Annotated in this window: 48 protein-coding genes and 1 pseudogene (2 of these 49 cut by a window edge); 25 read left to right on the top strand and 24 right to left on the bottom strand. The window is 71.8% G+C overall.

The window, feature by feature from the left end:
* Window positions 1-950 carry the 5' portion of a putative metal-binding motif-containing protein gene (locus DB32_RS01415; RefSeq protein ID WP_083457067.1) on the bottom strand. It extends 385 nt beyond the left edge of the window, so the window shows 950 of its 1,335 coding nt (coding positions 1-950); it begins with the start codon at window positions 948-950; the stop codon falls past the left edge of the window.
* Between the two features lie 777 nt (window positions 951-1,727).
* Here DB32_RS01415 and DB32_RS01410 point away from each other — a divergent pair.
* On the top strand, window positions 1,728-3,758 hold the full coding sequence (locus tag DB32_RS01410) for a peroxidase family protein (RefSeq protein ID WP_169791292.1): 2,031 nt from the start codon (window positions 1,728-1,730) through the stop codon (window positions 3,756-3,758).
* Here the strand turns inward: DB32_RS01410 and DB32_RS01405 are convergent.
* Window positions 3,743-4,585, bottom strand: a complete 843-nt coding sequence (locus DB32_RS01405; protein WP_169791291.1) for a nucleotide excision repair endonuclease — start codon at window positions 4,583-4,585, stop codon at window positions 3,743-3,745. The two genes, DB32_RS01410 and DB32_RS01405, sit on opposite strands and share 16 nt — an antisense overlap.
* 53 nt (window positions 4,586-4,638) lie before the next feature.
* On the opposite strand from DB32_RS01405, the gene DB32_RS01400 reads away from it, so the two are divergent.
* On the top strand, window positions 4,639-5,808 hold the full coding sequence (locus tag DB32_RS01400) for a GNAT family N-acetyltransferase (RefSeq protein WP_157068585.1): 1,170 nt from the start codon (window positions 4,639-4,641) through the stop codon (window positions 5,806-5,808).
* Here DB32_RS01400 and DB32_RS01395 read toward each other — a convergent pair whose 3' ends face one another.
* The 10 genes and pseudogenes from DB32_RS01395 to DB32_RS01350 all read right to left on the bottom strand — a co-directional run bounded on the left by DB32_RS01395 (window position 5,809) and on the right by DB32_RS01350 (window position 16,790).
* A complete protein-coding gene (locus DB32_RS01395) occupies window positions 5,809-5,997 on the bottom strand; it encodes a hypothetical protein (RefSeq protein ID WP_053230608.1) in 189 nt (62 codons plus the stop codon). It abuts the gene before it with no gap.
* Between the two features lie 18 nt (window positions 5,998-6,015).
* On the bottom strand, window positions 6,016-6,798 hold the full coding sequence (locus tag DB32_RS01390) for a hypothetical protein (protein ID WP_157068584.1): 783 nt from the start codon (window positions 6,796-6,798) through the stop codon (window positions 6,016-6,018).
* Between the two features lie 47 nt (window positions 6,799-6,845).
* Window positions 6,846-8,678, bottom strand: coding sequence for a DUF4215 domain-containing protein (locus DB32_RS01380; RefSeq protein WP_053230605.1), 1,833 nt, complete (start codon window positions 8,676-8,678; stop codon window positions 6,846-6,848).
* A gap of 42 nt (window positions 8,679-8,720) precedes the next feature.
* Window positions 8,721-10,670 carry a hybrid sensor histidine kinase/response regulator gene (locus tag DB32_RS01375; protein WP_157068583.1) on the bottom strand — a complete coding sequence of 650 codons (1,950 nt, stop codon included), beginning with the start codon at window positions 10,668-10,670 and terminating at the stop codon, window positions 8,721-8,723.
* Window positions 10,671-10,729: 59 nt separating this feature from the next.
* Complete coding sequence (locus DB32_RS01370; protein ID WP_169791290.1) at window positions 10,730-11,830, bottom strand: EAL domain-containing response regulator; 1,101 nt, start codon at window positions 11,828-11,830, stop codon at window positions 10,730-10,732.
* Between the two features lie 229 nt (window positions 11,831-12,059).
* A complete protein-coding gene (locus DB32_RS01365) occupies window positions 12,060-13,052 on the bottom strand; it encodes a beta-ketoacyl-ACP synthase II (RefSeq protein ID WP_275935526.1) in 993 nt (330 codons plus the stop codon).
* Window positions 13,053-13,131: 79 nt separating this feature from the next.
* Window positions 13,132-13,419, bottom strand: a pseudogene (locus DB32_RS49840) (beta-ketoacyl synthase N-terminal-like domain-containing protein); the annotation flags it as partial.
* Window position 13,420: 1 nt separating this feature from the next.
* A complete protein-coding gene (locus tag DB32_RS01360; RefSeq protein WP_053230602.1) occupies window positions 13,421-14,650 on the bottom strand; it encodes an acetyl-CoA C-acetyltransferase in 1,230 nt (409 codons plus the stop codon).
* A 301-nt stretch (window positions 14,651-14,951) separates the two neighbouring features.
* A complete protein-coding gene (locus DB32_RS01355) occupies window positions 14,952-16,184 on the bottom strand; it encodes an oxygenase MpaB family protein (protein WP_053230601.1) in 1,233 nt (410 codons plus the stop codon).
* A 39-nt stretch (window positions 16,185-16,223) separates the two neighbouring features.
* Window positions 16,224-16,790, bottom strand: a complete 567-nt coding sequence (locus DB32_RS01350; protein WP_053230600.1) for a YbhB/YbcL family Raf kinase inhibitor-like protein — start codon at window positions 16,788-16,790, stop codon at window positions 16,224-16,226.
* A 173-nt stretch (window positions 16,791-16,963) separates the two neighbouring features.
* Between DB32_RS01350 and DB32_RS01345 the strand changes: the two genes are divergently transcribed.
* Window positions 16,964-17,743, top strand: a complete 780-nt coding sequence (locus DB32_RS01345) for a VanW family protein (RefSeq protein WP_053230599.1) — start codon at window positions 16,964-16,966, stop codon at window positions 17,741-17,743.
* On the opposite strand, the gene DB32_RS46230 is transcribed toward DB32_RS01345, so the two are convergent.
* A complete protein-coding gene (locus DB32_RS46230; RefSeq protein ID WP_157068582.1) occupies window positions 17,744-17,908 on the bottom strand; it encodes a hypothetical protein in 165 nt (54 codons plus the stop codon).
* A gap of 124 nt (window positions 17,909-18,032) precedes the next feature.
* On the opposite strand from DB32_RS46230, the gene DB32_RS46225 reads away from it, so the two are divergent.
* The 6 genes from DB32_RS46225 (at window position 18,033) to DB32_RS01315 (ending at window position 26,167) form a co-directional block, all read left to right on the top strand.
* Complete coding sequence (locus tag DB32_RS46225) at window positions 18,033-20,429, top strand: hypothetical protein (protein WP_157068581.1); 2,397 nt, start codon at window positions 18,033-18,035, stop codon at window positions 20,427-20,429.
* Window positions 20,430-20,431: 2 nt separating this feature from the next.
* The gene (locus DB32_RS01335) at window positions 20,432-22,258 is read left to right on the top strand and encodes an IgGFc-binding protein (protein ID WP_157068580.1); all 1,827 of its coding nucleotides are present in this window, start codon (window positions 20,432-20,434) and stop codon (window positions 22,256-22,258) included.
* 42 nt (window positions 22,259-22,300) lie between these two features.
* Window positions 22,301-23,641: an AAA family ATPase gene (locus DB32_RS01330; protein ID WP_053230596.1), complete on the top strand. Its 1,341-nt coding sequence runs from the start codon at window positions 22,301-22,303 to the stop codon at window positions 23,639-23,641.
* Window positions 23,638-24,852 carry a vWA domain-containing protein gene (locus tag DB32_RS01325; RefSeq protein ID WP_240481145.1) on the top strand — a complete coding sequence of 405 codons (1,215 nt, stop codon included), beginning with the start codon at window positions 23,638-23,640 and terminating at the stop codon, window positions 24,850-24,852. The genes DB32_RS01330 and DB32_RS01325 overlap by 4 nt, the downstream gene beginning before the upstream one ends.
* The gene (locus tag DB32_RS01320; RefSeq protein ID WP_157068579.1) at window positions 24,810-25,790 is read left to right on the top strand and encodes a DUF1963 domain-containing protein; all 981 of its coding nucleotides are present in this window, start codon (window positions 24,810-24,812) and stop codon (window positions 25,788-25,790) included. The genes DB32_RS01325 and DB32_RS01320 overlap by 43 nt, the downstream gene beginning before the upstream one ends.
* 110 nt (window positions 25,791-25,900) lie before the next feature.
* Window positions 25,901-26,167 (top strand): PepSY domain-containing protein, encoded by a 267-nt coding sequence (locus tag DB32_RS01315; protein ID WP_053230593.1) that lies wholly within the window; start codon window positions 25,901-25,903, stop codon window positions 26,165-26,167.
* Window positions 26,168-26,208: 41 nt separating this feature from the next.
* Here the strand turns inward: DB32_RS01315 and DB32_RS01310 are convergent, their stop codons facing one another.
* Window positions 26,209-27,717: a hypothetical protein gene (locus DB32_RS01310; RefSeq protein ID WP_157068578.1), complete on the bottom strand. Its 1,509-nt coding sequence runs from the start codon at window positions 27,715-27,717 to the stop codon at window positions 26,209-26,211.
* 442 nt (window positions 27,718-28,159) lie between these two features.
* On the opposite strand from DB32_RS01310, the gene DB32_RS01305 reads away from it, so the two are divergent.
* The 5 genes from DB32_RS01305 (at window position 28,160) to DB32_RS01285 (ending at window position 31,916) form a co-directional block, all read left to right on the top strand.
* Window positions 28,160-28,786, top strand: a complete 627-nt coding sequence (locus DB32_RS01305; protein WP_053230591.1) for a hypothetical protein — start codon at window positions 28,160-28,162, stop codon at window positions 28,784-28,786.
* 15 nt (window positions 28,787-28,801) lie between these two features.
* Window positions 28,802-29,314 (top strand): hypothetical protein, encoded by a 513-nt coding sequence (locus DB32_RS01300; protein WP_053230590.1) that lies wholly within the window; start codon window positions 28,802-28,804, stop codon window positions 29,312-29,314.
* A 109-nt stretch (window positions 29,315-29,423) separates the two neighbouring features.
* A complete protein-coding gene (locus tag DB32_RS46220; RefSeq protein WP_053230589.1) occupies window positions 29,424-30,740 on the top strand; it encodes a ferritin-like domain-containing protein in 1,317 nt (438 codons plus the stop codon).
* Window positions 30,741-30,790: 50 nt separating this feature from the next.
* On the top strand, window positions 30,791-31,621 hold the full coding sequence (locus DB32_RS01290) for an MBL fold metallo-hydrolase (RefSeq protein ID WP_053230588.1): 831 nt from the start codon (window positions 30,791-30,793) through the stop codon (window positions 31,619-31,621).
* Window positions 31,622-31,718: 97 nt separating this feature from the next.
* Window positions 31,719-31,916 carry a hypothetical protein gene (locus DB32_RS01285; RefSeq protein ID WP_053230587.1) on the top strand — a complete coding sequence of 66 codons (198 nt, stop codon included), beginning with the start codon at window positions 31,719-31,721 and terminating at the stop codon, window positions 31,914-31,916.
* Here DB32_RS01285 and DB32_RS01280 read toward each other — a convergent pair whose 3' ends face one another.
* Both DB32_RS01280 and DB32_RS01275 read right to left on the bottom strand, forming a co-directional pair.
* On the bottom strand, window positions 31,917-32,297 hold the full coding sequence (locus tag DB32_RS01280) for a DUF488 family protein, N3 subclade (RefSeq protein ID WP_053230586.1): 381 nt from the start codon (window positions 32,295-32,297) through the stop codon (window positions 31,917-31,919).
* A gap of 46 nt (window positions 32,298-32,343) precedes the next feature.
* Complete coding sequence (locus tag DB32_RS01275) at window positions 32,344-32,775, bottom strand: GlcG/HbpS family heme-binding protein (RefSeq protein WP_053230585.1); 432 nt, start codon at window positions 32,773-32,775, stop codon at window positions 32,344-32,346.
* A gap of 78 nt (window positions 32,776-32,853) precedes the next feature.
* On the opposite strand from DB32_RS01275, the gene DB32_RS01270 reads away from it, so the two are divergent.
* Complete coding sequence (locus DB32_RS01270) at window positions 32,854-33,504, top strand: acyltransferase (RefSeq protein ID WP_083457063.1); 651 nt, start codon at window positions 32,854-32,856, stop codon at window positions 33,502-33,504.
* Window positions 33,505-33,516: 12 nt separating this feature from the next.
* Here DB32_RS01270 and DB32_RS01265 read toward each other — a convergent pair whose 3' ends face one another.
* Together DB32_RS01265 and DB32_RS01260 are read right to left on the bottom strand one after the other, a co-directional pair.
* Window positions 33,517-35,058 (bottom strand): GMC family oxidoreductase, encoded by a 1,542-nt coding sequence (locus DB32_RS01265; protein WP_053230583.1) that lies wholly within the window; start codon window positions 35,056-35,058, stop codon window positions 33,517-33,519.
* A 69-nt stretch (window positions 35,059-35,127) separates the two neighbouring features.
* On the bottom strand, window positions 35,128-35,574 hold the full coding sequence (locus tag DB32_RS01260) for an OsmC family protein (protein ID WP_053230582.1): 447 nt from the start codon (window positions 35,572-35,574) through the stop codon (window positions 35,128-35,130).
* 201 nt (window positions 35,575-35,775) lie between these two features.
* On the opposite strand from DB32_RS01260, the gene DB32_RS01255 reads away from it, so the two are divergent.
* Genes DB32_RS01255 through DB32_RS01240 form a run of 4 tightly spaced genes read left to right on the top strand, consistent with a single transcriptional unit; the run spans window position 35,776 to window position 44,943 of the window.
* Window positions 35,776-40,407, top strand: coding sequence for a vWA domain-containing protein (locus DB32_RS01255; protein WP_083457062.1), 4,632 nt, complete (start codon window positions 35,776-35,778; stop codon window positions 40,405-40,407).
* 5 nt (window positions 40,408-40,412) lie between these two features.
* The gene (locus tag DB32_RS01250) at window positions 40,413-44,114 is read left to right on the top strand and encodes a MopE-related protein (RefSeq protein WP_157068577.1); all 3,702 of its coding nucleotides are present in this window, start codon (window positions 40,413-40,415) and stop codon (window positions 44,112-44,114) included.
* 52 nt (window positions 44,115-44,166) lie between these two features.
* Window positions 44,167-44,475, top strand: coding sequence for a hypothetical protein (locus tag DB32_RS46215; RefSeq protein ID WP_053230579.1), 309 nt, complete (start codon window positions 44,167-44,169; stop codon window positions 44,473-44,475).
* Window positions 44,476-44,532: 57 nt separating this feature from the next.
* Window positions 44,533-44,943 carry a cyclic-phosphate processing receiver domain-containing protein gene (locus DB32_RS01240; RefSeq protein ID WP_053230578.1) on the top strand — a complete coding sequence of 137 codons (411 nt, stop codon included), beginning with the start codon at window positions 44,533-44,535 and terminating at the stop codon, window positions 44,941-44,943.
* A gap of 69 nt (window positions 44,944-45,012) precedes the next feature.
* Here the strand turns inward: DB32_RS01240 and DB32_RS01235 are convergent, their stop codons facing one another.
* Window positions 45,013-45,543: a J domain-containing protein gene (locus DB32_RS01235; RefSeq protein WP_053230577.1), complete on the bottom strand. Its 531-nt coding sequence runs from the start codon at window positions 45,541-45,543 to the stop codon at window positions 45,013-45,015.
* Window positions 45,544-45,699: 156 nt separating this feature from the next.
* Here DB32_RS01235 and DB32_RS01230 point away from each other — a divergent pair, with 156 nt between their 5' ends.
* Window positions 45,700-46,680 (top strand): SDR family oxidoreductase, encoded by a 981-nt coding sequence (locus DB32_RS01230; RefSeq protein ID WP_075097788.1) that lies wholly within the window; start codon window positions 45,700-45,702, stop codon window positions 46,678-46,680.
* A 12-nt stretch (window positions 46,681-46,692) separates the two neighbouring features.
* Here DB32_RS01230 and DB32_RS47840 read toward each other — a convergent pair whose 3' ends face one another.
* The gene (locus DB32_RS47840; RefSeq protein WP_169791289.1) at window positions 46,693-47,106 is read right to left on the bottom strand and encodes a nuclear transport factor 2 family protein; all 414 of its coding nucleotides are present in this window, start codon (window positions 47,104-47,106) and stop codon (window positions 46,693-46,695) included.
* Between the two features lie 223 nt (window positions 47,107-47,329).
* Between DB32_RS47840 and DB32_RS01220 the strand changes: the two genes are divergently transcribed.
* From DB32_RS01220 to DB32_RS01210, 3 genes are all read left to right on the top strand, one after another.
* On the top strand, window positions 47,330-51,070 hold the full coding sequence (locus DB32_RS01220; protein WP_157068576.1) for a PKD domain-containing protein: 3,741 nt from the start codon (window positions 47,330-47,332) through the stop codon (window positions 51,068-51,070).
* A gap of 133 nt (window positions 51,071-51,203) precedes the next feature.
* Window positions 51,204-52,124, top strand: a complete 921-nt coding sequence (locus DB32_RS01215; protein WP_053230574.1) for a CE1 family esterase — start codon at window positions 51,204-51,206, stop codon at window positions 52,122-52,124.
* Window positions 52,125-52,177: 53 nt separating this feature from the next.
* On the top strand, window positions 52,178-53,845 hold the full coding sequence (locus DB32_RS01210) for a glycosyltransferase family 39 protein (RefSeq protein WP_053230573.1): 1,668 nt from the start codon (window positions 52,178-52,180) through the stop codon (window positions 53,843-53,845).
* A 52-nt stretch (window positions 53,846-53,897) separates the two neighbouring features.
* Here the strand turns inward: DB32_RS01210 and DB32_RS01205 are convergent, their stop codons facing one another.
* Window positions 53,898-54,323, bottom strand: coding sequence for a DUF6691 family protein (locus DB32_RS01205; protein ID WP_053230572.1), 426 nt, complete (start codon window positions 54,321-54,323; stop codon window positions 53,898-53,900).
* On the bottom strand, window positions 54,323-54,748 hold the full coding sequence (locus tag DB32_RS01200; RefSeq protein WP_053230571.1) for a YeeE/YedE family protein: 426 nt from the start codon (window positions 54,746-54,748) through the stop codon (window positions 54,323-54,325). Before DB32_RS01200 ends, DB32_RS01205 begins: the two co-directional genes overlap by 1 nt.
* Window positions 54,749-54,966: 218 nt before the next feature.
* On the opposite strand from DB32_RS01200, the gene DB32_RS01195 reads away from it, so the two are divergent.
* A complete protein-coding gene (locus DB32_RS01195; protein WP_053230570.1) occupies window positions 54,967-55,830 on the top strand; it encodes a sulfite exporter TauE/SafE family protein in 864 nt (287 codons plus the stop codon).
* A gap of 25 nt (window positions 55,831-55,855) precedes the next feature.
* Window positions 55,856-56,962, top strand: a complete 1,107-nt coding sequence (locus tag DB32_RS49835) for an MBL fold metallo-hydrolase (RefSeq protein ID WP_053230569.1) — start codon at window positions 55,856-55,858, stop codon at window positions 56,960-56,962.
* Here DB32_RS49835 and DB32_RS01185 read toward each other — a convergent pair.
* Window positions 56,959-57,354 (bottom strand): hypothetical protein, encoded by a 396-nt coding sequence (locus DB32_RS01185; protein ID WP_053230568.1) that lies wholly within the window; start codon window positions 57,352-57,354, stop codon window positions 56,959-56,961. The genes DB32_RS49835 and DB32_RS01185 overlap by 4 nt on opposite strands.
* Window positions 57,355-57,459: 105 nt before the next feature.
* A protein-coding gene (locus DB32_RS01180) for a serine/threonine-protein kinase (protein WP_053230567.1) crosses the window boundary here: on the bottom strand, window positions 57,460-57,671 show its 3' end. Its footprint extends 1,429 nt past the window's final position; only the last 212 of its 1,641 coding nucleotides appear in the window; the start codon falls outside the window, past its right edge; the stop codon is at window positions 57,460-57,462.

Here is a 57,671-nt window from a genome sequence, read left to right as displayed (position 1 = left end):
GACTCGACCATCGCCGCGCCGCTGCGCGCGTAGCTGTCGCGATCACAGTCGACGTACCACGTCGTGACGCCACCCTCGTCCGTCTCGCCGTCGCAGTCGTTGTCGACTCCGTCGCACACGTCGTCGGCATCGGGGTGCACGTCGGCGCGGGTGTCGTCGCAGTCGGTGCCGCACGCGCCCGCGCTCGTCGGCGCGGCGCCGTCGCGATCGCCGTCGATCAGCGCGTGGCGGCAGCCCACCGCCGCGTCGCACGAGTCCGCGGTGCACGCGTTCTCGTCGTCGCAGTCGAGCGCGGTGCCGATCGTGCAGCCGGTCTCGCCACCGCAGGTCTCCTCGCCGTTGCACGCGTTGCCGTCGCTGCAGTCCTCGTCGTCGGTGCACGTGCGCGCGAGGCACACGCCCGCGGCGCAGGTGCCGGTGCCGGCGGCGCACGCGGTCTCGTCGGCGAGCGGCTCACCGAGCTCGCAGACGTGCGCGTCCGAGCAGGTCTCGGCGCCGTTGCACTCGATGTCGTCGTCGCAGTCGGCGTCCTCGTCGCACGAGAAGCGACAGTCGTCGCAGCCGTCGCCGCTCACGTCGTTTCCGTCGTCGCACTCCTCGCCGGTCGAGTCGTCGGCGTGCCCATCGCCGCAGCGCGTCGCGCCGCACTCGCCCGCCACGCAGAGATCGGCCGTCGTCTCGTCGCCATCGGCGTCGCACGCGGTGCCGTCCTCTGCCGCCGCGCCCTCGGTGCACCCGCTCGCGCCGCAGGTCTCGGCGCCGTTGCAGGGATCACCGTCGTCGCACTCGGAGTCCTCGCTGCACGCGGGCGTCGATCCGTCCTGCCCCTGCGCCGCGTCTTCCACACCGGCGTCCGCGCCGCCCCCGCCGCCATCGTCGTCCCCACACCCGACCAAGCCGGCGCCCATCAGCGCCATCGCGAGCCAGAGCGAAAGAGAAGCCTTGTTCATCCCGTCCCTCCATCACGCACGCAGGACGCGCGCGTGGCGAGGTCCACAGCAACGGGTGCGCCGCGCGAATTCCTCGAAGAAACCGCGCGTTTCTCACGGCGGCGTCGTGGGATACCCCACAGCGCGTGTGGGGCCCGACCCAACGCTCGGCGGCGTGATCGCCTGGGGGGCGACGCCCGCGGGTCCGCCGCCTCGCGCCGTGAGCACTCACATCCTCACGGTGCCTGTCAGCCCCATCGGAGGGTGCCAGTCCCGGACAGGCACGCACCTGTGATCGTGTGTGTGCTCCGTCGCGTCTGACGCGTCGCGTCGCGCGTGGAGCGCGTCAGAACGTACGTCGATTCCTCGGATCAGAGTGCCTCTCTGGCAGAGTGGGAGTCGCCCCGATTCCCACTCACGCGGCTCGGAGCATCGAGCGCTCCGCGCTGGAGCACGGAGCGCTCCGTGCTCTGGAGCGCGCCGCGAGACTCCAGCGCTTTTTGCCTCACTCCGTCCGGGCACATCCGTTGCGGAGGTCGCTCGAGGGGCAAGGACGAGCGAGCGCGTGCTCTGCTCGGAGCCGACTCGCGCCGTGCCCGTGGGCTCGGTCGCGCGTTCCCGATCCGAGAGCTCGTGTCGCGACGAAAGCATCGTGCTCGATGCCGCATCGGCATCGAGCGCTTCGTCGCGCTCGTCGTGTGCGCTTCTCTGACGTCGTGGAGGGAGTCGATGGATCAACGATGGAGGGCAGTCGGAACTCTCGCGCTCGCCGGCGCGCTCTTCGGTGCTCCAGGCACCGTGGAGGCACAAGGCTACTGCGGCCTCGGCGGTACACCGGCCTGCGAGCCAGGCACCGTGTGCGAGCCAGTCTCGAGCACTGCGGGGCTCTGCTGTCCCGACGATCCGAACACCGGTGCACTGCCCTACTGCATCGGCCCCGACGGGCCCGAGACCGCGACGGTGCTCGCCTCCGACGTGCTCGGACTGCTCCGGATGGCGCAGGATCCCGCGCTCGCGGCCGACCTCTACACCGGTCCTTGGACCAACTGGTATCGCGACGGTCGTGAGCGCGGCCTCGCGAAGCTCGCGCTGATGCGCGGCATCCTCGAGCGCTTCAACCTGACGGATACCTACGTCGGCACGGGCGTGCCGATGGTCACCGATCCGGCGCGCCCGGATCCGCAGTGCCCGACCGGGCCGTACGTCACGCGCAACCTCGACGGCACCTGCAACGATCCGACGAACCCGCTGATGGGCGCGGCCGGGACGCGCTTCGGCCGCAACATCCTCCTGACGGCCGCGTTCCCCGACGAGTCGCAGATGCTCGTCCCGAACCCGCGCGAGATCAGCCTCGAGCTCCTGCGCCGACGTGGCCCCGGAGGTTCGGAGTTCCACGGGGTCCCGTTCCTCAACAACCTCGCGACCGCGTGGATCCAGTTCCAGGTCCACGACTGGTTCAATCACGGCGTCCAGCGCGGACACGGCGCGGGCACCATCGAAGTCCCGCTGTCGCGCACCGATCCGCTTCGCCGCTACGGCATGCGCACGATGTCGATCCCGCGCACCGCGCGGGACGCGACGCGCGTGGCGGGCCGCGACGACGCGCTGCCGCCGACCTACACGAACGAGGTCACGCACTGGTGGGACGGCTCGCAGATCTACGGCAGTGATCCCGAGACCGCGGATCGCCTGCGCTCGCACCAGGGCGGCCGACTGCGCGTCTCCCGCAGCGGCCTGCTGCCGCTCGGCGAGCGCGGGTATTCCGACACCGGCATGCGCGAGAACTTCTGGGTCGGCCTCGAGCTGATGCACACGCTCTTCGCGCTCGAGCACAACGCGATCGCCGACATGCTCGCGAGCAATCATCCCGACTGGGACGATCAGCGCCTGTTCGACACGGCGCGCCTGATCAACGCGGCGCTGATCGCGAAGATCCACACGATCGAGTGGACGCCCGCGATCCTGCCGAACTCGAGCCTCGAGATCGCGATGCGCACCAACTGGTCGGGCCTCAACAGCGCGACGTGCCCGCCGCTGCCGCAGATCCCCGGGCTCTATCCGAACCCGGTCGTCTACGGCGTCGTCGGCAATCCCGGCGCGCGCAATCTCTACGACGCGGCGTACGCGATGACCGAGGAGTTCGTCTCGGTGTACCGCATGCACCCGCTGCTCCCCGAGCACCTCACCGTGCGCTCCGCGCGCACCGGCGCGGTGCGCGCCGTCGTCCCGACCGCGCTCTCCCGCGAGGCCGGTGGTCGCGCGATGCTCGCGGCGTACGGCATGGAGAACCTGCTCTACTCGTTCGGGACCACGAACCCGGGCGCGCTCGTGCTCGACAATTATCCGCAGTTCCTCCAGGACCTCTTGGTCCCGGGGCGCGGCGTGATCGACATGGGCACGATCGACATCGTGCGTGACCGCGAGCGCGGCATTCCCCGCTACAACGATGCGCGCCAGTTGCTCCGACTGCCGCGCGTGCCGGACTTCATCACGCTCACCAACGGTGATCGCGAGCTCGCGAGCCGGCTCGAGTCGATCTACGGCGACATCGATCAGGTCGACCTGATGGTCGGCACGTTCGCCGAGGGTCAGCGCCCGAGCTGCTACGGGTTCGGCGAGACGCTCTTCCAGGTGTTCACGCTGATGGCGACCCGCCGCCTCCAGGCGGACCGCTTCTACACGACGCTCTACAACTCCGACGTCTACACGTCGGAGGGCCTCATGTGGATCGAGCTGAGCTCGATGCGCTCGGTGCTGCTCCGCCACTTCCCGGAGCTGCGCAACACGGGCCTGACGAACGTCGCGAACGCGTTCTATCCGTGGGAGTGACCTGATGCCGCCGATCGCAGCGCGCGCGCTCGGATGAAGAGCGCGTCGCGATCGATCTGAGGGATCGGCCAGCGCGCGTCGCCCACGAGGTGACGCGCGCTCGCCAATTTCTGGGCCTCGAAGCGATAGAATCGATCGAGCGCCGAGAGGTCCTCCTGCACCGTGCCCGCGTCTCTCCGGGCGCGCGGCTTGTCGAGGAGCGCGATCGCGAGCGACGAGAGCGCGGCGCGCGACTCCCCGCGCAGGAATGCGCTCCAGTCGTCGCGCCACGAGGAGGGCAGTCGCCGCACCTCGAACGTCCAGGTGCGTGTGCCCTTCGGACGTCGCGGCGTCTTCTCACGATGTCCGATCAGCGCGAGGAGACGCATGAGCGCGAAGAACGCACCCCCCGTGATGTCGCGAGAGCGATAGGCACCGTGCCAGTCGAGCTCCGGGCGCTCGCTCGGCGTCGTCGAGAACGCGAACAGCGCGTGCCTGGGCTCGGGCGCGCCGAGGCCGATGGACGGATACAGGAACGAGAACGCGCCGACGACGTTCCATTTCGGCGTGAGCGACTGGATGAGCGCGGTCTCGCGCAGCTCCGCGTCGAGCTCGGTCTCGCAGGGCTCGAACTCCACGCGCGCCGCGCTCTCGACGATCGCGCGCATCTTGCGGTGCCGCTTCCGGCGGGTCGCATTGCGATACTGCGACAGACGACGCCGCAGGTTGATCGCTTTGCCGACGTACACGACCGTGCCCGCGGCATCGAGCACGCGATAGACGCCGGGCGAGCGCGGCACCGTCGCGAGGAAGTCGTCGCCGAGCCGCCGATCGAACGCGCGCGTCACCGCGACTGCATACCGCATTGCGCGTCTCGCGCGCGACGGGCACGGTGCGCGACATGAGCGATCGCATCGTGAGGGCCCCACGCGACGAGCACGAGCGCGCGACGTTGGAGCGCGTGCTCCAGGAGAGCTTCGGGAACGAGGGGCTGCCCTGGACGACGTGGATGGAGCGCATCGGGCACGAGAACCTGCGCGTGGTGATCGCGGACGGCGCGATCCGCGGCGGCCTCGGGTTCTATCGGTTCGGCCAGCACTGGGGCGGCGAGCGCGTGCCGATGATCGGGCTCGCGGGCGTCGGCGTGGAGCCCTCGTGGCGCGGGCGCGGGATCGCACGGACGTTCCTCGTCGACACGCTCGCGCAGGCACGCAGCGAGGGCGTGCCGCTCGCGGGCCTCTATGCGTCGTCGGTCGCGGTGTATCGCGCGATCGGGTTCGAGCAGGCGGGCGTCACGCTGCGCTTCGAGGCGCCGGTCGCGAGCCTCGCGCGCGGCGATCACGCGCTCGCGTGCGAGCCCTTCGATCCGCTGGAGAACGCGCACGTGCGGCCGCTCTACGACGCGCGCGCGCGCCGCTGGGACGGGCACCTCGTGCGCACCGAGGCGATCTGGGCGCGCATCACCCAGCCGTATCAGGGCACCGCGCGCGCCTATCGCTTCGGGCCGGCGAGCGCGCCCGAGGGCTACATCGTCTACAGCCACCAGCCGGGCGCCGATCTGCACTTCGGGATCGCGCTGCGCGATCTCGTGCTCGCGACGCCCGCCGCCGCGCGACGGTGCGCCGCGCTGCTCTCCGATCTGCGCTCGCTCGGCCGCGACCTGCGCTGGCTGGGATGCGCGAGCGATCCGCTCGTGTCGCTGCTGCCCGAGGAGAGCGCGCGCATCGTCGAGCCCCATCGCTGGATGTTGCGCATCCTCGATCCCGCGCGCGCGCTCGCGATGCGCGGCTATTCGAGCGAGGGCGAGGCGTCGTTCGTGGTGCGTGACGCGCTGTTCGGCGATCACGCGCTGCACGTGCGGGTGCGCGACGGGCGCGCGGAGGTCGACACAATCGCGGCGCGCCGCGAGCTCCCGACGCTCGACACCCGCGCGCTCGCCGCGCTCTACAGCGGGTTCGCGAACGTCTCGACGCTGGTCGCGATGGGCCTCGTCGAGGGCTCGATCGACGGTGCCCACGCGCTCGCTCGGCTCTTCACGCGCGGCGAGCCGTGGCTCTGCGACTGGTTCTGATCAGTCGCGCACGTCGCGTGGTGCGCGCGCCTCGTTCGGCTCGCGCACCAGCACCGACTGCACGCGCACCCGGCCGCTCTCCCGGCGCGGCGGCGGGTCCTCGCGACGCAAGTACCACGACAGCGCGAGCACACCGCCCGCCGAGCAGCACGCGACCACGAGGAAGCCGATCAGGTACGGCAGGAACACCTCGAGAGCGTAGCGTGGTCACCGACAGGGCGGCACGTAGCCATCGACGCGCAGCCCTCGAAACGTGATCTGGTTCGGGGTCTCTCCGACGAACACGAAGCCGCGCACCGCGGCGAGCGCCGACTCGTACGAGTACGACGGCGTGCCCAGCGCGGGCAGCGTCGCCCACTGATCGCGCGCGAACGAGAAGAAGCGCGTCTGGTCCACGCCGCCCGTCGAAGGAATGCGCGTGAGGTACTTGTCGCCGCCGCTCCACGCGAACGAAGGACGGATCTGCACGTACAGGTCCTCGGTGGCGCGATACGTGAGCCAGAACCCCGACGCGCGAGAGAAGTCCGCCTCGCCCTCGAACTGGTTCGCGGTGAACACGGTGAGCACGTGCCACTCGCGGTTCACGAACTCGACGCGTGCGACCTGCTCGCCGCCTTCGCTCACGAGCAGCGAGCCGGTGCGCGGGCTCGTCGTGCCCTCGCCGCTCGCGAGCCACGACTGGAAGCGATCGATCGACGCGCCACCGGGGCACTCGTCGAGCGGCCCGGGGAACCCACCGCCGTCGCTCGGTAGAGGGCCCGCGTCGAGCTCGGGCGGAGGACCTGCATCGGGCTCGCTGGTGCGCGCGTCGACGATCGGCGCCGCGTCGATCGCGGGCGTGCTCGCGTCGATCGCGCTCGCGTCGATCACGACGCTCGCGTCGATCGGATCGCGCGGTGGCGCGCCCGCGTCGGGCTCGCCGCCGATCGATCCGACGCACCCCGAGACGACCCAGGCGATCGCGACCGCGAGCGAGCTGCGCGTGCTCATGCGAGCACGGTGTCGTCGCGCGTCGCGATCGGGTCACGCCGCGCGCGTCAGCCGAGGTTCGTGAGACACGCGTTGCTGCAGGTGTCGGTGTCGACGTCGTTGCCGTCGTCGCACTGCTCGCCGTGCTCGGCCTGTCGCACGCCGTCGCCGCAGCGCTCGGTCAGCTGGCACGCGGGCGAGCATCCGTCGTAGCCGCCGACGTTCGGCGGATCGTCGCACTGCTCGCCCTGCTCGCTCTGCGTCGCGCCATCGCCGCAGCGCGGGCCGAGCGCCATGCACCCGGGCGCGCACCCGCCGTACGAGCCGTCGTTCACTCCGTCGTCGCACGCCTCGAAGCGCGTGACGATCCCGTCGCCGCAGATCGGCGCGCACTCGGTCCGCGACGACGTGAAGTTCGAGAGCGTGAGTCGATACGACGACTGCGACGTGTGGCGCTCCGCCTGGAACACCACGACCTCGTAGATGCGACCCGCGACGAGCCCGAGCTCGCTCGCGCGCGCGCTGAGCGTGACCGTGCCGCTCAGCGGACCGTGCACACCGCCGAGATCGAGCGCGAGACGCCCGTTGATGAACACCCACACGTCGTCGTCGCCGCGGAACGTGAGCACTTCGTCTCCGCCGTACTCGAACCAATAACGAACGACGCTGGTGAACGAGAAATTGTGGCCGCCGTTGCGGACCGGCTCGAGCTCGGCGTCGACCCAGCCGCGCGTGTCGAGCGGGAAGAAGTCGGCGTCGTCGAACACGTATCGACCGTCGGCCTGGCGCGCGAGCACGATGCGGTCGACGACCGTCATGCTCATCGAGGAGTCGTGGTACCACTGGTCGAACGCCGGGCGCCCGTGCGTGGTGGCCGAGCTGACTCCCTCCTTCGCGTAGACCGGGAGTCGATCGGTGCCGAGCATCGCCGCGACGATCCCGGTCTCGGTTCCATTCGCGTTCTGGAAGTCGACGTGGCCGCGCGGGACGGAGCCCGTCGCGGGCAGGTCGTATCCGCGGAAGTCGCGATAGACGACCGCCAGCGCGAGCTCGTCGGGCGGCTCGATCTCGGTCAGCTCGCAGGTGAAGCCGTCTTCGATGGTGCACGTCGGCGAGCAGCCGTCGCCCGCGCGCGTGTTGCCGTCGTCGCAGGGCTCGCCCGGGAGCACGACTCCGTCGCCGCACGCAGTGGTGCAGACTCCGTCGCTGCACACCGGCTCGAGCTCGCAGAGCGGACTGCAGCCGTCGCCAGTGTCGTTGTCGCCGTCGTCACAGGGCTCCGTGCCCTCGACCATGCCATTGCCGCACTCGGTCTCGACGCACGGCGCGCCGACGGTCTCGCACGCATAGCCGTCCTCGAAGAGGCAATCGGCGCTGCAGCCGTCGTCTCCTTCGGGCGGCGCGTCGCCGTCCTCGCACTCCTCGAATCCCGCGATGATTCCGTCGCCGCACGCGGCCGCGCGACACGCGACTCCGTCGATCGGGCAGACCCAACCGGCCTCGATCACACAGTCCGCGCTGCAGCCGTCGCTCGAGTCGGAATTGCGATCGTCACACCCTTCGCCGCCAGTGCGCACGCCATCGCCGCAGGTCGCGATCGGCACGCAGTCTTCGCCGGGGGTCGGGCACGCATATCCGTCCTCGACGGTGCAAGTCGCCGAACAACCATCGCCGGAGTCGACGTCGCCGTCGTCACACGCCTCGCTCGACGCTTTGACGCCATCGCCGCAGACCGGACTGCCCGCGTCGGGCCTCGGGGGCAGAGGCGCATCGATTCCCGGCGACGCGTCGTGCGATCCGACGTCGCCCGCATCGGGGTCGTCACCGGGGCCGGGATCGGGATCGGGATCGCAAGCAGTGAGGGCGAGGAGCGCGAGGAGGACGGATACGAAGCGCGGCATCGCCTCTCTTGTCACCCATTGCGGACGTGGAATGCAACACCCTCAGCGGCGATCGATCGCGTCCCGCACCGCGCGCAGCAGCGCCTCGTTCGTCAGCGGTTTCTGGACGAAGCGCGCGCGCTCCTCGAGCACCCGCGGCCCGACCACGTCGACGTCGAGGTAGCCCGACATGTACACGACGGGCAGATCGGGCCGGCTCACGCGCAGTCGATCCGCGAGCTCGGGGCCGGTGAGCTCGGGCATCACCACGTCGGTCAGCAGCGCGTCGACGCGCGCGAGACCGCTCGCGAGCGAGAGCGCCTCCGCCGGCGCCGACGCCTCGACGACGAGGTACCCGCTGCGCGCGAGGATGCGCCGCGCGGCCGCGCGCACCAACGGATCGTCCTCGACGAGCAGGATCGTCTCGCTCCCACCGCGCGCGTGCGCGAGCCCCGAGCGCGCGTCGCCCGCGCCCGAGTCGTGCTCGACGACCGGCAGGTACACCTTGATCGTCGTGCCGAGACCGACCTCGCTGTAGGCCCACACGTGCCCGCCGCTCTGCGCGACGATGCCGTAGACCGTCGAGAGCCCGAGGCCCGTGCCCTTGCCCGGCTCCTTCGTGGTGAAGAACGGCTCGAACGCGCGATCGAGCGTCTCCTTGCTCATCCCGACGCCGGTGTCGCTCACCGCGATCACCACGTACCTGCCCGCGCGCACGCCGTGGTGCGACGCGGCGTAGTCGTCGTCGAGATCGACCACGCCCGTCTCGATGCGGAGCCGTCCTCCGCGCGGCATCGCGTCGCGCGCGTTGACCGCGAGGTTGACGATCACCTGCTCGATCTGACCGACGTCCGCGAGGATGCGCGTGCCGCGCGCGCCGAGCGTCGTCGAGAGCCCCACCTGCTCGCCGATCAGCCGCTGCAGCAGGCGCTCGAGCCCCGCGATCACGTCGTCGACGAGGATCGGTCGCGCATCGAGCACCTGCTGCCGGCTGAACGCGAGGAGCTGCCGCGTGAGCTCGGTCGCGCGTACTGCGGCGCCGCGCACCTGCTCGAGATCGCCGCGCCGCGCGTCGTCGACCGCCATCTCGCCGAGCGCGAGCTCGGTGAAGATCAGGATGACGCTCAGCATGTTGTTGAAGTCGTGGGCCACCCCGCCCGCGAGGCGGCCCACCGCTTCCATCTTGAGCGCCTGGCGAAGCTGCACCTCGGTCTGCGCGAGCGCGGCCTGCGCCTGCTCGCGCGCCGCGATCTCCGCGCGGAGCCCCTCGTTCGCGGCGCGGAGCTCCTCGGTGCCGAGCTCGAGGTGGTGCTCGATCTGCGTCCACACCTCGCGCTCGCGCTCCTCGGCGCGGCGTCGCTCGGTCACGTCGAGCACGGTCGAGCGGCTCGCGACGAACGCGCCCGACGCGTCGTACACGGCGGTCGCGTGGAGCAGCACCGGCAGCAGCGAGCCGTCCTTGCGGACCATGTCGAACTGCAGGTTCGAGGTCTCGCCGCGCTCGATGAAGCGATCGAACGTCCGCTCGAATTGCTCGCGGCTCTCGGGCGTGAGCAGATCCACGAAGCGCCGCACGCCCACGATCTCGTCGCGCGTGTAGCCGAGCCAGCGCAGCTCGGTGTCGTTGATGCGCCGGAACACGCCGTGGCGATCGATCGAGTGGTAGCCGATCGGCGCGCGATCGTAGAGGTCCTGCAGCTCGCGCGTGGTGAGCTCGAGCGCGTGGCGCGCGCGCTGCTCGCGCGTGGTCTCGTGCATCGAGAGGCCGATGCGCGTCGGCGAGAGCGGGATGAGCTCGACGTCGAAGACACGCCCGCCCTCGAGCACCACGCCGGGCACCGTGGTGCGCGCGCCCCTCGCGAGCGCGTCGCGGAGCGGCGCGATCGAGCGCGGCGAGACCTCGGCGATGGTGCGTCCCTCGAGCGCAGCGCCGCTGCCCGCGCCACCGAGCTCACCCGCCGCGTCGTTCGCCGCGATGATGCGGAGTGTTCCGTCGGGCTCTGCTTCGATCACGGACGATGGCGTCGACGAGCGCGCCGCGAGCTCGGCGAGCGGTTCGCGCGCGACGGCCATCAGGGCCACGTGATCGACGGGAACGCGGGACCGGGACGCGCGAGCGCGTACCCCTGCACGTACGTGCAACCGAGGCGCACGACGCAGTCGCGCTCCGCGGCGGTCTCGATCCCCTCGGCGACGACCTCCATGCCGAGCCCGGTCGCGAGCGACACCAGCGAGTGCACGACGCGCTGTCGCACGACGTCGGCGTCCACGCCGCGCACCAGCGACATGTCGACCTTCACGATCTCCGGCTGCACGCGCGCGAAGTAGCTGAGGCCCGCGTAGCCGGCGCCGAGATCGTCCACCGCGAGGCGATACCCGAGCGCGCGCAGCGACTCGAAGCGCAGCTCGAGATCGGGCACCGCCTCGAGCGACGCGCGCTCGGTGAGCTCGAGCACCACCTGCCGCGCGACGCGCGAGAGCGGCGACGCGGGATCGAAGAGGTCGGGATCGGCGAGATCCGAGGGATGGAGGTTCACGAAGATCGCGGTCGCGCGCGGCGCGTCCTCGATCTGCGCCGCGACGATGTTGCGCACGCGGCGTCCGAGCGTGTGCAGGAGGCCGAGCTTCTCCGCGGCGTCGATCACCGCCGCGGGCGTGGTGAGCGCGGGCTCCGTCGAGCGCATCAGCGCCTCGAACCCGATGGTCTCGCGCGTCGCGCACGACACGATCGGCTGATACGCGACACGCAGCGTCTTCAGCGCGCGACGCAACGACTGATCGAGGCGCAGGCGATCCTCGCCCCCGCGTGCGCGGGAGAGCGAGCGGAGGTGCGCCGCCTCGAGCACCGCCTTGCGCAGCACGTCCGGCGAGAGCGGCTTCGTCAGATAGCGGAACGCGCCGAGCTCGACCGCCGTCGCCGCGCTCTCGACCGAGGGCGCGCCGGTGATCTGGATGACCGGCAGATCGAGATCGCGCGCGCGCACCGCGCGCAGCAGCTCGGTGCCGCTCATGCCCGCCATCGCGAGGTCCGAGACGATCACGTCGAACTCGGTGGTCTCCAGCGCGCGCAGCGCGGCGGTCGCGTCGTGCAGCACCGAGACCTCGGCGCCGGTGCCCGACACCACGCGCGCGAGCGCGGCCGCGACGGCGGGCTCGTCGTCCACGATCAACACGCGCGGAGCGCTCGAGCGAGGTGATTCGTCGACGCCACGCACGATCGAGGGTGCGGTGTCTTTCATCGGCGAACGCATCGAGGGCCTTTCGGAACGACGGCGAACAACGGAGATGCGTGGGGCTCGGAAGGGCGGAGCCGAAGTGCGAGAGGAGCCAGCCTAACGCCAGGTCCGGTGCGGAAGCGAGCACGAGATCACGCCCGCGCGCGCTCCCCAGCACGCACGGTATCTAGGGTCCATGAGAGCGACGACGACGTGCGCCCACACGGACGCCGCGTCCGTGTGGGCTCGTGCTCGGAATTCGCGGTGATCGCGCGCCGAAGTACCCCTCGGCGGGGACATCACGGCGTCGGGCGTATCGCGAGACGATCAGCGTCGCGTTCGTGCCGCCGAACCCGAACGCGTTCGAGAGCGCGTGCTCGACGCGCGTCTCGCGCGCGACGTTCGCGACGACGTCGAGCGCGATCGCGGGATCGAGCTCGTCGACGTTGATCGAGGGAGGCACGACGCCGCGCGCGACGGCGAGCGCAGCGACGATCAGCTCCACCGCGCCCGCCGCGCCGAGCATGTGGCCCGTCATGCTCTTCGTGCTGCTCACCGCGACGCGTCGCTCCCCGAGCGCGCGCACGATCCCGCGCGACTCCGCGAGATCGCCCGCGGGCGTCGACGTCGCATGCGCGTTGACGTAGTCGATCGCGTCCGCGTCGAGCGCAGCGTCCTCCAGCGCCATGCGCATCGCGCGCGTGCAGCCGTCGCCGTCGGGGCTCGGCTGCGCCACGTGGAACGCGTCGCTCGACGCGCCGTAGCCCGAGAGCTCCGCGTAGATGCGCGCGCCGCGCGCGCGGGCGCGCGCTTCGGACTCCAGCACCACCACGCCCGCGCCTTCGCCGCACACGAACCCGTCGCGCGCACGATCGAACGGCCGGCTCGCGCGCAGAGGATCGCCGGGGTGGCGCGACAGCGCGCGCATCGCCTCGAACCCGCCGATCCCGACCGGCGTGATCACCGCCTCCGCACCGCCCGCGATCATCACGTCGGCGCGGCCGCGACGGATCCACTCCGCGGCCTCGCCGATCGCGTGCGCACCGGTCGCGCACGCGCTCGTCGTCGAGTAGCTCGGCCCGCGCAGACCGTGCGCGATCGAGATCTGTCCCGCCGCGAGGTTCGCGCACACCGCGGGGATCGTGTACGGGCTCACGCGCGACGGGCCCTTGTCGCGGATCTTGTGCGTCGTGCGCTCGATCGTCTCGAGCCCCGCCCATCCCGACGCCCACGATGCAGCCCGCGCGCGTCTGCTCGTGCTCGCTCAGCGCGAGCTCCGCGTCCGCGATCGCCTGGCCCGCGGCGACGATCGCGAATTCCGAGAAGCGATCGAGCTCTTTGACGAGCTTGCGCGAGAGGAAGCGCGTCGCGTCCCAGTCCTTCACCTCGCACGCGAAGCGCGTCTCGAACGCGCTCGCGTCGAAGCGCGTGATCGGCGCGGCGCCGCTCGCTCCCTCGAGCATCGCGCGCCAGGTGGCGTGCGCGTCGTGAGCGAGCGGCGTGACCGCACCGATCCCGGTGATGACGACCTTGGCCCTGCTGCTCATCTCACACGCGCTCTACGATCGTCGCGATGCCCTGACCGCCGCCGATGCACATCGTGACGAGCGCGGTCTGCAGATCGCGCCGCTCGAGCTCGTCGACCACGGTGCCGAGCAACATCGCGCCGGTCGCGCCGAGCGGGTGACCGAGCGCGATCGCACCGCCGTTCACGTTCACGCGATCGGGATCGATGCCGAGCGTGCGCGTGGTCTCGAGCACGACCGCGGAGAACGCCTCGTTGATCTCCCAGAGGTCGATGTCGCGCGTCGTCATGCCCGCGCGGCGCAGCGCCTTCTGGCTCGCGGGCGCGGGCGCGGTGAGCATCAGCACCGGGTCGCTGCCGATCGTCGCCATCGCGCGGATGCGGGCGCGCGGCGTGATGCCGTGCTCCTTCACGTAGCGATCGGACGCGAGCACCACCGCGGCCGCTCCGTCGGCGAGGCCGCTCGAGTTGCCCGCGGTGTGCACGTGACGGATCGCGTCGGCGCGCGGCTGCGTCGCGAGCGCGATCTGGTCGAGGGTCTCGCCCTTCGGTCCGACGGCCGCCGCGCCGAGCTGCGCGAACGAGGGCGGCAGCGCGCCGAGCCCCGCCAGCGTGGTGTCGGGACGCGGGCTCTCGTCGCGATCGAGCACGACGACGCCGCGCACGGGATCGACCACGGGAATGATCGAGCGCGCGAAGCGGTGCTCCTCGATCGCGCGCGCGGCGTTCAGCTGCGAGCGGAGCGCGAGCGCGTCGATCTCCTCGCGCGAGAAGCCCTCGAGCGTCGCGATGAGATCCGCGCTGATGCCCTGCGGCACCTGGAACACGCGCTCGCGCAGGACCTGGTTGCCGCCGTCCTGGCCACCGCCGTCGGCGCCCATCGGCACGCGCGACATGCTCTCGACGCCCCCCGCGACGACGAGATCCTGAGCGCCCGACGCGACCGCCATCGCGCCGAAGTGCACCGTCTGCAGACCCGACGCGCAGAAGCGGTTCACCGACGCGGCCGTGACCTCGATCGGCCAGCCCGCGGCGAGGACCGCGTTGCGCCCGACGTTCGCGCCCTGCTCGCCGACCTGCGACACCGCGCCGACGAGCACGTCGTCGACCTCCTTCGCGGAGAGGCCACGCGCCTCGAGCGCGCGCAGCACCTGCGCGAAGAGCTCCTGCGGGTGGATGCCCGAGAGCGCGCCCTTGCCCGCCTTGCCCCGACCGCGCGGCGTGCGGACGGCGTCGATGATCCAGCTGTTCATGGCTCCTCCTCGATGCGAACGTTCGTTCTATTATTCGCGCACACGCCGACCTGCCTCGGAACGCGACACATCACCACTCGCGATGAACCGTGGCTACCACGATCAGCGTACGACGCGACCGAGTGACCTCGTCGCGAGGTCGCTCTCGACATTCACGTCGACAAAACAGTACGATCGTTCGCTTTCGCGCGCAAGCGTGCGAGGAACCGAGATTCACCGCAGAGGGCCGCAGAGAGGTTCGCTCTCCTCTGCGGCCCTCCGTGCTCTCAGCGGTGAATTCTCGGATCGCCGACCTAGTTGACTAGCGCGTGAACGACTCGACCGGGCGGTACTCCGTCGCGCGCCCCGCGAGGTGCCGCGCGAGCCAGCGCTCGCGCCGTGCGCGTGCGATCCGATCGCTGATCGCGTCGGCGCCCGGCACGTTCCGCCGTGCCGTCTCGAGCGCGAGCACGAACGGCGCGAGCGCGAGCGGCGCGAGCGCGAACACGCCCGCGGGCGGCAGACCGTTCGCGCGATAGATCGGCGGAGGCAGGAAGAAGCGCGTGTAGCCGAGGTGCACGCGGTGCTCGAGCTCGCCGTGCATCCGCGCGAAGAACGAGCCCTCGCGCTCGGGCGCGAACGCGCTGGCGTACGAGCGACAGAGCATCTTGCCGTCCTCGCCCGCGCGCCCCGCCGACTTCACGAACGTCACGAACGAGAGCTGCGCGGCCTCGCGCATCGACGACGGATACCAGCGCGGCCGCACGCCCATGAGGTGCCCGACGTAGCGCCAGAAGTGCATCGTCGCTTCGATCTCGCGCGCGCTCGTGCGGTAGCCCATCGCGTGCATCGCGAGCCCGGGCCCGAAGCTGCCGCCCATCAGCGTGAGCATCGCGTCGGCCTGGCTGATCGGCACGCCCCACGCGTCGAGATCCCACTCGGGGTGTGCGAGCAGTCGCTGCCGCACGAACACGTGCATCATGCGCACGCGCATCGCGGAGAGGCGCCCTCCCGCGCCGGGGCGCAGCCCGCCGGGCTCGGACACCGCGATCCAGAAGGCGGCGGTCTCGAGGAAGCGATGTTTCGTCGACGCGCCCGCGTACGCGCCGGTCAGCGCGAGCGGCTTCGCGACGGAGCTCTCGGAGTACGCAGCGAGCGTGATCGCGCCTGCGAAGCGGAACACGTCGGTGCTCCAGCGCCGGAACACGCGCGCGCCCTGCTCGACGAGATCCCAGTCGAGCCACTCGGGGTCGCGCTCGACGTCGTCGAGCAAGCGCACCAGCGACGCGGGCGCGCCCTCGACGCTCGCGACCCCGTGCGCGAGCGCGCGCTCCAGCATCTCGCGGCCGATCGCGGTGCCGCGTCGGAGATAGACCTCGTCGACGTACGCCTCCGCGAGCGGATCGGCGTCGTAGTACATCGACGCGAACGTGCGCACGACGTCGTCGCTCGGCGCGGGATCGAAGCCGAGCACGCGCTGGCCGAGCGTGCGCACGAAGCGTGGGATGCGTCGATCGAGGTTCTCCCAGTACCGGAACTCGGTGGGTCGCCGCATGACGCGCGAGAGCGTACCGCGGGTGTCGAGCGCGCTGGCTCAGCGGGTGTACGTGCCGACGAGATCCCCGCACGCGAGCACCTTGCCGCGCATCGCGCCGACGACCTGATCGCGCGTCGCGCCGGGGCCGAGCCCGGTGGGCGCGTCGAGCGCGAAGATCTGGAAGTGATAGTGGTGCGTGCCGTGGCCCTGCGGCGGGTGCGGGCCGAGCCAGCCCTCCTTGCGCACCGAGCTCCGGCCCTGGATCGCGCCGTGCGGCGAGTCGCCGATCACGATCCCCGCGTCGAACGACGTGACGTCCGGCGAGATGCGATAGACGACCCAGTGCGCGAACGGCGTGCGCTTCGGGATGTCGGGATCCTCGCAGAGCAGCACGAGCTCCTTCGTGCCGGCGGGCGGCGGCGTCCACGCGAGCGCGGGAGAGACGTTGCGGCCCTCCGAGTCGGTGTGCACCGCGGGGATCGGCGCCTCGTGACGGAAGGACTCGCTGTGCACGCGCATCGTCTCGGGCGCGCCCAACACGTTCTTCGCGAGCTGGCGCTCGCCCGCGCGCACGCCGCGCAAGGCCCGTCCTGCGAGGCGCGCGATGCCGTCGATCAGCTGCATGGCTTCCTCCTGCGAGGCAGCGGAGCAAAGCGAGGACCGAGCGCTCCGTGTCACGCAAGAGCTGCTCGGTACGCGAGCCTTGCGTGGAGCGCGCAACGAATTCGTGAATGATTCCGCGGTGCCACTGGCCCGCTCGGATTGCAGAGAGCGCTCCGCGAAAGGCGGAGAGAGAGATGCGCTCGGGTGCGTTCGTGATGGTGGTGGCGTGGATCGGGCTCGTGTCGACGGCGCGCGCGAGCGACCCACAGGTGATCGAGCTCGGCGGCGACGCGTTCGCGGCGAACGTCGGGGAGCACACCACCGAGTACGCGACCGATCGCGCGCATGCCGGGCGCGCGCACAACGTGGAGCTCGCCGCGGCGCGGCTCGACGGAGCGATCCTCGCGCCGGGCGAGGAGCTCTCGTTCAACGATCGCGTCGGCGAGCGCACGCGTCGCGCGGGGTTCCGCGAGGCCCCGGAGATCGCCGATGGTCACGTGACGTCGGGCTACGGCGGGGGCGTGTGTCAGGTCGCGTCGACGCTGCACGTCGCGGCGCTGCGCGCCGACCTCGACGTGCTCGAGCACCGCACCCACAGCTTCGTGTCGACGTACGCGTCGCCCGGGCTCGACGCGACGGTGTCGTTCGGTCGCATCGACTATCGCGTGCGCAACCCGCACGCGTTCCCCGTCCGGGTGCGCGCGAGCGCGGCGGAGGGCGTGCTGCGGGTGTGGATCGAAGGCGCGCACGAGGTGCGGTCGCCCGACGTGCAGGTGATGATCGCGCGTCGCATCCGGCGCGGCGAGCAGGTGAGCGAGGACGCGCGGCTCGCGCCCGGTGCGCGCGTCGTCGACGAGCGCGGGCGCGACGGCGCGGTCGCGATCGTGACGGTCACGCGCCCCGACGGAACGACGCGCGAGGAGCGCATGCGCTACGACGCGATGCCGCGCGTGGTGCGCGTCGGCCCGCGCTGATCACACGAGCTCGAAGGGCGAGCCCATCGGGGGGCGCTCGTTCGAGCGCGAGGCCGACGAGACGCGCGTCGCGCCGCACGCCAGCGCGATCCACGCGACGAGCGCGAGCAACATCCAGCGCAGCGCCGGGCGGAAGGTGCGAGGGCGGACGTGCGAGCGGAGCATGGGGCCTCGCGCCTGCGTGCCCGCACCCCGGCGCGCCGTTCACGAGAGCGTCGCGAAAATAGTTGAGCCGGTCCGGGCGGGTCGTGGGCACGTTAAAAAACCACAGCCTGGAGCAACGTCTTCGATGATGATGCCTCTCTCTCCGCGCCGGCTCGCTCGGGTGCTCGTGACTGCGTCCTGTCTCGTCTCGCTCGCTGCGTGCAGCGACGGAGAGCCACTCCTCACCGACACCGACGCCGGTCCCGGCGCCGACGCCGGCGCGACCGACGCCGGACGCGAAGGCGACGCGGGCGGGCGCGACGCGGGCGCGCCCGACGGGGGCAGCGACGCGGGCCCCCCGTGCTCCGACGTCGAGCCCACGGCGCCGAGCGATCCGGCGACCGGCGAGTGGGCGGTCGGCTACGCGAACCCCGGCGTCGGCGGCGCGAACTCGTACGTGAGCGCGTTCGCGTTCGGCGCGGACGGCGTGGTCTACGTCGGCGGCAACTTCACGAGCGCGGGCCTGCAGGCCGCGTCGAACGTGGCGGCGTGGGACGCGACGAACGGCTGGCGCGCGCTCGGTGCGGGCCTTCCGATGCCGGTCGGCGCGCTCGCGGTGAGCGCGAGCGGTGCGCTGTACGCGGCGCACCGCGCGGACACGAGCGGCTCGGCGTCGCGCATCTCGCGCTGGGACGGGACGTCGTGGACGACGTTCGCCGAGATCGACGGCGGGGTCTTCGAGCTGCAGGCGCTCGGCGAGACGCTCTACGTCGTCGGCGACTTCGCGACGATCGGCGGCGCGTCGATCTCGCGCGTCGCGTACCACGACGGCACGGCGTGGCGCGGCTACGCGGGGCTCGTGCCCGACGCGTACGTCGCGACGATCTCGATCGCGACTGCGAGCGACGTGTGCATCGGCGGCGGGTTCACCACGCTCGGTGTGATCGAGGCGAACAAGATCGCGTGCTGGAACGGCACCGAATGGTCGGCGCGCAGCCTCCCCGCGGTCGGGCTCCCGAGCGTGAACGATCTCGAGCGCGATCCCGCGGACGGAGCGCTCGTCGCGGGCGGCACGTTCCGGCTCGACGAGAGCGAGACGACGGGCGGCGGCGTCGCGCGATGGACCGGCACCGAGTGGGCGCTGATCGGCGACGGTGTGATGCGCTTCGGGCCCGGCAGCAGCGGCGTCGTGCTCGATCTCGCGTTCGTGGGGAGCACGCTCTACGTGGGCGGACAGATCGGCGCGGTGAACGCGTCGCTCACGACGCCGACCGAGGTGTTCAACGCGGCGCGCTGGGACGGGACCGTGTGGCACGACATGGGCGGCGGCCTGCATCGTGATCGCGGGCTGGGCTTCGGTGGGCCGGTGGGCACGGTCGCGGCGGGGCCCGACGGCAGCGTGTACTTCGGGGGCATGCTCACGCGCGCGGGCACGCTCGGCGTGGAGCGCGTGGTGCGCTGGGACGGAACGTACTGGCAGGGCCTGCGCACGCCGGGCGAGCGCTACCACGGCGTGGGCGGTCAGGTGCTCGCGCTCGCAAGCCTCGGCACGTGCGAGGTCTACGTCGGCGGCGACTTCCGCTACGCGGGCGGCATCCGCGCGAACGCCGTCGCGCGCTACACGGTCGAGGGCGGCTACGAGGCGGTCGGCGACGGACTGCTCGGCGGCGTGCACGACCTCGCGGTGACGCGCGCCGGGCGCCTCTACGCGGTGGGCGACTTCACGGACGAGAGCGGCATCGCGATCCGCAACGTCGCGGTGTGGGACGGAGTCGACTGGAGCGGTCTCGGCGAGGGCGTGCCGGGCGCGCCGCGCGTGATCGCGGTCGACGAAGGCACGCCCGACGTGGTGTACGTCGGCGGCGAGTTCACCGAGGCGGGCGGCGCGCGCGCGCTCAACCTCGCGCGGTGGGACGGCACGTCGTGGTCGGATCTCGGGCGCGGGATGCGGGGATATCCGTACGAGTTCGATCCTTCGCAGTTCACTCCGTCGCGCGTGAGCGCGATCGTGATCGATCCGTCGAGCGGCGACGTGATCGTCGGCGGGAGCTTCAGCGCGATCGGCGCCGACGACACGCTCGTCGAGACGAACAACGTCGCGCGCTGGGACGGCACGCGGTGGACGGCGTTCGGCGACGGGCTCGGTGACCTGAACGGGCCGGTGCACGCGCTGGCGTGGTGGGACGGACGGCTCGTCGCGGCGGGTGAGTTCACGAGCTCGGGGCGCGACGAGGTGCTGCGCTTCGCGGTGTGGACCGGGACCGACTGGGAGCCGATCGGCACCGGCGCGCCGACGGGGACGCCCGTCGCGCTCGAGACGGTCGGCGACGTGCTCTTCACCGCGGGCAACATCGACTTCGATGGCGTGAAGAGCTTCGTCTCGGTGTTCGACGGCACCACGTGGAGCGGGCTCGGCGTGGGCCCGAGCGACTCGGCGGAGGCGCTCGCGGCGATCGAGGGCGGGGTGCTCGCCGGCGGCGTGTTCGATCGCGCAGGAGGCGCGGGCGCGGTCGGCATCGCGCGCTGGGCGTACGGCGAGTGATCGTGCGTGGTGTCGTCGCCGCGATCGTCGCGCTCGTCACGCTCTCCGCGTGCACGCTGCGCGACGATCCCGCGCTCACCGATCGCGACGCAGGAGCGAGCGATGCGGCGCGCGACGCGCAATTCGCCGACGCGCCGTTCGACGCGGGGTTCTCGTGTCGACCGGGCGTCGTCGCGTGCGCGGGCAGCGTGCACTATCGCTGCGGTGACGACGGCGTCTCGCGCGTCGACGAGACCACGTGCCCCGAGGCGTGCGACGCCGAGCTCGGGTGCGTGACCTGCGCGCCGGGCACGCGCCGCTGCGAGGGCAGCGCGTCGATGGCGTGCAACGACGAGGGCACCGGCTGGACGTTCGGGCGCGACTGCGCCGACTGGGGCGTCGCGTGCGGCGAGGGCGGCTGGTGCGAGGACGCGTGCGCGACCGCGGAAGCACGCCGCTCGTACGTGGGCTGCGAGTACTTCGCGACGCCGCTGCCCAACTGGCCCGATCTCGAGCAGCACGGCTTCGACTTCCGCATCGTGGTGACCAACCCCGAGCCGATGCCGGTGCAGGTCACGATCTATCGCGGCACGCGGCTCGTCGAGCGGAAGTTGATCGTGCCGGGCGGCTTCGCGGACATCGCGCTGCCGTGGATCGATGATCTCTCGTTCCCGTACGACGGGACGCCGTGGCAGAGCGCGGTGATCGAGGGCGGCGCGTATCGGATCATCTCGACGCGCCCGGTGATCGTCGCCCAGTTCAACCCGTTCCACTACGTCGCGGGCGTCGAGCACTCGTACAGCAACGACGCGTCGCTGCTCCTGCCCGTGCACGCGCTGGGCACCGAGTACGTCGGGCTCTCGTACCCGCCGATCTCGAGCACGAGCGACTCGTGGCCCGGCTATCTCGCGCTCGTCGGCACCACGCCCGAGCCCGCGAACGTCGAGATCACGCCGCGCGTCGACGTCGCGGCGGACGAAGGTGGGCGCTGGCCCGCGACGAGCGCGGGCACGACGATCCGCTTCGCGCTCGCGCGCGGCGAGGTCGCGACGATCACGTCCTCGGTGCCGCCGCTCTGCGACGCGACCCACCCGCGCCACGTCGAGGGGCTCTGCTACGAGGCCGCGCACGATCTCACGGGCACGCGCATCGTGAGCGATCGACCGATCGAGGCGTTCGGCGCGCACGTCTGCGCGTACGTGCCGTTCGACACGCGCGCGTGCGATCACCTCGAGACCACGCTCGCGCCGCTCGGCACGTGGGGCTCGCGGTTCGAGACGATGCCGCTGCGCGACCCCGAGACCGACGTCGAGAACCTGGTGCGCGTGGTCGCAGGGCACGACGGGACGACGCTGGCGATCGATCCGCCGCAGCGCGGGATCGACGCGTCGCTCGTGCTCGACGCGGGCGAGCACGTCGACTTCCTGCTCTCCGAGGCGGTGTCGATCGTCTCGAGCCGGCCGGTGCAGATCGGGCAGCTGCTGCTCGGGCAACACGTGCGCACGCCGCCGCTCGAGCGCGGCGATCCGGGCCTCACCATCCTCGTGCCGCAGCAGCAGTTCCGCGACTCGTACGTGTTCGTGACGCCGACGTCGTACGCGCCGACGGTGCGCGGCCAGTCGTGGGTGCTCGTCTCGCGCGAGCCGGGCGCGGAGATCACGCTCGACGGCGAGGTGATCGACGCGACGTGGATGCGCGTCGGGGATCGCGAGCTCGCGATCGTGCCCGTCGCGGGTGGCGCGCACCGGGCGAGCGCGAGCTCGACGTTCGGCCTCGTCGCGTACGGGCTCGGCGAGTACACGTCGTACGCCTATCCCGCGGGGCTCGATCTGCGTGTGATCCCGTTCTGAAGATCGACGCGATGGGGCGCGGGCCTTATACGGTCCAGTTCGATGCAGCAGCGCTCGCGTGCCCGCGATCCCAAGCTCGCTCCCGTCGCCGACGCGTCGGGCCCTTCGGCGCTGCCGCTCGGCCCGCGCGTCGCGTCGATCCTCGAGGTCGCGTACCGCGCGCGCCGTCCGGTGCTGCTCGAAGGACCGACGGGGATCGGCAAGTCGGAGCTGGTCGCGCAGGTCGCGCGATCGCTCGGCATCGCACATCGGGTGCTCGATCTCTCGCTGCTCGAGCCGCCCGATCTCGTCGGTCTTCCGGTGATCGAGGAGGGCATCACGCGCTACGCGCTGCCGCGCTTCCTGCCGCGCGAGGGCGCGGGGATCCTGATGCTCGAGGAGCTCAACCGCGCGGAGCGCTACATCCAGCAGCCCGCGCTCCAGCTGCTCACCGCGCGCGCGCTGCACGAGTACGTGCTGCCCGAGGGATGGGCGTGCTTCGCCGCGATCAACCCGGAGACCGGCGACTATCACGTCACGCCGCTCGACCAGGCGCTGCGCGCGCGCTTCCTCCACGTGCCGGTGCGCGCCGATCGCGCGTCGTGGCTCGCGTGGGCCGACGCGAACGGCGTGCATCCCGCGGTGATGGCGGTGGCGCGCGCGCACGAGCGCGTGTTCGTCGACGTGCCGCCGCGCTCGTGGACCTATGCGTCCGACGTGCTGAAGACGATGCGCCCGCACGAGCTCGCCGACGTCGCGCTGGTGCGCGACGTGCTCGCGGGATACCTGCCGCCGGTGTGGGTCGACGCGCTGCTCTCCAGCGGCTCGCTCTCGGCGCGCGCGATCGAGCTCGACGTGCACACGATGCTGCGCGAGTACGCGCCGAAGAGCGTGCACGCGGAGACGCTGCGCGGATGGAAGGAGCGCGGCGAGACGGATCGCCTCGACGAGCTCGCAGCGCGATTGAAGGCGGTGCTCGGTGGGCCCGAAGCGGGCGTGCTCGCGGCGAACAAGACGCTGACGCTCGGCGCGCTCGAGGCGCTGCTCGCGGATCTTCCCGGCGATCAGCGCGAGTCGGTGCAGGACGCGCTGGGCGGCAATCCGACCGCGTGCGTGCTGCTCGACGTGCGTCCCGAGGACGTGCTCACGAATTACCAAGCGAGCCCGGCGCGCGCGCGGGTCGAGGAGTGGAAGGCCTCGCCCGCGAAGCACCATCGCATCGCGCTGCTCGTGACCGCGGTGCGCGCGAAGGTGCTCGCGCCCGAGATCGGCGCGGAGCTGCGCCGCTCGAACGCGCAGCGCCTCTCGCTCGGACATTTCCTCCTGCAGGTCGGTGAGCGGTGGGGGCTGCCGCTCGCCGAGGCGCTGCAGAAGATCGGCGTGACGCCGATCCGACCGACGTGACGAGCGACCTGCGCGGCTGGCTCGAAGGCTTCGTGCGCGAGTCGGGGTTCCTCGCGCGCTATCCGTACTACGCGCACGTCGTCGCGAGCCTCGAGCCGGTGCTCGATCCGAGCGTGCCCGCGATGGGCGTGTCGCTCCACGGGGTCCCGGGGCGCGGTGGTCGTTATTACCTGCACGTGAACGTCGACGCGCTCCTGCGCGCGCCGCAGTTCCTGCGCGGGATCCTGCTGCACGAGGTGCATCACGTCGTGCTCGGGCACCTCGCGCACCCGAAGTACTTCGTGCGCGAGCAGCGCGACCTGATGCAGATCGCGCAGGAGACGAGCGCGAACGAGCACATCGACGAGCCGCTGCCCGATCCCGTCGTGTGGCAGCAGTTCGAGCGCTTCGGTCTGCGCGCGGGGCAGAGCACGCTCGAGCGCTACGAGCGGCTGTGCAATGCGCGCGCGGAGGGCGCGGTCATCGCGCCGAAGCCGGGCACGAAGATGGTCGACGATCACGACTGGCGTGATCGCGACGCGCCGCCCGCGGGCGGTGTGGGCGAGACGCGCTCGGTGATCTCGAAGGCGCGCGATGCAGGCGCCGAGGACGCGGAGCGCGCGCCCGAGAAGGCGCGACGCATCGCGGGGCGCACGCCCGACGAGCTCTTGCTCGAGCTCGCAGGCACGAGCGATGCGCCCGAGATCTACGTCGACTGGCGCGATGCGCTGCGCAACTTCGTCGCCCACGCGCGCGCGCCGCTGCCGACGTGGTCGCGTCCCAGCCGTCGTTTCCCGACGCGCATCGGCGTGGTGCCGGGACGCACCCACCGCCTGCGCCCTGCCCTGCGTCCGACGATCCTCGTCGCGATCGACACCTCGATGAGCATGAGCGAGGGCGAGCTCGCGGAGATCGCGCGACAGCTGCGGCCGATGGGCGAGCTCGCGCGCATCGTGGTCGCGGAGTGCGACGTCGACGTGGCGCGCGTCTATCCGTTCCGCGGCGCGATCGATCGCGTGAAGGGACGCGGCGGCACCGACCTGCGCCCCGCGCTCCAACCGCGGTTCCTGCGCGCACACGGCGCGGACGGAGTGGTCTACTTCACCGATGGACAAGGCCCGCACCCCGAGCACGAGCCGCCGGTCCCGGTGCTCTGGATGCTCACGAAGCCGGGCGACTTCGCGTGCCCGTGGGGAATGCGCGCGCGGCTGACGCGCTCCGCGAAGCGCTAGTATCCCGGCGCATGAAGACAGCGACCGCTGCGCATCGTGAGCTCTGGAAGAAGCTGGCGACCGAAAAGAAGCTGGCGAAGCACGCCGGGCCGCTCTTCGGCTACGCAGCGCCCTGTTTCCTCGTCGAGCGCCTGACGCGCGGCGCCGGTGGCGTCGGCGCGTCGCGGCTGGGCGGCGCGCCGGATCTGCCAGCGACGCTGGCGTGGCCCACGCGCGGCGCGACGCACCTGACGTTCGTCGCGCAGATCGATCTCTCTGCGCTCACGCCGGATTGGGTGCCCGATCTGCCACGCTCGGGATGGCTCTATTTCTTCGTCGGACGCGACGAGCCAGCGTGGGACGTGGCGCACGAAGTCCTGTATTTCGACGGTCCGAGAGAGGCACTGTCGCCGGCGAGCGCGCCGAGCGGCACTCACGCGCTCGAGGAGGGCAGTCCGAACGATTTCGTCGCTCACCAGATCCGATTCGCGCCTTCGTTCGTGGTCGACCCCGCGGCCGAAGAAGCGCTCGATCTGGAGGAATTCGCGCTCGAGCTCCTCACGGCCACGGCGACGCAGATCGGCGGTCTCCCGGTGGCGTGGGACGAGGACGCGCGACAGGACGCATATCTGCTCCGGAGCGGGCTCGCGCCGCTCCTCCATCGCCTGCACTGCGAGCCCGACGAGCTCGCGCAGGAGGCCAAGGAAGCGTGGGCGGCCGCGAACGACGTGCTCGCCGAGGAGCTCGAGCGCGCGACCGAGCTGCTGCGCGCCTATCGCGCCGACGAGCGCGCGCACGAAGCGCGCATGAAGCAGTGGCGCGTGCTCTTCCTGCTCGCTTCGCACCACGAGGTCGGGATGTGCTGGTGGGACGCGGGGCTCCTCCAGTTCCTCGTTCACCACGACGATCTCGACGGTCGACGATTCGACCGCACCTATTGCTGCGTGTCGTCGAGCTGAAGGGAGGATCAGCGGCCGCTGCCCGCGACGTGAGGAGCATCGCCTCACGCGGATCTGCCGTCGTCTCCTGGACCTGGCCTTGCTCGTCGAGCCGCCGGTAGGAGGTCCCGATGAAGCTCTGGATCCACTCGGCTGCCGTGGGCGCGGCGCTCGTGCTCGCGCCGCTCGCGCTCGCGCAGGACGTGCCTCGGGAGCAGCTCCCCGAGGCGGTGCGCCGCACGCTCGATCGCGAGATCGGCCAGGCGCAGGTCGGAGAGATCGAGCGCGATCGCGAAGGCGGCACGACGATCTACGAAGTCGAGCTCGTCGAGAACGGGCGGCGCTACGAGCTCGACATCAGCGAGGACGGCCGCGTGCTCCGACGCCATCCCGACTGACGCAGCGGCGCGCCCCACCGGGCGCGCCGTGGTCGAGGTGATCAGCGACACCGCGGCGAGCTCGCGGACGCGGTCGCCGTCGCGACCGTTCCGTCGGGGCTCGTCAGCGTCCACGACGCGCTCTCGCTCGCGCCGAAGCGCACGCTGAACGCGTTGCGCACGCGGCCCGGAAAGAAGTCCGCGACCTGACCGCGATCGACGACTGCGCCGAACGTGTTGTCCGCGCCCGGCACGATGTGCACGGCGCGGCGGGCCTCGCTCTCGTAGCCGAACGACGCGACGTACGAGCCGTCGCGCTGACGGCGCACGCACTCGATGATCGGGCGCACCGGCGCGGTCGTCAGCGCGCGGTGGATCGTCGTCATCGGCTCGTCGGGACTCTCGCAGGGCGTGCCGAGCTCCGCGCACGCCGCGCGCACGTCGTCGGACACGCCCGCGCCGGTGAAGAGCCCGTTCACGCACGCGCCGAGCCGCACGTCGAACGTCGCGCCGATCGCGCAGAAGCCGTCGCCGCGCAGCGCGAGATACTCGGCCTCGTCCCACAGCGGCTCGTAGCAGCGCTGTCCGCCCTCACCCGCCGCCGCGGCGCGCTCCCAGCACCCGGCGAGCATGTCGAGCGTGATCATCCGCGCGTCGACGAGACCGGTCCGGGGATCGACGCAATAGAGGCCACCGAGGCCGACATAGCGCGCCTCGAACCCATCGGCGCACTGCGCGACGTCGAGGTGCAGATCGAGCAGCGGCGAGAACGTGACTCGTGCCCCGCGCTCGATCAGCCAATTCGACACTCGATATCGCGACAGCGCGTCGAGCCGCGTGTGCCAGTTGGTCAGCGGAACCGGGACGATGTCCTGTCCCGTCTCGTCGATGATGAATCCGTAGCTCGCATTGACACCGACCACGACGTCGTTGCGACCCTGACGGCGATAGAGCGGACCACCGGAGTCACCGGGACAGAGACCGCCCTGGTCCTCCGCGACGACCGGCCCGGGCGTCATCACGATGCTCGGCGCGATCTGCTCGCGGTATTGCGCGGGCGTGAGGCTGCGAAACACGTCCCGATACGCCGCACCGTCGGCGGGCATCGCGAAGGTGCGCGCGTGCTTGAGCTCGATCTGCGCGTAGGTCTCCTGCGTGTGGATCGAGTCGCGGCAGCCGTAGCCCTGGATCGCCAGCGGCTCACCGACGAGCACGGGGCGCAGATCGACGCGTGCGGTCGGAATCCCGGCGAGCTCCTCCTCGACGACGATCACGCCCACGTCGGGCATGCCGTCCGACACGCCGCCCACGCGATTGCACGTCATCGGATCCTGCTCGCAAGCGGCGAGGAACTCCGGGAACACGTGCGCCTCTGCGACCGTGACCGGCGTGAGCTCGGTGGTCGCGAAGTCCACCTCCGGCCGGTTCGTGATCAAGATCCGCGCGCCGGGCTGGACGACCCAGCTGAGGCCGATCGTGTTCGAGAATTCGTCGGCCGCGAGCATGCAGTGCGCGGCGATCAGCAGGTGTCGCGGGCCCACCTTCGCGGCAGTGCAGAGCGGAAATCGCATCGTCGTGCCATCCGGGAACGGATATTCGTAGGCGACTACGACGGTGCTGGGGAATTCGCCGACGTCCGCCCGCTCACCGCCGATGAGCGCGCCGTCGACTGCGGCGGTCTCCGCGTCGCGGTCTGGCGCGCACCCGAGCATCGCAGTCGCGATCAGGAGCCCACCGAGACACCGAATCCTGCACTGACGAGAGTCCATGTCGCCGTCCCCTCCGCCGCGGACCGCGGCCGTCGTCGGTCGGACCTCTCCCTCCGCGGCGCGCGCCCGCGCCACGGTCGATCCGACCGCCCGCTGAGACGCTCCGAGCGATGCGCGGTTCCAACCCGAATTTCGCGGCGATGTCGTTGGAATCCGGGCGGAACTCTGTATGCGAGATCCCAGCGCGTCCGGATTCTGGACCCCGTCTCGGAGCGGGTGTTATCGACGCTCGACGGAGGTCCTCTTGGGCGCGTTCCGAGGTTCGATCAGCTTCACCAAGTTCCACGTCCGCGGCGAGCTCCCGGCCGATTTCCGCGACCGGTTCGTCGAGTCCATTCGCCTTCGCGCGTTCCGCGATCTCGATCCTTCCGAAGAGGTCGACTCGCGGACCGGCTGGTGCTCGGTCGAGCATCCGTTCGACCTCGATCTCAGCTACGAGAAGGTGTTCTTCAACGACTATCTCAACCTCGGACTGCGCACCGACACGTGGCGCATCCCGGGATCGCTCTTCAAGGCGTCGTTCCGGGAGGCGGAGCGTGCCTATTGCGCGGAGCACGGGTGCGAGAAGCTCTCTCGCACGCAGAAGAAGAACCTCGAGGCGCTGGTGATGGCGAAGCTGCGCCACAAGGTCGTGCCCGCGATGAACGTCGTCGATCTCTCGTGGGGCCTCGGCGAGGGCGTGGTGCGCTTCTTCGCGAATTCACCGAAGCAGCACGAGTCGATGATCGAGCTCTTCGAGAAGACGTTCGAGCTCGAGCTCGTGCCCGACGGCGCGTACGTCGCCGCGGAGAAGCGCGGTCTGGCCGAGCGCCTGATGGAGAAGCTGCCTCTGCTCGAGCCGTTCACGCTCGCGAGCACTGCCAACGTCTGAAGAAGGAGCGGAGTCGTGGACTACGTCGATCGCATCGAGCGCGCTCGTTTTCTCGGGCGCGAATTCCTGGTGTGGCTCTGGCACGAGAGCGAGGCGAAGGAGGGCGTGCTCACGCTCTCGAACGGCGAGGCGTGCGAGGTGTGGCTCGAAGCCCAGCTGACGCTCGTCGGCGCCGAGGACGAGAAGAGCGAGAGCAAGCTCAAGTCGGCGATGCCGAGCGCGAGCCCCGAGGCGAAGGAAGCGCTCCGCCAGGGCAAGCTGCCGATCAAGGCGAAGCTGCGCATCGCGCGCGGGACGCAGACGTGGGGATTCCTGCTCAACGCGGACACGCTGAGCATCGCGAGCGTGCAGATCCCCGCGCTCCTGAGGGAGGAGAACGACGAGAAGTTCTACGAGCGCATGGAGCTCGTGGAGACGCTCGAGACGATCCTCGACGACCTGCTCGGGCAGTTCCTCGAGCTGCGCACTTCGGAGACCTGGGACGGCCGCGTGATGCCGCAGCTGCGCGACTGGGTGCGCGCGGCCTGATCGAGCGCAGGTGCGCGGTCGCGTGCCGAGTAGTGCCAGCACGCGACCGCGTGATCTCCCCGGAAAACAGCGAAATGCGCGTGGCGCGCAGCATGCACTCAGCGCGCGCATGCGCCCTTCGCCTTCGCTGATCGAGCTCGTCACCGCGCACCGCGCGCCCGTCACGCGCATGCTCCGTGCGATCGCGGGCGCGTCGATCGCCGCGACGCTGGGAGGATGCGCGGAGTCGCACTTCTCGCATCCCGACTTCGCGTCGTCGCCCTCGTGCGGATCGATGAGCTGGCGCCCGCTCGGGGCGATCGAGACGCCCGCGCCGCACGCGCACCTCGCGCTCGTGTCCAACACGCTGCTCGAGCGGATCGCGAGCGTGGTGGACGAGACCGGCACGCGGTGCGGTGACGCGACCGACGCCACGACGTGCACAGAGGCGTTCGATGCGGCGACGATCCCGACGAGCGAGGGCTCGCGGCACGTGATCTCGACCGACGGAGATCAGGTCGAGGCGTGGACCGGCCGCGCGCGCTTCGTGGAGCTGCTCGGCACGATCGACACGTCCGACGAGGCCCTGATGGTCGTGTGGAGCGAAGGGTTCGAGGTGCGCTGCGGCACTGTCTCGAGATCGGCGGTGCGCGAGGTCGAGGGCGGCTTCGAGGTGATCGCGACCAAGGAAGTGCGCAGCTGCAATCCGATCGTGACGCGTCGCTTCGTGCTCTTCGTGAACGACGCGGGCGAGATCGAGGAGATCACGAGCGAGGAGATCGAGCGCATCGAGGGTGCGTGCGCCGGGCGCCGTCCCGAAGGGCTCGAGCCTGCGCGCGGCGATCGCGGGCGCGGCGCGCTCGGGCGCTACCTCGCGGAGATCGCGCGCCTCGAGGCGAGCGCGGTCATCGCGTTCGACGTCATGGAGCGCGAGCTGCGCGCGCTCGCCGCGCCCGAGGCGCTCCTTCGCGCCGTGCGCGAGGCGCGCGCCGACGAGGTTCGGCACGCCGAGGTGACGAGCGCGCTCGCGCGCGCGAGAGGCGGGAACGTCGAGGCGCCCGTCGTCGCGCCGCGCGCGCTGCGCGACGCGCGCGCGATCGCGCTCGAGAACGCGGTCGAGGGCTGCGTGCGCGAGACGTTCGGCGCGATCGTCGGACTGCATCAAGCCGCGTGCGCGGAGGATCTCGAGCTGCGCAACGCGATGCGCGTCATCGCCGAGGACGAGCTGCGCCACGCCGATGTGTCGTGGCGGCTCGCGGCGTGGCTCGAGCCCCGGCTCGACGACGCGGCGCGCGCCGAGGTGGATCGTGCGCGCGCGGCCGCGCTCGACGAGCTCCGCACCGAGGTCGCGATCGATCCCGCCCCCGGGCTCGCGCGGGCAGCGGGCCTGCCGAGCGCGCGCGTCGCGGCCGGCATCGTCGATCGCATCGCACGCGCGATCGGCTAGGCCCGGTTGTTGCGCGCCGTCTCCGTCGATCACGGCAACGGAGGTGGTGCGTGCTCGAGCCGATTCAGAAGATCACGCCGCGCACGATCGGCGCGGACGTCGACATCCTCTCGTCGTTCTATCCGGTGCCGGGCCTCGGGCTCGTGCCGATCAACGCGTTCGTCCTGCGCGCGAAGGAGCCGGTGCTCGTCGACACCGGGTACGTCGCGGGCTCGGCCGCGTACCTCGATGCGGTGCGCGCCGCGATCGATCCTCGCGATCTGCGGTGGATCTGGCTGACTCACGCCGATCCCGATCACATCGGCGCGCTGCGCGACGTGCTCGCCGAGGCGCCCGACGCGCGGCTCGTCACCACGTTCCTCGGGCTCGGCAAGCTCGGGCTCTACGGACCGATCCCGCCGGAGCGCGTGTTCCTGCTCAACCCCGGACAGAGCCTCGACGTCGGTGATCGCGAGCTGCTCGCGCTGCGGCCGCCGACCTACGACGCGCCGGAGACGACCGCGTTCTTCGACCCGAGCACGCGCACGCTGTTCTCGTCGGACAGCTTCGGCGCCGTGCTCTCGAAGCCCGTGGAGAGCGCGAACGAGCTCGGCGGGAACGCGCTGCGCGAGGGTGAGGTGACGTGGGCGACGATCGACTCGCCGTGGCTCGGCGCGCTCGAGACGCCCGTGTTCGAGCGCTCGCTCTCGTCGGTGCGCGCGCTCGCGCCCGAGCGCGTGCTGAGCACGCACCTGCCGCCTGCGTTCGGCATCCTCGACGCGCTGCTCGACAACGTGCGCGCAGCCCACTCCGCGCCGCCGTTCGTCGGGCCCGACCAGCCCGCCTTCGCGCGGATGCTCGCGCCCGCTCCGCCGCCGATGCCCGAGCCGCTCCACGCGTGAGCGCGAGCGACGCGCCCCGCCGCGGCACGTCGCTCGCGCGAGGCGCGCCGCGACACGACCGCTTGCTCGCGCGCGCGCACGTGGGAGCTTCGCGCCCGTGGACGACGTCGACGGTGCGATCACCGAGGCCCTGCGCGCGACCGGGATGCGCGAGACCCAGCGCGAGATGGTGCGGACCCACCTCGACGCGCCGCCCGACCCCACGACGTGCTGCGGCAGCTCGTGCGATCCCTGCGTGGTCACGCTCGCGCGCGCGGTTCGGGTCGCCCGGCGCAAGCTCGGCCGCGAGACGTGATCAGGTCGCGGGCAGTCGCACGTCGAGATCGGGGTAGCGCTCCTTCATGAAGCGCAGCGCGACGACGGTGTGGCAGCGCATGACGTCGGGGTTCTTCGTCGAAGGGCAGCTGCACCCGAGATAGACGTCGTGCCACCGCGCGAACGACGCGAGCCGATCGAAGGGCTTGCGGTTCGCGGCGAAGCGCTCTTCCAGCAGCGCGCGGTACTGCACCGCGTAGCGCTCCCACGCGGCCTCGTCGCGAGCGCTGCCGAACACCTCGTCGACGATCTCCTTCGTGGGCCGCAGCACGTGCGACGTGTGCTTGCGCGTGTCCTGTCGGATCCCGCGCGGCAGCGACGACGAGCGCGCGCCTCGCACGATCGAGTAGCGCGTGAGCACGAGCGATCCGTGAGGCTCGCGCCGGTCGGTGTCGAGGCTCGCGGAGCTACGGACGCAGCCGCGACTCGATCGCGTCCTTGCCGATCATCGCGAAGCGCTCGTCCTCGAGCTCCGGCAGGCCGCTCACCGCGACCGCGCCGATCACGGCGCCTGCGCGATCGACCACCGCCACGCCGCCGCCCCACCCACACGCGCGCCGATCGCCGTAGTACGCGATGTCGAACGCCTCGTCGGCGTTGCGCAGCCGAGCGCCGATCGCGCGCGTGGTGCCGCCCTGGGTCGCGGCCGTCCACGCCTTGTTCGTCGCGATCGTGACCGACGTCGCCGGCGCGCCGTCCAGCCGCGCGAGGAGGACGAGATCACCGTGCGCGTCGGCCACCGCGATCACGGCGGCCTTCCCGGCGAGAGCGAGAGACTCGCGCACGGCGTCGATCGCCACCGTCGCGTCCTGCAGATCCAGCGTCGCAATCGAGCGCATCGCGCGCGAGGGTAGCGCGTCCGGAGACCCGCGCCCGGGGCGCTTGAGCAATGCACGTGCGCGGCGAAATCGGACGGCATGAACGCCATCGCCGTCCCGAGGCCTCGTCCCGCAGTGGTGCTCGAGACGGGGACTCCGCCGAGGTCTCGTTTCGATCCCCGCGAGGTCGTCGGACGTGTCGCGCGTCGCGCGCGCTGGCACGTCCAGCGGCGGCACTTCCACACGTTCGGTCGCGACTCGCACCTCGAGCGCCACGTCGCGCTGCATCGGCCCGAGGCGATCTCGATCGGACGCGAGGTCTCGATCCGACGCTTCGCGCGGCTCGAGGTGGTCGGCAACGATCCACACCGGCCGATCCTGCAGATCGGCGATCACTGCATGATCTCGGAGTTCGTGCACATCGGCGCGGCGACCAGCGTGATCCTCCGCGCGGGATCCGGGCTCGCGGCGCACGTGCTGATCATCGATCACGAGCACGATCTCCGCGACCCCGCGGACTTCCGGAACGACCGGGTCATCGCCGCGCCGATCGACATCGGCGAGCAGGTGTTCGTCGGAGAGCGCGCGTGCATCCTGCGCGGCGTGACCATCGGCGCGCACTCGATCATCGGCGCGGGCAGCGTGGTCAACTGCGACATCCCGCCGCTCAGCGTGGCAGTCGGCGCGCCGGCGCGGGTGGTGAAGCGCTGGGACGCGCGACGCGGAGAGTGGGTATCCGTCGGTCGCTGAGGAGCGTGCCAGTCAGGAGTCGGAGTCGAATCCGTCTCTCAGCCACGCACCGAAACGCTCTCCGATCATCAGCACCGCGAGATGGATGTTGGCAGTCGGGATCGTCGGCATGATCGACGCGTCGGCGACGTGGAGGCCTTCGATGCCGTCGATGCGGCCGTGGCCGTCGAGCGCGTCGCCCATCGGCACCGTGCCGCACGGGTGGTAGCCGGAGTCGCAGTGCGCCGGGAGCATCGCGTCGATCCGCGCGCGATCACGGAGCACGTGCTCGCGCGGCCACACGAACCGATGCGCGCCGCGCAGCGGGGCCGTCTCGCAGATCTCTCGCGCCAGCATGAGGCCCTCGATCGCGACGTCGCGATCACGCGCGTCGGCGAAGAAGCGTGACCTGACGATCGGAGCGTCGCGCGGATCGGCGCTCGGATGAAGCAGCTCACCCGTCCCGACCGGCTTGCCGACGTGCATCATCACGCCGACGCCCGGCAGCGCGACGCCGCGCCCGATCGGGAAGAACCAGAACGAGCCCGCCTGCAGCTGCAGGTCGCCGTCGAAGCGCGAGCGCGCGGAGCGGAGCCGCAGCGCGACCTGGATCAGCGGTCCGTGCACGTCGGAGCGCATCGGCGCGCGCGGCCAGCAGAACACCGCGGTGCCCGGGTGATCGAGCAGCTGCGCGCCGACGGCGGGCACGTCGCGCACCCGGCGCACGCCGAGCCTCGCGAGCTCCTCGCGCGGACCGATGCCCGAGCGCAGCAGGATGCCCGGCGTCGCGAGCGCGCCCGCGGACAGCACCACGCGGCGCGCGGAGATGGTGTGCACCACGCCGTTTCGTTCCACGTCGACGCCGCGCACGCGCGAGCCCTCGATCCGCACGCGATGCACGAGCGTGTGATCGTGGATGCGCAGGTTGCGGCGCGCGCGCACCTCGGGGCTCAGCCAGCACGACGCCGCGTCCTGGCGCACGCCGTCGATCACGTTCATCGCGTGCGCGCCGACACCGAGCGCGCCCGGACGATTGTGATCGTCGACCGGCGCGAAGCCCATCGCGAGGCACGCGTCGCGATACGCACGCTGCCACGGCACGAGCTCGTCCTCGCGCGCGCGTCGGATCGGCAGCGGCCCCCGATCACCGTGGATCTCGGGGTCGCGCGCGCCGAAGTCGAGATCGCGCTCGAGCCGCCGGAACGCGGGAAGACAGCGCGACCACGACCACTCGCGCAGCCCGCGCTCCGCCCACTCGTCGTAGTCCGCCGGCACACCGCGGAGCGCGATGCAGGTGTTCACCGCCGACGACCCACCGACCACACGCCCGCGCGGCATCGGCACCGCCGCGAGGCTGCGCTCGCTCGGGCGGTGCCGGAACCCCCAGTCGTGCCGCTGGTAGCTGTTGCGCGTCCCGTCGCGGAGGTCGTCGGGACGCGCGCTCGGATAGTCGGGCCCCGCGTCGAGGACCAGCACGTCGTGATCGCTGCGCTCGCTGACGCGCGACGCGATCACGCAGCCGGCCGAGCCGGCACCGACGACGATCGTGTCCGCGTGGAGCGTCGCGCGCCGCATCGTGGACGCGGGTTGTAGCGCGACCCGCTGCCGCGCGAGCGAGCCGACGTCGGCGGCCGGCTCACCGGGTCACGCCGACGCGAGCTTCGCGACCAGCTCGATGCGCACGTTGTTCTTGAGCGCCTGCGACACCGGACAGCCGCTCTTCGCCGCGTCCGCGAGCTCCTGGAACTTCGCGTCGTCGATGCCCGCGACCGTTCCGTTCACCTCGAGCTCGCTCGAGGTGATCGCGAAGCCGTCGCCGACCTTGTCGAACGTGACCGTCGCGCGGACGTCGAGGCTCGTCCCCGGCGTCCCGTTCTTCGCGAGCTGCGCGGAGAACGCCATCGCGAAGCAGCTCGCGTGCGCCGCGGCGATCAGCTCCTCGGGGCTCGTCTTGCCGTTCGCGTCCCCGCTGCGAGACGCCCAGCTCACCGGCTGGTCACGGAACGCGCCGCTCGTGGCGCCGGTGACGAGACCGCTCCCTTTCACGAGATCCCCGGTCCAGCGCACGTTCGCGACTCGTTTCACGGCCATGTTCGAGAGCTCCTTTCGTGTCGTTCATGCGCGCAGTGTCTGCGACCGATCCACTGACACTGCATCGTCGAATGGCGTTTACGGCACTCCGCGATCCGCTGCGACTTAAACGCGACAAAAGCGATCGCCAGCGGTCGATCCCCTCTGGTGCACCGCGTTCGCCGAGGTGTAACTTCGGCCGCACTGAGGGAGAGGACCGCGATGCGCCACGCTTCGCTCTGGGTGCCCTTGTGCCTGGCTGGCGTGCTCGTCGCGAGCGTCGCGTCGCCCGCTTCCGCACAATCGTCGATTACCCCGTATTTCATGGTGATCGTCGACACGTCGGGCTCGATGGACGAGAGCACCGACACGAACGGCAGCAGCGCGCCGAACGCCAACTCGTGTGGTCAGCAGCTGACGCGCATGAGCGATGCGCGCTGCGTCCTGCAGCGCGTCGTCAACGGCTACGGCGAGGTCACGTTCGGCCTCGAGCGTTTCGCGCAGACCGACTCGGGCACGTGCAACAGCATGATGTGCGGCGCGACGTGCGGCTGCTCGGCGAGCTATCTCAATTGCACCGACAGCTGCGGTGACAACGGCAGTGGCTGTCCCAGCACCGGAGCGACCGCGGATCGCGGGCAGATCCTCGTGCCGATCGCCGAGGACAACCAGAGTGCGATCCTGCGCTGGGTCGATTTCGAGTGCTCCAGCTGCTCGCGTCCCGGATATCCGTTCTCGCCCTCGACTGCCAACCCCGAGCTGATGGCCCGCAACTGGACGCCGCTCGCGGGCTCGCTGCGCGCCGCGCGCCGGTATTTCCTGGGGATGGACCCCGATTTCCCGACTTCGCCGCTCACGAGCAACGCGGCGGGCACGTGCCGGCCGGTCAACGTGATCCTGCTGACCGACGGCGAAGAGACGTGTGCGTCCGACACCCAGACGCGCAACGCGGCGACCGAGCTGCGCACCACCGTCGTCAACGGCGTGACGTACGACATCCGCACGTACGTGATCGGGTTCGGCGTGACGCCGGGCACCGGAGACATCGAGGACATCGCGATCGCCGGCGGCACCGACGCGCCGGGCACCCACCGCGTCTACTACGCGAGCGACGAGACCAGCCTCGCGCTCGCGTTCTCGCAGATCATCGAGAGCTCGATCCGATTCGAGACGTGCAATGGCACCGACGACGACTGCGACACTCGAGTCGACGAGGGATTCCCGCTCTATTGCAATCGGCCGACTCAGCCCGTCGCGAATCTGTGCGTCGACCCCGGTGAGAGCCTCTGCAACGGCGTCGACGACAACTGCAACGGCGTGATCGACGAGGGTCGGCTCAACGCGTGCGGCGTGTGCGGCGCCGTCCCGACCGAGGTGTGCAATCTCGTCGACGACGACTGCGACATGGTCATCGACGAGGGCGTCTGCGGCGGGTGCATCCCGAGCGCCGAGCTCTGCGACAACGTCGACAACGACTGCGACACTCGCATCGACGAGGGCATCTCGCGCGCGTGCGGCACCGACGTCGGCGAGTGCACCGCGGGCACGCAGACCTGCGCGGCGGGCGTGTGGGGCGCGTGCAACGACGTGCGCGGGACGCCCGAGACCTGCGACAACCAGGACGACGACTGCAACGGCGTGATCGACGGGATCTCGCGCGCGTGTGGCAGCGACGTGGGCGCCTGTCAGGCGGGCACCGAGCTCTGCACGACCGGCGCGTGGGGCTCGTGCGTGGGCGCGATCGGGCCTTCGCTCGAGGCCTGCAACGCGATCGACGACGACTGCGACACCCGCACCGACGAGGGCAATCCCGGCGGCGGCGGCGCGTGCGGCTCGAGCATCGGCGAGTGCCGCCCCGGCACGCTCAGCTGCGTCGGTGGATCGCTCACGTGCACCGGCGGCGTGCAGCCCGTCGCCGAGACGTGCGACGGACAGGACGACGACTGCGACGGATCGATCGACGAAGGCGTGCCGACGATGGGCGCGTGCGGAACGTCGACCGGCGAGTGCAACCCCGGCGTGATGCGCTGTGTCTCCGGCGCGTACGCATGTGTCGGCGCGACCGGATCGACCGCCGAGGTTTGTAATGGTCTCGACGACGACTGCGACACGCGCACCGACGAGGGCAATCCCGGCGGCGGCGCGAGCTGCGGATCGAGCGTCGGCGAGTGCGGTCCCGGAACGCTCGTGTGCAGCAGTGGATCGCTGACCTGCACCGGCGGCACCGGGCCCACCGCCGAGACCTGCGACGGCGAGGACGACGACTGCGACGGCGCGACCGACGAGGGCGTGCCCACCGCGGGCACCTGCGGCTCGAGCGTCGGTGAGTGCGGCCCGGGCGTGCTGAGCTGCGTGTCGGGCACGTACAGCTGCGTGGGCTCGCGCGGCCCGACGAGCGAGCTCTGCAATGGTCGCGACGACGACTGCGACACTCGCACCGACGAGGGCAATCCGGGCGGCGGCGCGAGCTGCGGCATCGACACCGGCGAGTGCAGCCCCGGCACGCTCGCGTGCACCGGCGGTGTGCTCGCGTGCACCGGGAACGTCGGGCCCGCGGCGGAGACCTGCGACGGTCAGGACGACGACTGCGACGGTGCGATCGACGAGGCGATTCCGACGATGGGCGCCTGTGGTCCGTCGACCGGCGAGTGCGATCCCGGCGTGCTCACGTGCAGCGGCGGATCGTTCCAGTGCATCGGCGCGCGCGGCGCGACGACCGAGGTGTGCAATGCGCTCGACGACGACTGCGATGGTCGCACCGACGAGGGCAATCCGGGCGGCGGCGCGAGCTGCGGATCGACGCTCGGCGAGTGTCGTCCCGGCACGCTCACCTGCAGCGCGGGCACGCTGACCTGCACCGGCGGCGTCACGCCGGCGAGCGAGACCTGCGACGGCCAGGACGACGACTGCGACGGTGCGACCGACGAGTCGATCCCGAGCTCGGGCTCGTGCGGATCGGCGATCGGCGAGTGCGACACCGGCGCGCTGCAGTGCATGGGCGGGACGTTCACCTGCGTCGGTGATCGCGGCCCGGCCGACGAGCTCTGCAACGGGCTCGACGACGACTGCGACAGCAGCACCGACGAGGGCAATCCGGGCGGTGGCGCGAGCTGCGGCACCGACGTCGGCGAGTGCGCGCCCGGGACCAGCGCGTGTGTCGGTGGCCTCCTGACGTGCTCGGGCGGAACCACCGGAGTCGCCGAGACGTGCAATTCGCGCGACGACGACTGCGATGGTCTCGTCGACGAGGGCAATCCCGGCGGCGGCGGGCGCTGCGGCACGAGCGACGTCGGAGAGTGCGATTTCGGCGCGCTCGCGTGCACCGGCGGAACGCTGGTGTGCGTCGGAGAGACGACCGGCACCGACGAGATCTGCGACGGTCGCGACAACGACTGCGACACGCGCGTCGACGAAGGCGATCCCGAGGGCGGCGTGCCCTGCGGCGTCGACACCGGCGAGTGCAATCCGGGCACGACGCACTGCGTGTCGGGCGCGCTGGTGTGCGACGGCGGGCGCGGGCCGAGCGAGGAAGTCTGCAACGGCCTCGACGACGACTGCGACGGTGTCGAGGACGAAGGCATCCCGGTGGGCGCGCCGTGCGGCTCCGACATCGGTGAGTGCTCTCCCGGCGTCAACATCTGCCGCGAGGGAGCGCTGCAGTGCGAGGGCGAGATCGGGCCGGTCGACGAGCAGTGCAATCTCCTCGACGACGACTGCGATGGAAGTGTGGACGAGGGCCTCGGGCTCGGCGGCGAGTGCGGCACCGACGTGGGCGTGTGCACGGCGGGTCGTATCCAGTGCGTCGATGGCGAGGAGATCTGCGCGGGCGAGATGCCGGGCATGCCCGAGGTGTGCGACTGCCTGGACAACGACTGCGACGGAACCTCGGACAATCCTCCGGACGAGGGCAGTCTCTGTCCGCCGGGCAGCACGTGCACCGACTGTCAGTGCGCGCTGCCGTGCATCGAGAGCGAGTTCGGGTTCCGCTGTCCGAGCGGTCGAGTCCCGCAGGTGAGCGGAGAGCTCTGCTTCTGCGTGGAGGAGCGCTGCAACGACACGACGTGCGGGATGGAGACGATCCGCGACGGTGCGGGCGAGGTGGTGTGCGCGCCCGACGATCCGACGGTCGCGCCGTGTGTCTGCCGCGCGAACGCCTGCACGAACCTGTGCGCGGGAGTGAGCTGCGAGCTGCCGCTGGTCTGCGACGACCTGACCGGCACGTGCGTCGAGAACTCGTGCCGTAGCCTGCCCTGCGACGACGGGGAGGTCTGCGATCACGAGACCGGCGAGTGCGTGGCCGATCCCTGCGACACCGCGGAGTGCGCGGCAGATCAGGCCTGCCGCGACGGTGCGTGCGAGACGAGCTGTGCGCGCGTCGAGTGCGAGACCGGCGATCACTGCGTGCACGGCGTCTGCGTCCCCGACCAGTGCGAAGGCATCGAGTGCGGAGACGACGTCTGCGACCCCGCGAGCGGCGGCTGCGTGCCCGACGCGTGCGACGGAGTGACGTGTCCGCCGCGCGAGGTGTGCGACGCGACGAGCGGGGATTGCGGCGGCGATCCCTGCGAGCGGCTCCACTGCCCCGACGGCGAGATCTGCGTCGACGGCGAGTGCGCGCGCGAGCCCGAGCCGGGCACCGACGCGGGTGTGATCGGAATGATGGACGGTGGGAACGACGCGCCCGACGCCGGTGATGGCGGTCGCGGCGACGGGCGCACGCGCGTGCTCGCGGCGGGCGGCGGCGGGTGCATCTGCGCGGTGCACGAGCGGCGCGCGCCGGGCGGGCTCGCGTGGGGCGTGCTCGCGGCGGTGGGCATCGCGATCGTGGCGCGTCGCCGTCGAGGTGCGCGATGAACGGAATGCGGAGGATCGCGCTCGCGATGGTGCTGCTCGGCGCGATGGCGTCGAGCTGCACGGTGGACCCCTACTGCTTCGACTGCGTCGAGGACGCAGGCGGCATGGACGCGCAGGTCGGTGAGGACGCGGGCACCGATGCCGCGCAGATCGACGCGTTCCGCGAGGACGCCGGCACCGACGCCGGGCCCGACCTGCCCGACGGCTGCACGCCGGGCGCGGTCGAGCGCTGCAATCTCGCGGACGACGACTGCGACTCGATGATCGACGAGGGAATCGACACCTCGACCGATCTCGATCACTGCGGCGGGTGCAACCAGCGCTGCGCGCCCGACCACGCATTCGGGGAGTGCGTCGACGGAGAGTGCACGTTCACGACGTGCGACGTCGGCTTCTACGATCTCGATCCGGCGCAGGACGGCTGCGAGTACCGGTGTCCGTACACCGACACCGAGGACAGTCGCTGTGATCGCGCGGACAACGACTGCGACGGTCGCGTCGACGAGAATTTCGATCTCACGAGCGATCCGCTCAATTGCGGCGACTGCACGTTCGAATGCCGGTTCGCGCACGCATCCGGCACCTGCAGCGGCGGAAGCTGTGTCCTCGGCGCGTGCGCACCGGGCTTCGTGGACGACGACGAAGATCCGGCGAACGGCTGCGAGTACGCCTGCACGCCGAGCGACACCGGCGTCGAGACCTGCAACCTGCGCGACGACGACTGCGACGGAACGATCGACGAAGGCGATCCCGGCGGCGGCGCGACCTGCGGCAGCTCGACCGGCCTCTGCAGGACCGGCATCGAGCACTGCGTCGGCGGCGCGATCACCTGCACCGGCGGAGTGTCGCCCTCGGTCGAGCTCTGCAACGGTCAGGACGACGACTGCGACGGAACGAGCGACGACGGCAATCCGCAGGGCGGCCGACTCTGTGGCACCGGCATCGGCACGTGCGAGCCGGGCCGCGAGGTCTGCACCGGCGGCCTGCTCGTGTGCACCGGCGCGATCACCGCGACCGTCGAGGCGTGCAACGGCCTCGACGACGACTGTGACGAGCGCATCGACGAAGGCGACCCCGGCGGCGGCGCGAGCTGCGCGAGCGACACCGGCGAGTGCGCCGCGGGCGTGCAGCACTGTCGCGGTGGCGTGATCGCGTGCGAGGGCGCGACCGGTCCGACGATCGAGGTCTGCGACGGACAGGACGACGACTGCGACAGCAACGTCGACGAAGGCAATCCCGGCGGCGGCGCACGCTGCGGCACCGACGTCGGCACCTGCACCGCGGGCACGCGCGTGTGCACCGGCGGAGCGCTGGTGTGCACCGGCGGCGTCGGCCCCGGCACCGAGAGCTGCGACGCGCTCGACAACGACTGCGACTCTCGCGTCGACGAGGGCAATCCCGGCGGCGGCGCGGCGTGCGGCAGCGACACCGGCGAGTGCAGCGCGGGCGTGCAGGTCTGTCAGGCCGGCGGATTCGTGTGCACCGGCGCGGTCGGACCGAGCGCCGAGGCGTGCGACGGACAGGACGACGACTGCGACGGAACGATCGACGAGGGCAATCCCGGCGGCGGCGGGAGCTGCGGCGTCGAGACCGGCGCGTGCGTCGCGGGCACCCGCGTGTGCACCGGCGGCACGCTCGTGTGCACCGGCGCAGTGGGACCCGGCGTCGAGACGTGCAATTCGATCGACGACGACTGCGACGGAACGATCGACGAGGGCAATCCCGGCGGCGGCGCGGCGTGCGGCAACGGCACCGGCGAGTGCACGCAGGGCGCGATCCAGTGCGTCGGTGGAGCGCTGGTGTGCTCCGGCGGCACCGGCCCGACGACCGAGGCGTGCGACGGAGAGGACGACGACTGCGACGGCAACGTCGACGAGGGCAATCCCGGCGGCGGCGCGCAGTGCGGCACCGACGTCGGCACCTGCGCGCCCGGCACCCGCGTGTGCACCGGCGGATCGCTGGTGTGCACCGGCGCGATCGGCGCCACGGCGGAGACCTGCGACGGGCTCGACAACGACTGCGATGCTCGCACCGACGAGGGCAATCCCGGCGGCGGCGCGAGCTGCGGAGTCGACACCGGCGAGTGCAGCTTCGGATCGCGCGTCTGCACCGGCGGAGCGCTGGTGTGCAGCGGCGGAGTCGGGCCGAGCACCGAGACCTGCGACGGTGAGGACGACGACTGCGACGGCAACGTCGACGAGGGCAATCCCGGCGGCGGCGGTCTGTGCGGCAGTGACGTCGGCACCTGTCGCCCCGGCACGCGCGTCTGCACCGGCGGATCGCTCGTCTGCACCGGGGCGACCGGCGCGACCACCGAGACCTGCGACGCGCTCGACAACGACTGCGACACTCGCGTCGACGAGGGCAATCCCGGCGGCGGCGCGAGCTGCGGTGTCGACACCGGCGAGTGCAGCTTCGGATCGCGCGTGTGCACCGGCGGCGCGCTGGTGTGCTCGGGCGGCACCGGGCCGAGCCTCGAGATCTGCGACACCCAGGACGACGACTGCGATGGGATCATCGACGAGGGATTCAATCTCTCGAGCGACGTGAACAACTGCGGTGCGTGCGGGAACGTCTGCACGATCCCGGGCGCGATCGCCCGCTGCACGATGTCGAATTGCGCGATCCAGGCGTGCCAGACGGGTCGCTACGACATCGACGGTCTGCCCGGCAACGGCTGCGAGTACGCATGTGACGTCGCGGGCGCCGAGGCGTGCAACGGCCGCGACGACGACTGCGACGGTCGAACCGACGAGTCGCTCACGCCGCCCGCGACGTTCTGCAATCCGAACGGCGTGTGCGCGGGCACGACCGCCGTCTGCACCGCGGGCGGGTGGGTCTGCAACTACCCCGCTGCGACGTACCAGACGACGGAGACGCGCTGCGACGGTGTCGACAACGACTGCGACGGAAGCATCGACGAGCCGTTCGCGCTGCGCGGCACCGCGTGCAACAACGGCGAGCTCGGCGCGTGCCGCCGCGCGGGCACCTACGTGTGCAACGCGGCCGGCACCGGCGTGTCCTGCAACGCGCCGGCGAGCGGCGGCGGCACGACGGAGATCTGCGACGGTCTCGACAACGACTGCGACGGCACGCTGGACGACGGAGCGCCGGTGTCGTGGGTGCCGTTCACGTCGGGCTCGAGCTCGCGGTGGATCATGCAGTACGAGGCGTCGCGTCCCGACTCGACGTCGTCGACGACCGGCGTGATGAGCCACCGCGTGTGCTCGCAGGCGTCGCGCATGCCGTGGACGCAGGTGACGTACGCGCAGGCGCAGGCCGCGTGCTCGACCGTGGGCGCCCGGCTGTGCACGGAGACGGAGTGGCGCGACGCGTGTCGCTCGTCGGGCGGGAGCTGTCGCTGGTCGTACGGCGCGTCGTGCTCGACGTACTCGTCGACGACGTGCAACGGCAACGACTACGACCCGGTCGCCGGCGCGCCCGACACCGACGTGGTGCTCGCGACGGGCTCGCTCCCGATGTGTTACGCGAGCTGGGGCGCGACGTCGGCGCTGCGCGTCTTCGACATGTCGGGCAACGTCGAGGAGTGGGCGGAGCGGCGCAGCGCGGGCGTGAACCCGATCCGCGGCGGCGCGGCGAACGACACCGCGGGCGGCATGGAGTGCGGCTTCGACTTCGTCGTCGCGGGCGACACGTTCAACACGGCGACCGTCGGCTTCCGCTGCTGCCGAGCGACCGCGCCGTGAGCCCGTGCATCGGGCGCTCGCCGGAGCGCCCGATGCGCGCTAGCTCGCGCGGATGGCCGCCAAGAAGCGAGCGCGCACCGTGCGCCGGAAGCTCGAGCGCGAGCTCGAGTCCCTCCACGACGCGCGCGAGAAGCTCGCGCGGCTCTCCGAGGGCGGCGCGCCCGAGCGACCGATCGTCGTGCCGAGCGCGTCCGTGATCGAGACGCGCGCGCTCTCGCTCGGGTGCGCGCGCTGCGAGAGCGAGCTGCGCATCGAGTCGCACGACGCGATCGGCGGGTTGCGGCGCGTGCGCGCGCGCTGTCGAGCGTGCGGCGCGATCCGCGAGATCTGGTTCGACCTCGCGAGCCGCCTGCTCTCGTGAGCCCGTGACGCGGTGCGGCACGAGCGTTGCTCGAAGGTCCGGGCACGGAGGTCTTTGATGGCAGCTCACGTTCGACTCTGGCTGGACGACCAGGTCCCCGCCCCCGAGGGCTGGACCACGGTCACCAACGTCGACGCAGCGCGCTCGCTGCTCGAGTCCGGCGTCGACACGATCTCGCTCGGTGACCGGCTCGATACGAGCCACGGGCATCGGCTCGCGCTCCTGCTCTGGATGATGCGCAGCGGCCACTGGCCGCGCGAGCGCCCGGAGGTCCACGGCGCGCGCCGCCTCGAGATCACGGCGCTGAAGCTCGCGCTCGATGCCGCGTGGCCGGTGCGCGAGCGTGTGGCGCGCGCGGCGCGCGCCGCGGAGCGCGCGATCGAGAGCTCGGGCGTGAGCCGCGTCGCGGAGAACGCGGTGCAGACGACGCGCTCGCTCATCGCACGCCGCACCGCGCGCGCGAGCTGAGCGAGCATTCGCGACACGGCGGGAGCGTGGCCACGCGCCGCGCTCTCGCCGCACACGTCTCGCGATGTCTCACTCGGGCGCGCGCTTCTTCGGTCGCTTCGCCTGCTTGTCACGGCGCGCGATCGCGCGCTCGTAGGCGGCGTGCAGCGCGCGGAACGCGTCGGGATCGCCGCCCTGATCGGGGTGCGTCTCGAGCGCGCGCGCGCGATAGGCGCGCTTGATCTCCGCGACCGTCGCCTTCGGATCGACGCCGAGCACTGACCACAGGCTCTGCGGCGCGCCCACGGGCGCACGCCGCGCGCGCACGTGCTCGCTCGCTCCCTCGCGCGCAGCGCGCAGCTCCGACGGCGTGAACGGCGGCATCCCGCGCATCACCCGCACGCACGCGCGCGCCCATCGCGCGTCGACCTCGACCAACGCGCGCGCCGCGACGCGCTCCGCGTCCTGCTTCGCCTCTTCGTACGTGCTCGCGCCGCCGTTCGACGCGTCGGGCTTGCGGAACGGGTGCAGCGCGGGCGGCTCGGTCCACCACGCCGCCCAGAAGAAGCGGCCGCGCTGCGTCTTCGCGATCGAGACCACGGGTGCGAAGAGCTCGGTCACCGCGCGCCTTCATACCGCGCCGCGGCCCGTCGATGCACGCGCCCGCGCTGCGCGGCGCGCGCGAGGCGGCGCGCCACGGGCGCGATCGTGCCCGCGCGCTCGGATCGTGGTCCTGGTGTGCGCTCGTGTTGGCCCGCGTTCTGCGACGTCGCGCGCATGACGAGGAAGGTGCAGGACGCGGTCGTCGTGATCACCGGCGCATCGAGCGGCATCGGTCGCGCGACCGCGCGCGCGTTCGCGGCCCGGCGTGCGCGCGTGGTGCTCGCAGCGCGTCGCGAGGCGGCGCTCGACGACGTCGCGCGAGAGTGCGAGCGCGCGGGCGGGCGCGCGCTCGTCGTGCCCACCGACGTGACCGAGCTCGAAGCGGTCGAGCACCTCGCGTCGCGTGCGGTCGACGCGTTCGGCCGCATCGACGTGTGGGTCAACAACGCGGCGGTCGCGGTGTTCGGGCGCTTCGAGGACACGCCGTACGACGCGTTCCGGCGCGTGATCGACGTGAACCTGCTCGGCTACGTGCACGGCGCGCGCGCCGCGCTGCCGCGGCTGCGGCGCGCGGGCGGCGGCGTTCTGATCAACAACGCGTCGATCCTCGCGCGCCTCACGCAGCCGTACATGAGCGCATACGTGATGTCGAAGCACGCGATCCAGGCGCTCTCGGACTGCCTGCGACAGGAGCTCGTCGGCTCCGGCATCGAGGTGTGCACCGCGCTGCCGGCGGCGATCGACACGCCGCTCTGGCAGCACTCCGCGAACTACACCGGGCACGTCGTCGAGCCGCCGCCGCCGGTGTATCCGCCCGAGCGCGTCGCGCGCACGATCGTGTCGCTCGCGGAGCGACCGAGGCGCGTCGCCTACGCAGGCAACGCGGGGCGCGTGCTCTCGTGGCAGCACCTGCTCGCGCCCGGCCTCAGCGAGCGCGTGATCGGCGCGGTGATGGACCGCGTCACGATCCGCGACGACCAAGCGCCGGTGAGCGACGGCAACATCTTCATGCCGCTCGCCGACGGGCACGGCGCGGGCGGCGGCTGGAGCGAAGGCGCGAGCCTGCTGCGCGCGATGCGCCGCCTCGCGAACCGCGTGCTGCGCGGCGATCAGCCGCGCGAAGGAGAGCCGACGCGGCTCGCGACCGGGCGCTGAGCGCACTCTCGATCAGGGCTCGCCTTCGTCGATCGCGCCCTCGTAGAAGAAGCGCTCTTCGACGATCGCTCCGCCGGACCAGCGCTGCACCGCGACCTCCTCGAGGCGCATCGGACGTCCGTCGCGTCCGACGAAGCGGATCACCCACTCGACGAACGACACGCCGCTCGCCTCGTCCGCGGCCATCGCGCGCGCGACGAGCTTCGGCGGTCGCGGCTGCTCGGCGAGCGCGGCGCGCTCGTACTCGACGCACGCGGCGCGGCCCGAGCGCGCGCGCTCGTAGTTCTCGAAGACGACGACGTCCTCGGCGTAGAAGCGCTCGATCGCGTCGAGCGTGTGGCCCGCTTCGCAGGCGCGGACGAGCTCGACGAGACGATCACGGATGTGCGCGACGCTCATACCCGCGACCATGAGCCCGGCCAGCACGTGAGTCGAACGTCGCGGCGACGCGACGTGTAGAGTCGCAATCGACTTCGCCTCACGTCGACATACACACTCGCGAATCCGTCGAGGGGCAATCTCCACAGTGCGCGTGTAGACTCGCGACGTGCATCGCGCGTCAGATTCCGCACGTCGTCGGCCGGTCTCCTCTTTCTCCAGCGCGCTGCCGCCGTGGCTCCTCTTCGCGCTCGCGCTCGGCGCCTGCGAGATGGATCGCGTCGGCATCGATCCGGACGCCGCAGGGCCACGATGCGACGCCGGGAGCTGCGTCGACGCGCCTCAAGCCGCGACGTGCACCGACGGTGTGCGCAACGGCGGAGAGATCGCCGTCGACTGCGGCGGTGAGTGCACCGGATGCCCGAACGGCACGGCGTGCACGGCGGATCGCGACTGCGCGAGCGCGCTCTGCGTCTCCGGTGTCTGTGCGACCCCGAGCTGCGACGACGGCCGCACCGACGGCGACGAGACCGACGTCGACTGCGGCGGCCCCGAGTGCGATCCGTGCGACGACGGCCGCGCGTGCGAGGCCGCGACCGACTGCGCGAGCGGCGTGTGCGGCGACGACACGTGCGTCGCGGCGAGCTGCGCCGACACCGTGCTGAACGGCACCGAGACCGACGTCGACTGCGGCGGCAGCTGCGCCGCGTGCGCGCTCGGCGCGACCTGCGCGATCGCGACCGACTGCGCGAGCGGCGTGTGCGAGGAGAACGTGTGCGTCGCGCCGACGTGCGACGACGAGGTCGCGAACGGCGACGAGACCGACGTCGACTGCGGCGGCAGCTGCCCGGGCTGCGCGGTCGGCGCGGCGTGCGACGACGGCGACGACTGCGTGAGCCTGTCGTGCAGCGATGCGGGACAGTGCCTCGCGCCCGCGTGCGACGACGAGATCACGAACGGCACCGAGTCCGACGTCGACTGCGGCGGTGCGTGCCCGCACTGCGACACCGGCGGCGCATGCACGACCGGCGGCGACTGCGTGAGCGGCGTGTGCGAGTCGAACGTGTGCGCCGCGCCCGCATGCGACGACGGGGTCGAGAACGGCACCGAGACCGACGTCGACTGCGGCGGCGACTGCGATCCGTGCGAGGACGGCGAGGGCTGCGGCGACGGCGACGACTGCGAGAGCGGCGTGTGCGACGGCACCGGCACCTGCGTCAGCGCGAGCTGCGTCGACGGAGTGCAGAACGCAGGCGAGACGGACGTCGACTGCGGCGGTCCGTGCGGCGACTGCGACGACGGTGAGGGCTGCGCGGTCGGCGGCGACTGCGCGAGCGGCGTGTGCAGCGCGGCGAACGTGTGCGCGGTGCCGTCGTGCACCGACGGAGTCGACAACGGCACCGAGACCGACGTCGACTGCGGCGGCAGCTGCCCCGCGTGCGGCCAGGGCGACGGCTGCAGCGACGGAGACGACTGCGAGAGCGGCGTGTGCAGCGCGAACGCGTGCGCGGCGCCCACCTGCAACGACGGAGTGGAGAACGGCAGCGAGACCGGCGTCGACTGCGGCGGCGGCACCTGCGGCGACTGCGGCACGGGCGGTGGATGCGCAGGGCCCGGCGACTGCATGAGCGGCGTGTGCACCGGCAACGTCTGCGCCGCGCCCGCGTGCAACGACGGAGTGCGCAACGGCGCCGAGACCGGCACCGACTGCGGCGGCGGTGCCTGCGTCGACTGCGGCACCGGCGGCGGATGCGCGAGCGCGAGCGACTGCGTCAGCGGCGTCTGCACCGCGAACGTCTGCGCCGCGCCCGCGTGCAACGACGGAGTGCGCAACGGCGCCGAGACCGGCACCGACTGCGGCGGCGGTGCCTGCGTCGACTGCGGCACCGGCGGCGGATGCGCGAGCGCGAGCGACTGCGTCAGCGGCGTCTGCACCGCGAACGTCTGCGCCGCGCCCGCGTGCAACGACGGAGTGCGCAACGGCGCCGAGACCGGCACCGACTGCGGCGGCGGTACCTGCGTCGACTGCGCCACCGGCGGTGGATGCGCGAGCGCGAGCGACTGCGTCAGCGGCGTCTGCACCGCGAACGTCTGCAGCGCGCCGACCTGCACCGACGGCGTGCAGAACGGCACCGAGACCGACACCGACTGCGGCGGCGCGACGTGCCCCGACTGCGCCGAGGGCGACTCGTGCACGGCGAACGGTGACTGCGCGAGCGCGCACTGCGTGAGCGGCGTGTGCGTGGTCGCGCCCACCGCGGGCTTCTCGATCCCGCCGCCGAGCGCGGCCGCGCCGCTGACCGTCACCGCGACGAGCAGCGCGACGCCCGGCAGCGCCGCGATCACCCAGACTCGCTACGACTGGGGCGACGGCGGCGGCTTCGTCAGCGCGAGCACGCACACCTACGCGGCCTCGGGCACGTACACGGTCATCCAGGAAGTGCGCGACGCGAACAGCCTGACCGCGACCGCGAGCCAGACGATCACCGTCGACGACTTCCAGCCGGTGCGCTTCAGCACGACCGACATCTCGCCCGGCGTGAGCCTCTCGGCCGATCGACTCTCGGTCGAGAGCTGGCCGACGCGCGGCGGCGTGCGCTCGAACCGCGCGGTGATGCCCGGCTCGGGCGTCTTCTACTTCGAGTCGGAGCGCCTGATCGGGCGCGGCTCGGTGTACGGCGCGGGCGTCGCGACGGCGGCCGAGGTTCTCGGCAACGTCGCGGGCGCGACCGCGCAGTCGCTCGGCGCGATCACCGGCGGCGGCATCGAGAGCAACGGCAGCACCTGCACCGGCGGGACGCCTTGGTTCTCGCGCAGCGAGCGCTTCTTCGGCTTCGTCGTCGACTACCGCGGCACCTCGCCGATCGTGCACGTGCTGCTCGACGACGGCGCCGGGGCTCCGTACGTGAAGCAGTCGTGCACGATGGCGGTCACCACGCCGCTCTACATCTTCTACAGCGGTGAGCGCTACGAGCTCCGCTGGCAGATGCGGATCAACCCGGGCAACGACACGACGAACCATCCGTTCCACTTCACCGCGAACGGCGTGCGCGACGCGCTCACCGCGGCAGGCGCGACGTCGGCCGCGAGCGCGCTCGTGATGGGCTGGGGCCAGACGCGCGCGCGCGCCGTCAGCACGGCGCCGGTGCTCACGACGTCGCCGAGCCTCTCGGTCGCGGTGGGCACGCCGGTGACCCTCACCGCGAGCGCGACGGACGCCGAGGACGGCACGCTCACGTCGACGATCACCTGGGAGGACGTCGCGACGCAGCGCCATGCGCGCACCACCGGCACCGGCGCGACGTTCTCGTTCACGCCGACCACGGTGGGCCGTCATCCGATCGTCGTGACCGCGACCGACTCGTACGAGGTCACCACGACGCGCACGATCATGGTCACCGTCACCGGCACGCTGGCCCAATTCGATCCGGTCGTGCTCACGCCGGACGCGCTCACCGGCCAGGGCGTCACCGTCGCGCCGAACGGGCTCGGCGCGCGCTTCGACGGCTTCGACAAGTACGGCATCCGCGCGAACCAGCCGATCTACGGCCAGTTCTGGTACTTCGAGGCGACGCGTCAGGTCCCGCCCTCGAACATCGGCATGGGCCTGGTGACCGCCGACGGCGATCTCGATCCGTACGAGTTCGGTCGCGTGCCGTACTCGATGTCGGTGAACACGCTCGGCGGCACGTGGCGCAACCTCGTGTGGCAGAGCGCGTGGGACAGCTCCGCGAGCACCTACGGTCTCGCGGTCGACTACCGCGGGCAGAACCCGGTCGTGTACGTGATCATCAACGGCGTCATCCAGGAGACGCTGATCCTCGACGACGTCTGGGTGCCGCTCTACCCGATGCTCTACGCGAACCCGACGAGCAGCGTCGCGCCCGCGCTCGACTGGACGATCAACTTCGGGACCTCGTCGTTCGTCTACGATCCGACCGCGATCCTCACCGCGGCAGGCGTCGACGCGAGCGGGCTCGAGGTCGGCTGGGGCGACGCGAACACGCCCTGAGCGGAGCACGCAGTGCGCTGGCTGCGACCGCGCGGTCGCAGTCGCGCACCAGACCGTCATGGGAAATGCTCGCTGAGTCGCGGACGGATCGCCGCGACGGCGAGGCACGCGTGGTGCAATCTGGAAAGCGCCCATGCGTGCCGTCTCGCTCCTCTCGCTCGTGCTGCTGATCGGATGCTCGCCGGAGATCACGAGCGACGATCCACGTGACGCCGGCGTCGACGCGCAGCGCGCCGTCGACGCGAGCGAGCCCGCGCTCGACGCGCCGAGCGATCCGCCCGACGCCAGCGCGCCCGACGCGTCGAGCGACCCCGACGCAGGCCCCGACGTCGCGCGCAGCACTGGATGCACCAGCGGCGAAGGCCTCGCGGAGGGCGAGCACCGCTTCACGCTCGGAGGGCTCGACCGGCTCTACCGTCTCCGCTTGCCCGAGGGCTACTCGCGCGACCGCGCGTGGCCGCTGATCCTCGCGCTCCATCCCAACGGCGGCAACGCCGGCTACTGGGACGGCACGTCGGGCGATCGTGCGATCCGCGAGCTCGCGCGCGAAGAGGCGATCGTGCTCGTGGCGCAGGCGCGCGAAGGCGACTGGCGCGGCGATCTGCCGGTCGAGCTCGCGTACTTCGACCACGTGATCGACGAGCTCGAGAGCACGCTGTGCATCGACACGTCGCGCATCTTCTCGATGGGCTTCAGCGGCGGCGGCTCGTTCAGCGGCGTGCTCGGGTGCATGCGCGACGACATCCGCGCGATCGCGAGCGGCGGCGCGGTCATCTACTTCGATCGCGAGGCGTGCGTCGGAGAGCCCGCCGCGTGGATCACGATCGGCGCCGAGGAGCTGATCGACGGCCGCGCGCAGTTCCGCGACTTCTGGCGCGATCGCAGCGGCTGCGACGCGACCTCGACGGCGACCGATCCCGCGCCGTGCACCGCGTACGACGGCTGCGAGAGCGCGCGACCCATCCACTACTGCCAGCACGCGGGCGGCCACGTGTGGCCCGCGTTCGGCACTCAGGCCGCGTGGGACTTCTTCCACCAGTACTTCGCGCCGTGACGTCCTCGCGCCGTGCTTGATGCACGACGGCGTGCGCGGTACGACCGCGCGCGATGACCGACGCGACGCGGGGCACGTCTCCATCGGGCAGATCGCTCGCCGACCTCGTCGCGCTCGCAGCGCTCAGCGCCGCGTGGTGGAGCGCGGCGGTGCTCGTCGATCCACACGGCGACTTCCCGCTCAACGACGACTGGGGCTACGCAGTGCCGGTCCGCGCGCTCGTCGACGAGGGCACGCTCCGCTTCGCCGACTGGCAGAGCATGCCGCTGCTCACCCAGGCGCTCTGGGGCGCAGCGTTCTGCGCGCTCTTCGGCGTGTCGTTCACCGCGATGCGCGTCTCGACGCTCGTGCTCGGGTGGCTCGGGCTGCTCGCGACCTACGCGCTGCTGCGCACGCTGCGCGCGCCGGTGCGGTGGGCCGCGCTCGGCGCGTGCGCGCTCGCGCTCTCGCCGATCTACTTCGCGCTCGCGTTCTCGTTCATGACCGACGTGCCGTTCGTCGCGCTGATGATCGCGGCGAGCGCGGCCTGGGTGCACGCGGTGCGCACCGATCGCGCGAGCTGGCGCGTCGTCGCGACGATGCTCGCGGTGATCGCGACGCTCGATCGCCAGATCGGCATCGCGCTCCCGCTCGCGTGGGCGGTCGGCGACGCGCTGCGGCTCGGGCTCGGACGGCGATGGGCCGCGAGCGCGCTCGTGCCGCTCGTGATCGTCGTGGGCGCGCTGGTCGCGTTCCAGAAGATCGTCGACGCGACGATCGGGCTGCCCGCCTTCTATCACACGAAGTCGGTCGAGCTGATGCAGGCGCTCGGCGGGCTCGTGCGGCTGCGCGGGCTCCGTTATCCGCTCGAGCGCACGTCGCTCTCACTGGTCTATCTGGGCCTGTGGTCGCTGCCGATCGTGCTCGGCGCCGCCGCGGCGATCGCGCGCCGTCGCTGGGTGATCGCGAGCACGCTCGGCGCGCTCGTCGTCGGGCTCGCGCTCGGCGCGATCGGCGTCGCGATGCCGCTCACCGGCAACGTGTGGATCGAGACCGGCATCGGGCCCTACACGCTCGACGGCGACGCGCCGCGCGCGCCGCACGTCGTGTGGATCGCGATCACCGGCATCGGCGTGGCCGCAGCGTGGCTGATGCTCGTGGTGCTCGGTCGCGCGCTGCGCGCGCGGCTCGGTTGGCACGAAGCGACGCCCACGATCCGCGCGCGCGCGAAGCGCGCGTGGAGCGCGCTCCGGGAAGGCGAGATGCCGATCTGGATCGCGCTCTTCCTCACCGCGCTGATCGGCTACGCGCCCACCGCGGTCGTGTACGGGCCCTTCTTCGATCGATACCTGCTCGGCCAGCTCCCGTTCGTGCTGGCGCTGCTCGCGCTCGAGATCGTGCCGACTCCGAGCGATCGCCGCGTGCTCGCGCTGGGCAGCGTCTTCGTCGTCGCGTCCGCGCTCTTCTCGATCGCGGCGACCCACGACTACCTCGCGTGGCAGCGCGCGCGCTGGGCGCTGGTCGAGCGCGCCGCCGAGCGCTCGATCGCGCGCACCTCGATCGACGGCGGCTTCGAGGTGAACAACCACCCCGCCCCCGAGGGCCCGCCCGTCGAGAACGAAGACGCGCCCTACCGCCTCGCGATGTCGCCGATGGAGGCCCACGAGGTCGTCGAGGAGCGCGCGGTCGACGCTTGGATGCCGTGGTCGGTGCGCCGCGTGTACTTGTTGCGCGCGCTGTGAAACGACGTTTCACGCACGGTGAAACGTCGTTTCAGCCAGGTGAAACGACGTTTCAGCGCTTCTCGATGCGCGCGACGACCCACATCGCCGCGACCATCGAGCCGACGAACACCACGGCCTCGAGCGACCCGCTCGCGAGCGCGGTCACGCCCGGCCCCGGACAGTAGCCGCCGAGCCCCCAGCCGACGCCGAAGATCGCCGCGCCCGCGATCAGCCGCGCATCGAGGTCGCGCTGGGTTGGCAGCGAGAACGTCTCCGCGAGCACCGGCGCGCGCCGGCCGCGCACCCACCGGTACACCGCTGCGTTCACCGCGATCGCGCCGACCATCACGAACATCAGCGCGGGCCGCCAGTCGCCGGTCACGTCGAGGAAGCCGATCACGTTCGCGGGCTGCGTCATCCCGCTCACCACGAGGCCGATCGCGAAGAGCGCGCCCGAGGCGAGCGCCACGAGGCCGCGCTTCGTCCCTGCGTCCATCACGCGCCTCCGAGCGAGCGCACCACCAGCACCGTGAGCGCGCCGGTGAGCATGAACGCGAGCGTCGCGACGATCGATCGCGGCGCCAGACGGCTGATGCCGCACACGCCGTGACCGCTCGTGCAGCCGTTGCCGATGCGCGTGCCCACGCCGACCAGCACGCCCGCGATCGCGACCAGCGGGAGCGCGGGCGCCCCGCTCGCGTCGAAGCGCTCCGGCGCGACCACGAACGCGACGAGCCCGCCCGCGAGGAGCCCGACGACGAAGAGCGCACGCCACGCGACGTCGCCCCGACGCGGCGCGACGAGCCCGCCGAGGATGCCGCTGACGCCCGCGATCTTGCCGTTCAGCGCGAGCAGCAGCGCCGCCGCGGCGCCGATCATCACGCCTCCCGCGAGCGCCCATCCGAACGAGACGAAGTCCATCCGAGGTCCTCCTCCGTGAGGCTCCCACGCAGTCGCCGTGCCATCACGGTGATCACCGCGGTCTGCGAGCAGACGCACACGGACGTTTCTCACGCGTTTCACCGGACGCGGGTCGGTGAAACGTCACGTTTCGATCGGTTCCGCCGGAGCCCGCGACCGATCGCGGGCGCGGCCGCTTCCGGCCACGGCACGCCCGTCGCAATCGAGCCCTCTGCGTCATGTCCCTCGTCGTCGGTCTCGCGCTCGCGATCCTCGTCGGCATCTCGCTCGGGCTGCTCGGCGGCGGCGGCTCGATCCTGATGGTGCCGGTGCTCGTGTACGTGCTCGGGCGGAGCACCCACGAGGCGATCGCGACGTCGCTCGTGGTCGTCGGCGTCACCAGCCTCGCGGCGCTGGTTCCTCATGCGCGCGCCGATCGCGTGCGCTGGAGGACCGGGCTGCTCTTCGGCGCGACGAGCATGCTGGGCGCGTACGGCGGAGGGCGCGCCGCGCACCTCGTGCCGGGCGTCGTGCTCCTGCTCGGGCTGGGCGCGATGATGCTCGTCACCGCGGGCGCGATGATGCGCGCGCGCCCGACGTCCGAGCGCGGACGGTCGGCGCCGGTCGTGGTGCAGGGGCTGATCGTCGGCGCGCTCACCGGGCTCGTGGGCGCGGGCGGTGGCTTCGTCGTCGTGCCCGCGCTGGTGCTGCTCGGCGCGCTCTCGATGCGCGACGCGATCGGGACTTCGCTGCTCGTGATCGCGATGAACTCGTCGGCCGCGCTGATCGGGCACCTCGGCTCGACGTCGATCGATCTCGAGCTCGCGGCGCCGATCACGTGCGCGGCGGTGGTGGGCAGCGCGCTCGGCGCGTCGCTCGCGGGGCGGGTGCGTCCGGATCTCCTGCGGCGTGCGTTCGCGTGGCTCGTGCTCGGCATGGCGGTGCTCCTCCTCTCGCAGGAGGTGCCGCGCGCGGCGGGCGTGGAGGTGAGGCTCGATCGCGACTGGCCGTGGGTGCTCGGGCTCGCCGCGATCCCGGTCGTCCTCGGCGCGATCGACCTCGCGCTGATGAAACACGCGTTTCAGCCCGACGCGTCGCGGTGAAACATCGTTTCGAGAGGTGGCTCCGATGCTCTTCCGACAGCTCTTCGACCACGAGTCCTCGACGTACACCTACCTGCTCGCCGACGAGCGGACGCGCGAAGCGGTGATCATCGACCCCGTGCTCGAGCAGGTGGAGCGCGACGTCGCGCTGGTGCGAGACCTCGAGCTCGAGCTGCGCTACGCGCTCGACACCCACGTCCACGCCGATCACGTCACGGCGCTGGGCACGCTGCGCGAGCGGCTCGGCTGCCGCACCGTGCTCTCGGAGCGCGCGGGCGTCGGGTGCGCCGACGTGCTGGTGAAGGACGGCGACCGCATCCGGTTCGGCGCGCACGAGTTCGAGGTGCGCGAGACGCCCGGGCACACGAGCGGCTGCCTCACCTACGTCACCGGCGATCACACGATGGCGTTCACCGGCGACGCGCTGCTGATCCGCGGCTCGGGCCGCACCGACTTCCAGCAGGGCGACGCGCCGACGCTCTATCGCTCGGTGCACGAGAAGCTCTTCACGCTGCCCGACACGACGCTCGTGTACCCGGGGCACGACTACAAAGGACGCACCGTCACGTCGATCGGCGAGGAGAAGCGGCTCAACCCGCGGCTCGGCGGCGGGCGCGGCGAGGCCGAGTTCGTCGCGATCATGGCGAAGCTCCAGCTCGCGTACCCGAAGAAGATCGACGTCGCGCTGCCGGCGAACCTCGCGTGCGGCGTGCCGCGCGGCGTGCCCGCGACGCCGGAGCCGATCGAGGCGCCGCGGTGGGCGCCGGTCGAGACGAGCGCAGGCGGGATCCCGGAGCTGGCGCCCGAGTGGATCGCGACGCATCCCGGCGCGGCGCGCCTCGTCGACGTGCGCGAGCCGAGCGAGTTCGTCGGCGAGCTCGGGCACGTGCCCGGCAGCGAGCTCGTGCCGCTCGCGACGATCGAGCGCGAGGCGCAGTCGTGGGATCGCGGCGCGCCGATCGTCGCGATCTGTCGATCGGGCGGGCGCTCGGGCAAGGCGGCGCTGCAGCTGCGCGCGCTGGGCTTCGGGCGCGTCGCGTCGATGCGCGGCGGCATGACCGCGTGGAACGCGCAGCGACTGCCGATCGATCGGGGCGGCAGCGCGCGCGAGGACGCGACGCAGTCGAGCTAGACCGTCGCGGTCGCGAGCCGGACCGCGATCGCGCGGCCGCGGACCTCGGGGCGCGACGGGATCAGCACGCGCAGGACGTAGTAGACCGGCAGCGCGACCGGCGCGCCGAACAAGAACGTCGCGCCGAAGAGCGCGCGGCCGAGGGGATCGAGGCCCTCGTCGTTCACCAGCAGCGCGGCGTAGACGAGCAGCACGATGAACTGCGTCACGAAGTGCCCCGCGAGCAGCACGAGGCCGGCGCCGGTCGGCTCGCCGGCGATCACGATCGTCGCGATCGCGAGCGTCAGCAGCGAGCCGGGGACGAGCGCGAGCACGCCGAGGATGCCGCGGTCACGGTGACGATCGAGCTCGGGCGCGGAGGAGCCGTCGAGCGAACGCGTTGTGTGGCTCATGGTGACCTTCCTTCGCGATCACCATGCAGCTGCGCGGACGCGCGAACAGCGGCGGCCGGCGCGAACACGCCGTTGCTGCTGCGGCAACGATCCCGTGCGCGACCCTCAATTCGCGGCGAGCCGATCGCGCAGGGCCTGCAGCCGCCCGTGGGCGCGCGCGTCGACGATCGAGACCGCGATCGCGCGATCGACCGCGGGGATCGCCTCGCTGCCGTAGATCGTCGCGATCGCCTCGGCGGCACGCGTGCCGGCGGTCGGGTGCGCCGCCATCACCACGAGGTCGGTGAGCATCTGCTCGTCGCCGCGGCTCGCGGGCG

It is taken from the genome of Sandaracinus amylolyticus, assembly GCF_000737325.1.
Classification (GTDB): Bacteria; Myxococcota_A; Polyangia; order Polyangiales; family Sandaracinaceae; genus Sandaracinus; species Sandaracinus amylolyticus.
This window is presented reverse-complemented; position numbering and strand designations above follow the sequence as displayed.

Excerpts from the sequence above, each read along its gene's own strand:
- DB32_RS01265 (WP_053230583.1), bottom strand. The coding sequence starts at position 35,058 with ATGCGGCGCGCGACGCTCCACGCGGACACGATCGTCGTCGGTGCCGGC.
- DB32_RS01240 (WP_053230578.1), top strand. The coding sequence starts at position 44,533 with ATGGCAGCTCACGTTCGACTCTGGCTGGACGACCAGGTCCCCGCCCCC.
- DB32_RS01200 (WP_053230571.1), bottom strand. The coding sequence starts at position 54,748 with ATGGACTTCGTCTCGTTCGGATGGGCGCTCGCGGGAGGCGTGATGATC.
- DB32_RS01390 (WP_157068584.1), bottom strand. The coding sequence starts at position 6,798 with ATGAGCACGCGCAGCTCGCTCGCGGTCGCGATCGCCTGGGTCGTCTCG.
- DB32_RS46215 (WP_053230579.1), top strand. The coding sequence starts at position 44,167 with ATGGCCGCCAAGAAGCGAGCGCGCACCGTGCGCCGGAAGCTCGAGCGC.
- DB32_RS01345 (WP_053230599.1), top strand. The coding sequence starts at position 16,964 with ATGCGCTCGGGTGCGTTCGTGATGGTGGTGGCGTGGATCGGGCTCGTG.
- DB32_RS01330 (WP_053230596.1), top strand. The coding sequence starts at position 22,301 with ATGCAGCAGCGCTCGCGTGCCCGCGATCCCAAGCTCGCTCCCGTCGCC.
- DB32_RS01250 (WP_157068577.1), top strand. The coding sequence starts at position 40,413 with ATGCGGAGGATCGCGCTCGCGATGGTGCTGCTCGGCGCGATGGCGTCG.
- DB32_RS01210 (WP_053230573.1), top strand. The coding sequence starts at position 52,178 with ATGACCGACGCGACGCGGGGCACGTCTCCATCGGGCAGATCGCTCGCC.
- DB32_RS01360 (WP_053230602.1), bottom strand. The coding sequence starts at position 14,650 with ATGAACAGCTGGATCATCGACGCCGTCCGCACGCCGCGCGGTCGGGGC.
- DB32_RS46220 (WP_053230589.1), top strand. The coding sequence starts at position 29,424 with ATGCGCCCTTCGCCTTCGCTGATCGAGCTCGTCACCGCGCACCGCGCG.
- DB32_RS01315 (WP_053230593.1), top strand. The coding sequence starts at position 25,901 with ATGAAGCTCTGGATCCACTCGGCTGCCGTGGGCGCGGCGCTCGTGCTC.
- DB32_RS01215 (WP_053230574.1), top strand. The coding sequence starts at position 51,204 with ATGCGTGCCGTCTCGCTCCTCTCGCTCGTGCTGCTGATCGGATGCTCG.
- DB32_RS01310 (WP_157068578.1), bottom strand. The coding sequence starts at position 27,717 with ATGCGATTTCCGCTCTGCACTGCCGCGAAGGTGGGCCCGCGACACCTG.
- DB32_RS01400 (WP_157068585.1), top strand. The coding sequence starts at position 4,639 with ATGAGCGATCGCATCGTGAGGGCCCCACGCGACGAGCACGAGCGCGCG.
- DB32_RS46230 (WP_157068582.1), bottom strand. The coding sequence starts at position 17,908 with ATGCTCCGCTCGCACGTCCGCCCTCGCACCTTCCGCCCGGCGCTGCGC.
- DB32_RS01205 (WP_053230572.1), bottom strand. The coding sequence starts at position 54,323 with ATGGACGCAGGGACGAAGCGCGGCCTCGTGGCGCTCGCCTCGGGCGCG.
- DB32_RS01275 (WP_053230585.1), bottom strand. The coding sequence starts at position 32,775 with ATGCGCTCGATTGCGACGCTGGATCTGCAGGACGCGACGGTGGCGATC.
- DB32_RS01220 (WP_157068576.1), top strand. The coding sequence starts at position 47,330 with ATGGATCGCGTCGGCATCGATCCGGACGCCGCAGGGCCACGATGCGAC.
- DB32_RS01270 (WP_083457063.1), top strand. The coding sequence starts at position 32,854 with ATGAACGCCATCGCCGTCCCGAGGCCTCGTCCCGCAGTGGTGCTCGAG.
- DB32_RS01195 (WP_053230570.1), top strand. The coding sequence starts at position 54,967 with ATGTCCCTCGTCGTCGGTCTCGCGCTCGCGATCCTCGTCGGCATCTCG.
- DB32_RS01230 (WP_075097788.1), top strand. The coding sequence starts at position 45,700 with ATGACGAGGAAGGTGCAGGACGCGGTCGTCGTGATCACCGGCGCATCG.
- DB32_RS01350 (WP_053230600.1), bottom strand. The coding sequence starts at position 16,790 with ATGCAGCTGATCGACGGCATCGCGCGCCTCGCAGGACGGGCCTTGCGC.
- DB32_RS01260 (WP_053230582.1), bottom strand. The coding sequence starts at position 35,574 with ATGGCCGTGAAACGAGTCGCGAACGTGCGCTGGACCGGGGATCTCGTG.
- DB32_RS01185 (WP_053230568.1), bottom strand. The coding sequence starts at position 57,354 with ATGAGCCACACAACGCGTTCGCTCGACGGCTCCTCCGCGCCCGAGCTC.
- DB32_RS01380 (WP_053230605.1), bottom strand. The coding sequence starts at position 8,678 with ATGCCGCGCTTCGTATCCGTCCTCCTCGCGCTCCTCGCCCTCACTGCT.
- DB32_RS01355 (WP_053230601.1), bottom strand. The coding sequence starts at position 16,184 with ATGCGGCGACCCACCGAGTTCCGGTACTGGGAGAACCTCGATCGACGC.
- DB32_RS01255 (WP_083457062.1), top strand. The coding sequence starts at position 35,776 with ATGCGCCACGCTTCGCTCTGGGTGCCCTTGTGCCTGGCTGGCGTGCTC.
- DB32_RS46225 (WP_157068581.1), top strand. The coding sequence starts at position 18,033 with ATGATGATGCCTCTCTCTCCGCGCCGGCTCGCTCGGGTGCTCGTGACT.
- DB32_RS49835 (WP_053230569.1), top strand. The coding sequence starts at position 55,856 with ATGCTCTTCCGACAGCTCTTCGACCACGAGTCCTCGACGTACACCTAC.